Below are 54,550 nucleotides of genomic sequence, written 5' to 3' on the forward strand. Positions count from 1 at the left end.
AGCGTCGCGGCCAGCTCGCGCAGCAGCTCCGGTGCGCCGCCTTCGACGATGCGCGCTGTGCCGGTCACCGACAGGTACGGCAGCATCACCGCCGACGGGGCGTTCGACACGATCGTCACGGCCACCCGCCCGTCACGGCGCACATTGCGCACCTTCTTGTGTTCGGTCAGGTGTGCGACCACCAGCTCGTCATCGGTTTCACCGGGTTGCAGTGCCACCCAAACCAGACTGACCTGCGGGCTGCCGTCGGGATTGAGGGTGACCAGGGTTGCGTTGGCGCCCGGCCCGATCAGCTCACGCGCGGCCTCGTTGAGTTTCATGACGAGTGCTACGGGCGGCGGCTCGATTTCATTCCCGCGCTCACGCCGCCTCGAAATCCAGCAGGGTCAACTTGGCTGCCGCGCCGCCGGCGTACTGGCCGGGTGAACCGTCCGAGCGGACCACCCGGTGGCAGGGGATGACGACCGGCAGAGGGTTGCGTGCGCACGCGGAGCCGACGGCGCGGACGGCGCGCGGACTTCCGACGGCGCTGGCCACCTCGGCATACGACTCGCGGCGGCCGTAGGCGATCTCGCTCAGGTGTTCCACCACTGTGCGCCGGAAACCTTGCGCCAAGCGCAGATCGAACGGCAGCTCGAAGGCGGTGCGGTGGTGCCGGAAGTACTCGTCGAGTTGGCGGGCGGCGTCGTCCAACCGAATGGGTGAGCGCAGGATGCGCGGACTGATCCGCTGTGCCAAGGACGTCAGCACCGCGTCATGGTCTTCCACCGCGAAGGCCACCCGGACCAGACCGACGTCGGTCGCGGCCAGCAACAGCGCACCCACCGGGGTGTCGACGGTGCGGTAGGTGATGTCGAGCAGCTCCTGCTGGTGGGCGGTGGCCGCCAATCGTGTGTGCAGGCGCGACAGCGTGGCATCGTCGCCGGATGCAGCGAACATGTTGGTAGTCATGCGGATTCGTCCTCCCGGTAGTGTCTGCGCAGCGCGGCGATGCCGTCGGCGGCGGCGCGCCGGGCCGCCGCGGGGGAGTTGCCCAACAACTCGGCGATCTCGGCGAACGGCAGGCCGGCAATGTGGTGGTAGGCGACGGCCTGACGTTGTTTGTCGGGCAACTGTCGAATCGCGTTCCACAGCGAGCTGTGGTCGGTGGCGTGAGTGGGCCGTTCCGGAATGGTGTCCGTGGGGGTGGCCCGACGGCTGCGGGCCCGGCCGATGTCGATGGCCCGCCGATGCGCGATCGTCACCAACCACGCCTCGACATTGGCGTCGGGGGCCAGGCCTGGGTAGGCCCGAAGCGCCGACAGGAAAGTCTCGGACCAGGCGTCCTCGGCGTCGTCGGGCCCGACGACTGCGCGACATACACGCAGAACCGTCGGCCCGTGCTGGGCCACCACCTCTTCGAACGGACGCACACTCACATCATGAAGACGTTCGCGGCGGCGCGAATGTGAGCTCAGCTCTTGGACAGTGATTCCAACACGGTGACCAGATCGGCGTCGATGCGGTCCTTGTCGACACCGGCTCGCCGCAGGGGACCGTCGGCGTCTTCGGATTCCAGCAGCGCCAGCAGCATGTGCTCGGTGCCGATGTAGTTGTGTCCCAGTCGCAGCGCTTCCCGGAACGTCAGCTCCAGCGCCTTTTTCGCTTGCGCATTGAACGGCACCAATTCCAGCCTCTCGCCGCCGGTTGGGGGAAGCTCGATGTTCGCCCGCACCGCGTCGGGCGCAACACCTTGGGCCAGCAACAGCCGGGTGGCCAGCGCGTCGGCGTCACCCAACACGCCGAGGATCAGGTGTTCCGGGGCGATCTGCTGGTTACCGCCGTCACGGGCGGCGTCCTGGGCAGCCACCACGGCGGCTTTGGCGCGCGGAGTGAACCGGGTGAATCCCTCGTTGGGGTCGATGGTGTCGCCTTTGGGGACGAAGCGCTTCTGGGCGGCTTGTTTGGTGACGCCCATGGACTTGCCGATCTCGGTCCACGACGCGCCCGAGCGGCGCGCCTGGTCGACGAAGTGTCCGATGAGGTGGTCGGCCACCTCGCCCAGATATTCGGCGGCCAGTACCGCGTCGGTGAGTTGCTCCAGGGCGTCGCTGTGAACGCTCTTGATCGCTCGGATGAGGGTGTCGAGACTGACGGCGTCTTTCGCGGGGGATGTGCTCATGCGTCAACCGTAGGTTGACGACGCCGGACCGTCAACCAAAAGTTGACGCGGCGTGTCTCATCAGTAACAACTGTCACTTATGTCACAGTTTTACCAGCCCACCTGCGAACTCGCCCATCGGAGGCCAGCCATGCGTCCCATCCTTCTCGGCTTCGCGGCCGTCGCCCTGTTCTTCGGCAGCCTGGTGATGGCACCACTCACCTCCGAAGTCGCATCGTCGAGCTGCCAACCGGGGCAGGTGGTCAACGCCGAGCAAGCCGGCATCGGGTGCGAGACCGGGTGCCCGCCAGGGATGTTGGACGCTCGGACCGAGACGTGCGTCGCAGCGCCGTTCGGCCCGCCCGCGCTGTAAATCGATCGATCGGCCCGCACGGTGTGTTGCTGGGCGCCATCTCGCCCTCGCGTCCCCACCTCGCCGCGGCACCGGATTCGCTGCGTCACCACCCGCTCTGTCGCACCGCGCAGAGTGCGTCCGGCATCCTCTCGCGTGTGCTGAGTTTTCGACCCGAGTGCCGTGCACGCCGTTCAGTGCCTGCTCGGACGGCGTGTCGTCGGTCGGCGTGTTCGCCGAAGTTCGGAAGTTAGCGCGTCTTTGCTTTAAGCTGGCGTGCGGAATTGACGAGGTTGCGATCGAGGGGCCCCAATGAAACGTCCGAACCGGCACTCAGCCGCCATTTTGCTGGTGGGCGCGGCGATGACCGCAGCCCCGATGGCGCTGGCCACGGTCGTCACTCCGGCGATCGGCAACGCTGAGTGCGTCCCCAACGGTGGTGGCGCGTCTGCCTCCCCGATCGGTGCGTCCGTCGGCGGAGGCGAGGTCAAGTGCACCGCGGCCCCCGCGGAGGAGCCCGCGAACAACGAGCCGAAGAACGAGTGGGGTTTCAACCCGAACCTCACTCCGGCGGAAAACCTGGCGAACCTGCCTGCGCCTCAGCTCAGTGAGCCGCTGGTGCAGACCTCGCTGATCGATGATGTGCCGGTGGAGGTCGCGCCCACGCTCGGCCTGCCCGGAATCGGTGTCGGCGTCAACCTGTGGCCGGATCTGACGCCCATCGTCAACGGCGTCACCGGGGCGGCCGTGGGTGCGGCCCTGCCGTCGCTGCCTCCGCCGCAGTTGCCCAACCTGGCCCAGCTGCCGCCGCCGCAGTTGCCGGATCTCACCAAGATCCCGCCGCCTCAGGCGCCGCCGCGCCTGATCCCGTTGATGTGCGGTCCGCAGATCACGCCGTTCTTCACGCCCTGCATCTGATCATTCGTTGAGGCTGCGGTTACGTCGATCCTTCGGCGTCACCGCAGCCTCGATGCTTTTCAGCCCCGCGGATAGCCGCGGCGCACCGTGCGGTCCAGAATGCCCAGCGTGGCCCGCAACGCCAGCTCGGAGATCACCGGGAAAATCCCGGCATCCCGCCACTTCTGATCGATCGCCGACCAGTCGTAGAACGACGTGACGACGGTCTTGTCCCCAGCGGGTTGGAGCCGGTAGCCGTAGACGTGACCGATCTGCGGCTTGATCTGCCCCAGGATGGTCCAGGCGATCGCTGCGTCCGGCTCGAATTCGGTGATCTGCACTGTCACGTCGTAGCGGCCCATCTCGGGGAAGTCGTTGAGCGCTTCCCGATCCATGTGCACCACGAACTCGTCGCCCACCGCCGCTGCCGGCTCGCCGGTGGCGCCTTGCAACATGCCCGAGGAGTCGATGGCCACATGGCCCTGCGGATCCCGCAGCACGGCGAACACGTCTGCTGCCGGCGCGGTTATGGTCCGCTGTACCTCGATGCGGTCGGTCATCGAACCAAGGCGTAATCGGAGGCCGAATCCCGGCGCCCCCGGATCATCGCCACCACCAGGGCAATGGCCCCGAGTTGCAGAGCACCGACGACTACCAGCGGCCACAGCGCACCGGCGATCGCACTGAGCAACCTCGTGTGGGCGCCCGGCCCGGCGATGTCACGCCAATGTCTGGCCAACGCAAAAGTGACCACAGCAGTGATCCCTGCGCCCACGAGGTACAAAAGCACCGCTGCTTCAATCACTGCAAAGCCTCCCAACGTTTCATCGGGTTCCAGATTCCCGATTTGGCGAGCGCCAAAACCCGCCGCTGCGTCCAACGGATCCGCAGGGCCGCAGCATTCCGGGGGCAGTTGGCATCAGGCTGCGTACATCCCTCGCCCGCGGCCTCGATGAGTCGGACACTGGAACACGGGATGACCCCCTGCGGAATGTTCCCGACACCCACCGGGTTGCCCCTGAGAACGTCACCGAAAGGAATGCGCTGTGTCCGGTTCCTCGGATCATCTACATCTCGCCGTAGCGCTCGACGGTGCCGGATGGCACCCCGCCGCATGGCGCGAATCCGACGCCCGCCCCACCGAGTTGCTGACCGCCCGGTACTGGGCTGACCTGATCGCCGAGGCCGAACGGGGTCTGCTGGATTTCGTCACCATCGAGGATGGTCTGACGCTGCAGTCCGACGACAAGCTTCGGGTGGACAGTCGTACCGACCGGGTGCGGGGGCGCCTGGATGCCGTGCTGATCGCGTCCCGCGTGGCACCGCTGACCCGTCACATCGGTCTGCTGCCCACCGCCATCACCACCCACACCGAGCCGTTTCACCTGTCGAAGGCCATCGCCACCCTGGACTATGTGAGCGCGGGCCGGGCCGGGGTGCGCATCCAGGTGGCGCCCAATCCGGCCGCGGCGGCGCATTTCGGCCGGCGACAGATCCCCGCCCTGCCGGACGCCGGATTCCAGAGCCCGCAGGGGCAGGCGCTGGCCGCCGAGTTGTTGTCCGAGGCCGCCGACTACATCGAGGTGCTGCGCCGGCTGTGGGACAGCTGGGAGGACGACGCCGAAATCCGCGACGTCGCCACCGGACGGTTCATCGACCGGACGAAGTTGCACTACATCGACTTTGAGGGGGACTGGTTCTCGGTCAAGGGACCGTCTATCACCCCGCGCCCGCCGCAGGGCCAACCGATCGTGGCCAGCCTGGGCCACGGTGAGCCCGCCTACAAGCTGGCCGCCGGCGGCGCCGACGTCGCTTTTGTCACCCCGCGTGATGCGGGGGAGGCCCGCTCCATCGCCGAGCGGATCGCCGCACTACGACCCGCCGGTGCCGAGTCGGTGCGGGTGTTCGCCGACCTGGTGGTGTTCCTCGCCGACAGCGGTGAAGCGGCAGCGCAGCGCAAGGCCCGTCTCGATGACCTGGCCGGTGCTGAATTCAGCAGCGACGCGCAGGTTTTCGTGGGTACACCCGTCGAGCTGGCGGACGTGGTGCAACAGTGGCACGCCGCGGGTGCGGCGGGCGTGCGGCTGCGCCCCGCCACCTTGCCGCACGATCTGGCACAGATCACCACCGGACTGGTTCCGGAGCTGCAGCGGCGCAACCTGTTCCGTGACGGCTACCGGGCCGCCACCCTGCGGGAGACATTGGGGCTCGGCCGCCCCGCCAACCGTTACGCCACGGCGTCTTAGGAGTGCCAATGAGCAAGCCACTGAAGCAGATTCACCTCGCCGCTCATTTCCCCGGTGTCAACAACACCACGGTCTGGAGCGATCCGGCCTCGGGCAGTCACATCGAGTTCGACTCGTTCGTGAAGTTCGCCCAGACCGCCGAGCGCGGCAAGTTCGACTTCATGTTCCTGGCCGAAGGCCTGCGTCTGCGTGAACAGAACGGCCAGATCTACGACCTGGACGTGGTCGGTCGCCCCGACACCTTCACGGTGCTGGCCGCGTTGGCTGCGGTCACCGAGCGGCTCGGGCTGACCGGGACCATCAACTCGACGTTCAACGAACCCTATGAAGTGGCACGGCAATTCGCGTCTCTGGACCACCTGTCCGACGGGCGGGCCGCGTGGAACGTCGTCACCTCCTGGGATGCGTTCACCGGCGAGAACTTCCGCCGCGGCGGGTTCCTGCCCGAGAACCAGCGCTACGAGCGGGCCGAGAGCTTCCTGGAAGCGGCGCATGTGCTCTTCGACTCGTGGCACGGCAATGAAATCGTCGCCGACAAGGAACGCGGAGTGTTCCTGTCCGACGCCGACGCCGGGGCGTTCACCTACTCGAATCCGCATTTCGACATCAGTGGCCGGTTCAACGTGCCGCGCAGCCCGCAGGGCCGGCCGGTCATCTTCCAGGCCGGCGACTCCGACCACGGCCGTGAGTTCGCCGCCGCGGCAGCCGACGCGATCTTCTCCCGGCACGGCACCCAGAAGGAGGGCCAGGCGTTCTACACCGACGTCAAGCGTCGCCTGCCCGCCTATGGGCGGCGGCGCGACGAACTGCTGATCCTGCCCGCCGCGACCTTCGTTCTCGGCGACACCGACGCCGAGGCCGCCGAACTGGCGCAACAGGTTCGGCTGGCACAGGTGTCACCGGCCACCGCCATCAAGTTCCTGGAGCAGCTGTGGAACCGCGATCTGTCCGATCACGATCCGGACGGGCCGCTGCCCACCGTCGACCCGATCGTCGGTGAGAACACCATCGCCCGCGGCCGGGCCAGCGTGCGGATGTACCGCGATCCGATCGCGACGGCCAACGAATGGCGCGCCAAGGCCGAAGCCGAGAACCTGACCACCCGCGAGCTCATCGTCGAAGTCACCGGCCGGCAGAGTTTCATCGGCTCGCCCGCCACCATCGCCGAGTCCATCAACGAACTGGTCCAAGCCGACGCCAGCGATGGGTTCATCCTGGTGCCGCATGTCACGCCCAGCGGCTTGGATCCGTTCGTGGACAAGGTGGTGCCACTTCTGCAGGAGCGCGGGGTGTTCCGCACCGAATACACCGGGACCACCCTGCGTGACCATCTCGGACTCGGGTACCCGGGCGGGCATGACCAACTCGCCGGAGTCGCGCTCTAAACAGGACGAGGCCCCGCTGCTGGACGCAGTGGCCGATTACCACCGACGCAACCGCTACGGATTCACTCCGCCCGGGCACCGGCAGGGCCGGGGCATCGACAAGCGCGTCGCTGAGGTTCTGGGCGTCGAGGCGTTCCAATCCGATCTGCTGGCCAGCAGCGGGCTCGATGACCGGCAATCCAGCGGCGGTTTCCTGTCGCGCGCCGAAGCGTTGATGGCCCACGCGGTGGGGGCCGAGGCCGCCTTCTTCTCCACGTGCGGCAGCTCGCTGTCGGTCAAGGCCGCCATGATGGCCGTGGCCGGTGGAATAGACGGCGGCTTGCTGTTGAGCCGTGACAGCCACAAGTCCGTGGTGGCCGGGCTGATCTTCTCCGGAGTACAGCCGCGCTGGGTGCACCCTCAATGGGACGCCGAACACCACCTCTCGCACCCGCCGTCGCCGGCGCAGGTCGACGAAGCCTGGGAGCGTTACCCCGACGCCGCCGGAGCGTTGATCATCAGCCCCAGCCCGTACGGCACGTGCGCCGACATCGCCGGTATCGCCGAGGTGTGTCACCGTCGCGGCAAGCCGCTGATCATCGACGAAGCCTGGGGTGCGCACCTACCGTTCCACGAGGATCTGCCGACGTGGGCGATGGACGCCGGCGCCGACGTGTGCGTGGTGAGTGTGCACAAGATGGGTGCCGGGTTCGAACAGGGGTCGGTGTTCCACGTCCAGGGCGAGCTGATCGACCGGGACCGGCTCTCGGCGTGCGCCGATCTGCTGATGACGACGAGTCCCAACGTGCTGGTGTACTCCGCGCTCGACGGTTGGCGACGCCAGATGGTGCAGCACGGTCACGAATTGCTCGGAGCAGCGCTCGATCTGGCGCGTGAGGTCCGCGCTGCGGCGAACGAGATCGATGGGGTGCTCGTGCTCGAGGAGCAGCTGTTGGGTGCGGAGGCCTCTCATGATCTGGATCGCCTGCAGGTGTTGATGGACGTGTCCGAGACGGGGACGTCGGGCTATCAGGCAGCGGACTGGCTACGCGAACAGCGCTGTATCGACGTCGGCATGAGCGATCACCGCCGCATCCTGGCCACCCTGTCGTTCGCCGATGACAGCGACAGTGCCGATCGATTGCTGGCGGCGCTGCACGACTGGCGTGCGGTGGCCGAGTCGTTCCACAAGCCCCCGGCTGTCGAACTGGCCTCACCGGAGGAACTGGAACTCGAAACCGTTCTGTTGCCGCGCGATGCCTTCTTCGGACCGACCGAAATGGTGGACGCGGACAAGGCGGCCGGGCGCATCGCCGCCGAGCAGATCACGCCGTACCCGCCCGGAATTCCCGTGGTGGTGCCCGGCGAACGGTTGAACCAGCCGGTGATCGACTACCTGAGGTCCGGACTAGAGGCCGGGATGGCGCTGCCGGACCCGGCGGACGGGTCGCTGGCGAAGATCCGGGTGGTGGCCTGAGGGCTCAGAAAGCGTAGACGTTCTCGACCGAGACGAAGATGCCGTGGCCGGTCGAGGTATTGGTGAACCGGGTGCCGGTGATTTCGTGGTCGATGGTCCAGTTCTGCTGCTGATAGGTCTGACCGTAGGTCATGTTCGTGGTGGGGTCGTCGATCGCGATGTTGCCTTGCGCCCAGTAGAAGCCTCCGTCGCCGGTGCTCACGACGAGGTCGTCGTTCGCCGGGGCTTGGACGAACGCGCCCTGGCACACCACGTGGGGGCCGGGGCGGCCGTCATCGTGGTTTTCGGTGACAGCGCACAGGACCCGTCCCGATTGGGTGCGGTAGTTCTGGGCGGACGCGGTAGCGGGCCAGATGAGCGTCATCGCGGTCAGCACGAGCGCACCGGCGATCTTCATACGGATCCCCCAACAGGTGTGATTGGTCGTGAACCGTATCGGAACACGACCGTCCGCCCGTTACGTGCTCAGGCTTGCGCCACCCGCGCGGCGACGTAATCGCCGACCGAACCGGGCTGGACGTACTCCAGCGCCTCCAGGAGCAAGAGCTGGGGCCGGTGGGTGTAGGCCGGGTGTCGTTCCATCGCCGAGAGATGACGGACCTGCTCCGGGGTGAGACGGCCGGCCAGGGAACGCCAGCCGAGAGGCACGTCGACCGAGTCGACGGATGAGGTGAAAGGCATTACTCGAGTCCTTCCGTGGGTATGGAAGACACTCTGGCAGCGACCACCGACAAAAAACTTGGGGATGCCTGTGCGGAGGCTAGGTGTTGCGCGGCGTCCGGCAAGACCTGCACGAATTGTGGTGCGCGATACTGGGATTGAACCAGTGACCTCTTCCGTGTCAGGGAAGCGCTCTCCCGCTGAGCTAATCGCGCCGGGTGACTCTGGTGGAGGTGGAGACGGGAATCGAACCCGTGTGCACGGCTTTGCAGGCCGTTGCCTCACCACTCGGCCACTCCACCATGGGGTTGATGCCTCTACACCCTCGAGCGGATGACGGGATTCGAACCCGCGACCCTCACCTTGGCAAGGTGATGCGCTACCAACTGCGCTACATCCGCGTGCTACGAGCGAGATCGTCGCTCGTTGCGAGGCATGACACTAATGCAATTACCTGGGCGGACACAAATCCCTAGTTCGGCGGGGGTTTCCACCCGGCGAACAGCCTCAGAACAGCTCGTATGCCTGCCGCGAAATCGTGAAGCCGGCGCCGCTGGAGGTGTCCTGACATGTGATCCCCGCCTCAAGGCTGGTGCACGACATCACGCCGACGTCGACCGACTGCCCGAAGGCCAGCGGCTCGCCGGCCCACAACGCGGTGTCGCCGGCGCACACGAAAGCCGGTTGCTCGCCGGTGGCGAAGGCGATGCCCTGCCCGAAGTCGAACTCGCAGTCCTCCGGCCGCGGAGGGGCCGCCCAATCGCGGTCTGCGATATCGCAGCGCACGTAGTCGGTGTCGACATAGCAGCCGATGTTGCCGCTCGGGGAAGTGAAGCCCACCAGGTTCTGCGCGCCGGCAGGTGCCGCACACCACGCTGCGGCAACACCGACAGCAGCAGCGGTGCCCAACACCTGCCGGATCATGCTGTGACCCTAGCGGCGAGAAGCGTCCTGAGCAGGACGAATCAGTGCAAGCCCTGCTCGCTCCTCACCGCGCTCGTTCCTCGCGCGGCTCGGTCGACTCGCTAGACGGTCAGGACCATGCGGTAGCGGGCCCGGCCCTCGTCCATCGCCGCGTAGGCCTCGGCGGCCTGAGCGAGCGGCACTTCCTGGATGCGGGCGCGCACCCCGGACTGCACTGCGAACTTCATGGTGTCCTCGACGTCGCGCGCCGTACCCGACGGGTGCCCGATGACGCTGATTCCCGGCGTGATCAGTTGCAGCGGGCTGATCGGCAGGGGATCGGGCGTCACCCCGACCACCACGAGCTCACCGCGGGGCAGCAGCCCGCCCACGGTGTCGCCCATGGCCTTGGAGTTGGCGGCCGTGGCCAGCACCACCGACACGCCGCCCAGGGCCTGCAGCGCCGCGCCGACGTCGCCGGCGGTGGAGTCGACGTAGTGGTGCGCACCGAGTTCCAGTGCGTCCTGCGCCTTGTCCGCGCCGCGGGCGATCGCGATGGTCTCGAACCCCATGGCCCGCGCGAATTGCACACCCAGGTGCCCCAGCCCACCGATGCCCAGCACCGCTACCCGGTCACCCGGTTTGGCCTTGGTCTCGCGCAAGCCGTGGTACACCGTTACACCCGCGCACGCCATGGGGCCGGCTTCGGCGAACGACAGCTCGTCGGGGATGCGGGCCAGCGCGTTGGCAGGCGCCGTCACCGATTCGGCATACCCGCCGGGGTAGTGCCAGCTGGGGATCTGACCGTTGGCGCAGTGGATGAAATCGCCCCTGTGGCACGACACGCAGCGGCCACAGTGGCCGCCGAACCACCCGACGGCCACCCGGTCACCGACGGCGTAATCCTGCACGCCCTCGCCGACCTCGGCGATGGTTCCCGCGATCTCGTGCCCGGGCGTCAGTGGCCACGTCAGCCCCGGGAAACCGCCGTTGACGAACGCGTGGTCGGTGCCGCACACCCCACAGGCGGCCACCGCGATGCGCACGTGGTCACGGCCCGGCGAGGTGGTCTCCACCTCCGCGAGTTCCAGCGCTGCGCCGGCTGATGCGACATGAACCGCCTGGTGTCGTGCCATCTCGTTCCTCACTGTCGGGCCGTGCTCGGCCGTGTTTTCTCATGTTTACCCGCGCATCGGTCGTGCGCGGAGTGAGTAGCGTGAACAGTGAGGGGCTTATTCCGGTGAAAGGCCAACCATGAGCACGTGGAGTGCACCATGACCACGGCCATCGTCATAGCGGTGGTCGCGTTCTTCGGGATCGCGCTGGTGGCCAGCCAGCTGGTGCGGCTGCGGGAATGGCTGAAGAAGTCGCCGCCGTTGCCGCCGCCGATCGAGTTCCCCGACGACGAGAAGTGATGTGAAAAGCGCTGTCGTTCAGCGCAGTTCGCGACGCTTGCGATAACGCCGGCGCAGCCACGTCGCCAGCACGAAGATACCGGTGAGGATCCAGATCATCGTCGGACCACCGGGCGTGGTGCCGTAGTCGTCCTCGGGCTGCACTTCAGCGTCGGTAGCGGAGGTATCCACGTCGGGTGGGGCTGCCGTGGCAGGCGCGGGCACGTCGGTAGTCACGGAACTCTCGATGCTCATGGTCCTGTCGAAACGTATCGGGCCATCGCTGTGATGGCCGGGGCAGGCCGCCGGTGGGACACCTGCCGCTGCGGACGGCTTGTTACCGCCGAGTATAAGCAACGCCCAGGAGTGGTCGCAGCACGCGCAGGGCATCGAAGCGACCAGGCGATTCCAGGGCAGCGGCCTCCTCGTGCTAGTGTTCCTGCTCGTCTCACGGTCTCGTAGCTCAGTGGGAGAGCGTCCGCCTCACACGCGGAAGGTCGCTGGTTCGAACCCAGCCGGGACCACCACCCACTTCCGTCCGGAGTGGCCGCCTATGCCCAGACCCGGATCGCGATCGTGATGTCGCTGTGCCACAAGCGGTGTCGCCCAGCGCAAACTCCGTCGTCGACGGTGACGCGTTGATCACAAAGCAAAGCGACCTGCTCGAATGTGGTGCGATCCTCCTGCGACTGGGTACGCCTTCACCATGAATTCGTCAGCGCAGACGCCGGGTGCTCCGGCGCAACTCGTGCGCGCCGGCCCAGCCGACGCGCGCACCGCATCCGTGCTGCGCGACGATCTGATCACGTGGCTGGCCCAAGTGGCGGATCTGACGCCGGCGCGGCTCAGCGACATCATCATCAGTGCCTACGAGGCCCTGGCCAACTGTGCCGAGCACGCGTACGCCCACCGGCTCAGTTCGGGGGCCATGACCCTTCGTGCGATCTATGACCCTGGCGCACAAGATCTTTGCGTTTCGATTGCCGACCGCGGAACCTGGCACGACCCGCCGGAGCAACAGCCCACGCGGACCCGGGGTCGCGGTATCGCGCTGATGTGTGCGCTCGCCGACAGTTGCACCATCGACGGCCATCCGAACGGCACCACCGTGCAACTCCACTACGCCACATCGGTGACGAAAAACTGATCTGTCGCCTCAGGTTGAGGTATTGCTCGAGCCAAACGGTCGGCGACCTGACAAAATCATTGCCGAAATCCCCCGACATGCGGGGGAGCCACCTCGATCCGGGACCGACGATCAGTTACGACAATCTCACACCACTGGAGACCGCCGAGAGCGCCCGCGTCCGGGCGGTCGCGCGGTACCGCGTGCTCGATCTGCCACCCGAGCGGGTGTTCAACCGGATCGCCATCCTCGCCGCGAGGGTATGTGAAACCCAGATGGCCAAGGTATCGATCGTCGACCAGAGCCGGATCTGGTTCATGGCGGTGCACGGGCTGGACCCCGAGCTCAGACAGGTAGGGCCCGCGGAAGGCCTGTGCGCCCTGGTCATCACCGATCAGCTTCCGCAGGTGGTGTCGGACGCGTTGGCCGACCCGCGCACGGCGGACAACATCTTCGTGCGCAAGCATGGGATCCGCTTCTATGCCTGTGCCCCGATCACCACCTCAGACGGGTACCGGCTGGGCACCGTCACCGTCATGGACTCGCGCCCACGAGACAATCCAGAGGCGCATCTCGCGGTACTCGAGGACCTCGCCGCGATCGTCATGGAACAACTGGAATGGCGGCTCGCATCACTGGATGCGATACGGGTCGAACGCTCGAAGCGTGATGCCGCCGAGGGGGCACGCGACGACGCCAGGCTCGACCGTGACGACGCCCTGCGCAATCGTGATCTCGCCGAACGTGAGCGCGATGTGATCCAGGAGTACGCGACGGCCCTCCAACAGACCCTGCTGCCGCCGTCGTTGCCGGACATCGCGGGAATGGACGTGGTGTCCCACTACCATCCGGCCTCACCTCGCCAGGTCGGCGGCGACTTCTACGACGTCTTCGGCTTGGGTAACGACCGTTGGGCGTTCTTCATCGGTGACGTGGAAGGGCACGGTGTCGGCGCGGCCGTGGTGACGTCACTCATCCGTTACACCCTGCGTGCCGCCGCGCTGCACCACGCCGACCCCAGGGATGCCCTCGCCGAGCTCAATTCGATCCTGCTGCGTGAGATGGAGCCGCGGCGCTTCTGCACCGTACTCTTCGGCACGCTGCAACCCGCTGACGGCGGAACTGGGTTCACGGTCACCATTGCCACCGGGGGCCACCCGCCGGGACTGCTCCTGGACCCCGCCGCCGACACGGTCACCCACGTGCGATCCAGCGGCGGAATGCTGGTGGGCGCGGTGCGCGAGGCCGCCTTCGAGTTGTGCACCGTGCATCTGAACCCCGGCCAGACGCTGTTGTTCTTCACCGACGGGATCGTCGAAGCCCGCCGGGGTGCAACACCGTTCGACGAGGAGAGCCTGGCGGCCTATGCGCTCGAGCGCGCCGGGCCGGGGCCCCGCGGGCTGATCAAGGACCTCGCCGCGCTCATCCCGACCCTGGAGCCCGACGACGACGTCGCCCTCCTGGCATTCGGCGCGCACTGACCTCCGAGCCCGTGTTTCGAACGCGTGTGCGACGGGCACTCCCGAGTCATGAGTACCGACCAGAACCGCGCCCCCAGTGAGACCCCCGAGAAGGATCCCGAAGACTGGGTCACCGGCGACGAACCGATGACCGGTCCGCAACGCAGCTATTTGCAGACCTTGGCCCAGGAAGCGGGTCACGAGGTGCCGGCCGATCTGACCAAAGCGCAGGCCTCCGAGATGATCGACGCACTACAGACCAAGACGGGCCGCGGCACGGATCAGTGACGGTCACTTCGTCAGCAGTGCCATCACCTTGCGATTGATGCTGCGGCGGGGCCAACCTCGGGCCCCGTCGCTCGCCAGGGCGGCCCGCGCGGCGTTACGGCCGCACATCCCGTGCACACCCCCGCCGGGCGGTGCCGAGGCACTACCCAGAAACAACCCCTCGACCGGAGTGTCCGGACGTCCGAACCCCGGGTACGGCCGGAAAATCAACTGTTGGAACAACGCTGACGTCCCGCCGTTGACGGCACCGCGGTGCAGGTTGGCGTCGTCACCCTCCAGGTCGCCAGGAGCCTGCAGGTGACGGTCCACGATGTGCCCGCTGAATCCCGGAGCGTGCTCTTCGAGGGTGCGGTCCACCGCGGTGGCCACCTTCTCGGCGGATGCGCGGTCGGCGACGTTACGGGGCAGATGTGTGTACGCCCAAGCACTTTCGGTACCGTGCGGGGAACGGGTGGCGTCCGCAGTGGTCATCTGCCCGAACAACATGAACGGTTTGTGCGGCACCGTACCGGAGGCCAAGTCGGCCATCCACTGGATCAGGCCTCGGCTGTCGGCACCCACGTGCACGGTGCCCACGCTGTTGAGGTTGGGGGAGCGCCACGGGATCGGGGCATCGAGCGCGTAGTTGATCTTCACCACCGGGGTGTCCCACACGAAATGCGCCATGCTGCGCGCCAATCCGGGCGAGATGGCCTCGGGCGGTAGCAGCACCTCGAAAAGCTGAGGGGCCGACACGTCGGCGACGACGGCGCGTCGCGCCCGGTACCGCCGCCCGCCGGCAGTGCGGACAGCGACGGCTCGGGAGCCGCGCACCTCGATCAGTTCCACGGGCTGTCCACACTGCACCTGCGCGCCGGCGCTCTCCGCCCGCCGCACCAGCGCAGCCGTCAACTCGCCGGCCCCGCCGACCGGTACGGGGAAGCCGGCATCCTGGGCCAGCATCGTCATGATGTAGCCCATGACGCCGGATCCGGGTGCATCCAGCGGGATGTCCGCGTGCATGGCGTTGCCCATCAACAGGGTTCGCGCCGCGTCGCCCGCGAACAGCTCTTCACCCAGCACCGTGGCGGGCAGCAGCAGTTGGTGCGCAAGCCGCAGCGCCCCCGCGGTGCCGAGCGCGCGCACCAACCGCATCGGGCCCTTCACGGGCGGGAACGGCGCAAACAAGGCATCCAGCACGCCCTGTTTGACGGCGGCCCACTCGTCGGTCACCCGCAGCCAATTCGCCCCGTCACCTGGGCAGTGCTCATCGAGTTCTTCGGCGGTGCGCTGCCGATCGGGGTAGATCACCGGAGCCTGGGTGTCGCTCGCGGAACGGGGGTGACCCACCACCGCCGGTGCCCGGGTCCAGCGCAGCCCGTGTTCCTCCAGGTGCAGTTCGCGCAGCGCCGGTGACGACACCGACAGCGGGTAGAAGGCCGAGAAGAGGTCGGCGGTGTAACCGGGCGTCAGCTCGGCTGAGCGCACAGCGCCGCCGGGTGTGGGCTGGGCTTCCAGGACCACCACGTCCCAGCCTGCGTCGGCCAGCATGGCGGCGGCCACCAGCCCGTGGTGACCCGCGCCGATCACCACCGCATCGACGGTGGATTCCTCAGTCCTCGAGTTCACTGGGCACCTGGCGTTCGGCCAACGACGTCAACCGCCACAGCGCCTCGCGATTGCGCGGCCACATCAGCGCCAGCGCCACCGATTCCGGTAGCCAGCCCAACGGTCCACGTACCAGGACTTCGTCCATCTCGACGCAGGTGCCCTGGTCGGTATCGCTGAGCAGCAATGTGATTCGCGCGGCTCCGGCGGGCCCCATCTTGGCCAGCAACACCAGCTTGGACTGTGGCTCGCACTCTTCGACTACGGTCTCGTCGTTGATCACCAGCGGCCACAACCCGATGGAGTGTTTGATCGCGGAGCCGGGTGCGGGCCAGTCGGCATCCACAGCGCGGATCCTGCTGTTCCCGACCACCCACTGCGAATAGGTCCACCCGTCGGCCAGCACATTCCACACCTGCTCGCGGGTGGCGTGTGTGTCCCGGCGCGCGGCCAGCTGATCTGGGGGATGTTTCGACATGGGCAACCTCCCTTCCTGCAGAGATGGTGCCCCCAGACCGCCGGTCGAAACCCTCAAAGCGGCCTTCGTGCCGATGGGTTGTTCCGGATCGATGCGGGTAATCCGGGAAAGACCTGTTGGCAATTCGGCGAGCATGTGGAGGATCATCGTGACTGCACACCACGAACGTCCGACGGCGGATCCGTCGTTGAGCGAGTTGGTGAGTCAGCTCTCGGCGCAGACCACACGTCTGGTCCGAGACGAGCTGAAGCTGGCCACCAAGGAGTTCCAGCAGTCCGCTGCGAACGCGGGTAAGGGTGCCGGCTTGATCAGCGCTGCCGCGGTGCTGGGCCTGCTGGGCGCGGCGACGCTCATCGCTGCCATCGTGGCCGCACTGTCGCTGGTGCTGCCGGTCTGGGCAGCTGCACTCATCGTGGCCGCGGTGCTGTTCGGCGGAGCCGGGATCGCGGCGGTCATCAGCAAGAAGGAGATCAAGCAGGTGGCCCCTGCCGCGCCGCGGACCGTGGACAACGTCAAACACGACATCGAGGAAGTGAAGGAAGCGCGCCATGGCCGACACCACTGACGGCACCACCCCGGAACCGGGTCCGGATGCCAGCATCGACGACATCCAGGCCGACATCGCCAAGACGCGGCAGGAACTCGGCGAGACGGTCAGTGCACTGGCTGAGAAAGCGGACGTCAAGGCGCAGGTTCAGGCCAAAGTGGCGGACACCAAACAGATCGCCGCCGAGCGTGCACACCTCGTGCAGGAAAAGGTGCGGCGCAATCCGGGACTGGACGCCGGTGTGCTGCTCGGTGTGCTCGCCGTGATAGGCGTGATCGTCTGGGTCCGCCGCCGCAATCGTTGAGGAGGATCGGTATCTCATCCCGCGATGTCGAGAAGCGGTGGCACGACCCCAAGGCGTTCCGGTCGGCCGCAACCTACGTCGGCGTGGTGGTGCTACTGGCCGGTGCCGCGTTCGCTGTATACGCGGTCGGTGACCGCGAATCCGTACCCAAGGCCGTCGCCACACCGCTGGTGCTGTTCGCCGGTGCGGTCGTCGCGTTCGGCAAGACCTACTCGGACTGGCGAGCCGGTCGGACCTGGCCCATCTGGCAAGGCGCCGGCTGGTTTCTGCTCGCCCTGACCCTGATGTCCCTTGGCATTCCGGCCATGGGACTGCTCGGCTGATCACATCACTTCAACGAAGAGGAGAACACAATGGCCAATTACCGGGTGCTCAACCCCATGGGCGACATCGTCGCGACCAAGGAGATCACCAGCGCAGAAGACGCCCACGCATGGTTCGTGGACCAGAAAGCCGACAATTCGCAGCTGGGCTGGCGGATGGAAGTGGAGCATGACGGGCAGTGGTCCTTCTTCGATGACTCCGAGGGCAGTCCCGACTGAGGTCGGGCCGCCTTCGGCTCGGCGGCGTGCCACGATAGGACCCAGGAGGTGACCGTGGCCGTCCGGGGATCTGCCCGCCCGACGAAAGCGGATGTCGCGCGCCTGGCGAACGTCTCGACGGCTACGGTCAGCTACGTCCTCAACAACGTCGCGGGGCAGCGGATCTCCGAGCAGACCCGTGCCGCTGTGCGCGGTGCCGCGGCGCAACTCGGATACCGGCCCAACCTGGCCGCACGTAATCTCGCCAGCGGGGGAAGTGGCGTGGTTCTCTACGTTGTCCCTCGAATGGCGTTGGGCGAGTTGCCGATCGAGGTCGGGAGCCGGTTGACCACCGCGCTGGCCGAACACGGCATCGTGCTCAGTCTGCAGTTCGAGACCGATGATGACCGCAATGTGGTGGAGGCGATCGCCAACCTGCATCCCATGGCGGTCACGTCGGTGTTCCCTCTGAGTGGTGCGGCGCTGGCAGCGATCAGCGAGGCGGGTATCCCGCAGATCCATCTGGGTAGCGGCGAGTTACGTGCGCTGGGGTCCTTGCATGTGACGGTCGGCGCGATGCGGGTGCAACACCTCATCGACCGGGGGCATCGGCGGCTCGGCTTCGCGTTCACCGACTCACCCAAACTCCGGCCCCTCGGTGACTATTGGCTCGAAGGTGTCAGTGCGGCGGCGCGCGCCCGGGGCCTGCCCGACGTCGACGTGCGCACCGTGCGCACCGACGGCTCCGACGCCCAGACGGTGGTTGATCAGTGGATCGCTGCCGGGGTCACCGCGGTGTGCGCGCAGAGCGACGAAACGGCGTTCGTGGTGCTGCACGGTATTCGGCAGGCTGGTCTGGGGTGCCCCGGCGACCTCGCCGTCATGGGCGTGGATGCCGGCCCGCTGGGGGCGGTGAGCGCGCCCCCGCTGACGTCGGTGGGGTTCGACGCGGCGGGGATCGTCGATGTCTCGGTCTCGGCGATCATGGCCGAACTCGGCTATCCGGGCAGGCCGGAGGCGGCGGGGGAGCACGTCGCACGTCTGATCCACCGCGCATCGACCTGACATCGACACGAATTGGTGTAACGTCACGCCTGGACTTGCTTACGCGCGTAACCTACGCTCGGACACGCGTAGAGAGGCGATGCCTGTGACAGAGACCCGTACGGACCGGCCCGCGGCCGTCCCTGAATCCCAGCCGTACTTCGATCCGTACGACGTCGAGATCAACACGAATCCCTACCCGGTGTTCGCGCGGCTGCGCGAGGAGGCGCCGCTGTACTACAACGAGGTCCATGACTTCTATGCGGTCAGCCGGTTCGCCGACGTCAACAAAGGCCTGGTGGACCACGAGACGTTCAGTTCGGCTCGCGGTGCGATCTTGGAACTCATCAAGGCCAACATCGACATTCCCTCGGGCGCATTGATTTTCGAGGATCCGCCGATTCACGACATCCACCGCAAGCTGCTGGCCCGGATGTTCACCCCACGCAAGATCAACGCCCTCGAACCGCGGATCCGCGAGTTCTGCGCACAAAGCCTCGACCCGCTGGTCGGAGGCGGGCAATTCGACTTCATCACCGACTTCGGCGCGATCATGCCGATGCGGGTGATCAGCGCCCTGCTGGGCATTCCGGAGAACGACCAGGAGATGATCCGCGATCACGGAAACGCTCAACTGCGCACCGAAGCGGGAAAGCCGATGAGTGCCGCGCAGGACGGGCTGGTCACCGGGCAGATCTTCGAGGCCTATATCGACTGGCGTGCCGACAACCCCTCCGATGACATCATGACCGAGCTCCTCAATGTCGAGTTCACCGACGAGCACGGCATCACCCGCACGCTCACCCGCGACGAGTTGCTGATCTACCTCAATGTGGTGGCCGGCGCGGGTAACGAGACCACCACTCGGCTGATCGGTTGGGCGGCAAAGGTTTTGGCCGAACACCCGCAACAGCGGCGTGAACTGGTGCAGAATCCGGCGCTCATCCCGCAGGCGGTCGAGGAGCTGCTACGGTTCGAGCCGCCGGCACCGCATGTGGCGCGCTATGTGACGCGTGATGTCACCTATTACGGGCAGACGGTCCCCGAGGGCAGTGTCATGATGATGTTGATCGGCGCGGCGGTACGCGACCACCGCCAGTTCCCGCCCGACGGCGACGTTTTCGACATCCACCGCGAACCGCGCCAGCACCTCGCGTTCAGTGTCGGCACCCATTATTGCCTGGGTTCGGCGCTGGCGCGGCTGGAGGGCCGCATTGCTTTGGAGGAGATCCTCAAGCGGTTCCCGGAATGGGATGTGGACCTGGACTCCGCGCGCTTGTCTCCGACATCGACTGTGCGCGGGTGGGATTCGATGCCTGCGGTGCTGTCATGACCACCGCTGCGCTGGTACCCGGCGACTGGGATCAGGTGACTCCGGACTGGCTGACGGATGCGCTGACGGCGGCATTCCCGGGCGCGGTCGTGGACTCCGTCACCGTCCAGATGCGCGACGACGGCACCAACCGCCGTGCGCGACTGGCGCTGACCTACCGCGCCGGCGCCGGCCCGGCCACCGTCTTCGTCAAGGGTGTGGACCCGGCGCACAAAGACCTGATCCGGCTGACCAGCGGCCTCCTGCACGAACCGCGGTTGTTTCGGGCGGACGTCGATCTGGCGCTGGAACGTCCCGCGGTGTACGCAGCGGTGATCGACGAGGATGCCGAGGACTTCCTTCTGGTGATGGAGGATCTGACCGCGCGGGGCGCAGACCCCAGGGACGCGACCCGGCCGCTGACCGTCGAGCAGGCGGCCAGCGGGGTCCGCGGGCTGGGTCGCATGCACGGCCGGTTCTGGGGACGACGTGCGCAGCGACCCGAACTGGCGTGGCTGGAACCGTTTGTGCCCTGGGACGGGATGCAGGCCGCCCCGCTGCCCGCAGCGCTGGAACGACTGGGCGATGACGCACCGGCTGCGGTGCAGTCGCTGACCATCGACGGCCTGATCGACGGCATCTGGAAACCGTACATCCGTTCGCTGAGCGCGACACCCACACTGCTGCACGGGGATCCGCACATCGGCAACACCTACGTGCTACCCGGCGGCGAGGTGGGCTTCCTCGACTGGCAGGTGGCGCGGCGGGGCAACTGGTCGCTGGACCTCGGGTACTTCCTCCAAGGCGCCCTCACCGTCGACGACCGCCGCCGCAGCGAACAGGAACTGCTGGAGCTCTACCGCGAGGCGCTCGGGTTACCCCCCGACGAGCTGCCGTCGATGGATGAGGTGTGGCTGCGATACCGCGCCTCCGTCGCGCACGGTCTGACGCTGTGGTTGTGCACCGCCAGTGCCGGTGAGCTCTGGCAGCGTCCCGATATCGCGGTGGCTCTGGCGCAACGCTATTCGGTGGCCTACGCCGACCTGCACAGCGCCGAAGCCATCGCAGACCTGGCCGGTTAGCGGCCGGCCAGCGCGTCCTTGGCCCGGTCGAGCACCGATGCGAAGGGGCCGACCGCGAAATTGGCCAGCGCGGATTCGACGCCGGGGTGCGGGTGCGTGGGCGCGATGCGCTCGGCGGCCTGCACGGCGGCGGTCATCTTGGTCAGCTCGTCGCGGTCGAGTTCGTCCTCGAGCCGGGTGAACTCCTCGGCCTCTTCCTTTTCCGCGTGTTCGAGCACTGCCTGCTGAAGATGGATGACGGCTTTGCTGAACTCGGCGGTGCCGAAGTCCAGCTTTTCGATCTCCTGCAGCGCGACCTTCGAGTCGTGCTCCTCGTGCAGGCGCTCGGCAACGATCCGGTCTCCGCCGTCGACCTTCCGGCGCACCCTCGGATGCACCATCATCTCTTCGGCGGTCTCATGCACGGCCAGCAGTGCGCGGAGCTGGTTGAAGGCTTTCTCCTGAGCGGCCGCATCGGGGGCGTCCAGAGTCTCGATGAACAGCGCTTTGATGGTCTGGTGCTGGGCCTTGAGGTAGTCGACGACGTCCTGGTTGTTCGAAATCTCGGCAGACACGGCTTACCTCCACGAAAACTCGGGTGCATTCACGATGCGGCGCTAGGGGCTGTGCGCCGACGTGAGGTCTCTACCCGGGTATCGACCCGGTGAAACGCCGGTGGCACCGAGTCGGGGGACCGCTCAGCTGATCGGTTCGATCCCGTCGTCGTTTAGGAAGACCATGGTGCCGTCATCGAGGGCGACGGCCCAGCGGCGGGATTTTGCGGTTTGTTGGGCATCCACGACCACCTCGACACCGGCGAGGTCACCGAAGTCTTCGACGATGCGTCCGGTGATGTGTGCGTCATCGGTGGTCCGAACCGCGGTGCCGATTTCGAACTTGCCCCCACTCATGGCACCAATTAAATACCCAGATTGCCGGGAAGCGGTAATTACCGGCCGATTCGTTACAAACTGAGCCCGGCGGTGGTGCTCAGTCCGCCATCGAGCGGAAGCACCGCACCCGTCATGAAATTGGTGGCGCGCGACGCCAGGTACACCGCTGCGGCGGCGATGTCCTCGGTGCGGCCGATGCGTTTCACCGGTGTTGCCGCTGCCAGCCGGTCGCCGGCGGCCTCGAGGGTCGCGGCCATCATCTTGGACGGAAACGGCCCCGGCGCAATGGCGTTGCACAGGATCGTCGGCGCGAGTTCGTAGGCCAGATGGCGCGTGAGCTGGTGCAGGGCGGCTTTGGATGCCGAATACGAGAACGTACCCAGTCGCGGCACGGTCAGCCCGTCGATGGACCCGATGTTGATCACCCGGGCGGGATCATCGTCACGGGAACCGGCCTCCAGTAGCGGTTGGGCCAATTGGGTCAGCACAAACGGGGATTTGACGTTCAAGGTGAGCACTTTGTCGAAAGCCGCGCCTGGAAACGAGTCGAACGGCGCGCCCCAGGTGGCACCGGCATTGTTGACCAGAATGTGCAACGCCTGTTCCTGTGAACCGACAGCCGCTATCAATTCACGGCAGTGGTCTTCATTGCTGACATCAGCCGGAATGGCACGCACGTCGCCCAATGGTGAAAGCAGTTCCTGCGCGCGACGGCAGGCCTCGGGTTTGCGCGACGAAATGTAGACCCGCACTCCGGCACGCAGATAGCCTTCGGCGATCATCAGGCCGATCCCACTGGTGCCGCCGGTGATCAACGCGGTCTTGCCGGACACGGAGAACAACTCGGGAAACACCGGACCACTCCTCGTGACGGTATGACAGAGACACGATGAAAGCTAGACCAAACCGTCTAGAATTGCGGGACCATGGCACAATCCACCCAGATCACACACAAAGAGCGGCTGCTGCGGCAGGGGATGAAGCTGTTCTACGCCAACGGCTTTCACGGCACCACTGTCGATGCGGTACTCGAGGCGTCGGGGGTGCCGAAGGGGTCTTTCTACCACCATTTCCGGTCCAAGGATGCCTTCGGACTGGCGGTCCTCGACCGTTACATGTCCTTGCAGCTGGAGCTGCTCGACGCCGCGGCGCGCGACGGGGGTGGCAGCACGGCCGAGACGTTGGAACGGTATTACACCACCCTCAGTGACTTGTTCGTCGACTCCGAATTCCAGCGGGGCTGCCTGGCGGGGAAGTTCTCCACCGAACTGGCCGCCGGTTCGGCCGCCTTCCGCGATCAGCTGGCCCATGCGATGGCGGTGTGGCACGACACCTTGACCGACATGCTGCGCCAGGGTCAGCAGCGTGGGGACGTCCGGGCCGACCGAAGCGCGGCCGACCTGGCCCACACCGTCCTGGCACTTGTTCAGGGGGCGTTCGTGATCGCGCTGTCCTCACGCGATACCGCGGCGCTGGCCGCGGTGGGGGCGAGCATCCGCGCGCTGGTGGAAACCGATCGTTGACCGGACTCACTAGACTGTTTAGTCTAGACCGGACCGTCTAGCCGAGCTGGGGTCATTCCGAGCGGAGGTTCTCGATGTCCGATTCCTGGCAATCCACCGCGTGCATTCTGTGCGAATGCAATTGCGGCATCGTCGTGCACACCGAGGGCCGCACGCTGGCGCGGATTCGGGGTGACAAGGCCCATCCCGGTTCCCAGGGGTACACCTGCAACAAGGCGCTGAGGCTGGATCACTACCAGAACAATGCCGACCGCCTGACCTCTCCGATGCGTCGCCGGCCCGACGGCGGCTACGAAGCGGTCGACTGGGACACCGCCATCAACGAGATCGCCGACGGATGTCGCCGCATCCGCGACAGCTACGGCGGGGACAAGATCTTCTACTACGGCGGTGGCGGCCAGGGTAACCACCTGGGCGGTGCATACAGTGGTGCCTTCCTCAAGGCGCTGGGCGCCCGGTACCGTTCAAACGCCCTGGCGCAGGAGAAGACTGGCGAGTTCTGGGTCGATCAGCAACTGTACGGTGGCCACACCCGAGGCGAGTTCGAGCATGCCGAGGTGAGCGTCTTCGTCGGCAAGAACCCGTGGATGTCGCAGAGTTTCCCGCGGGCACGGGTGGTGCTCAACGACATCGCCAAGGATCCGGACCGGTCGATGGTCGTCATCGACCCGGTGATCACCGACACCGCGAAAATGGCCGACTTCCACCTGCGTGTGCGGCCTGGCACCGACGCCTGGTGTCTGGCCGCACTGGCGGCGGTGCTGGTACAGGAAAACCTCTGTGACGAAGCGTTTCTGCGCGACCACGTGCACGGTGCCGATGACGTGCGGGCGGTCCTGCGGGATGTTGCGGTGGCCGAATACGCCGAGCGCTGTGGTGTGGCCGAGGACCTGCTGAGATCCGCCGCGCGACGCATCGCTGCCGCCAAGAGTGTGTCGGTGTTCGAAGATCTCGGCATCCAACAGGCCCCCAACAGCACACTGTGCTCGTATCTCAACAAGCTGTTGTGGATCCTCACCGGTAATTTCGCCAAACGTGGTGGCCAGCATCTGCATTCGAGTTTCGCGCCGTTGTTCAGCCCGGGACGGGTGGGTCGCACGCCGGTGACCGGTGCGCCGATCATCGCCGGCCTGGTGCCCAGCAACGTCGTGCCCCAGGAGATCCTCACCGATCACCCGGACCGGATCCGCGCCATGATCGTCGAGAGCAGCAACCCGGCCCACTCGGTGGCGGATTCAGCGGCGGTGCGCGCGGCACTGGAGGCGCTCGAGCTGGTGGTCGTCATCGACGTCGCGATGACCGAGACCGCCCGGCTCGCCCACTACGTCCTGCCTGCGGCCACACAGTTCGAGAAGCCGGAAGCCACCTTCTTCAACCTCGAATTCCCGCGCAACACATTCCATTTGCGCCACCCGCTGTTTCCGCCGCTGGAGGGGACGCTGCCGGAACCCGAGATCTGGGCCCGGCTGGTACGCGCGCTGGGCGTGATCGACGACGCCGACCTCGAGCCGCTGCACCGCGCCGCGCAGCAGGGGCGCGAGGCCTATGCCCAGGCGTTCCTGACTGCAGTCTCCAGCGTGCCGATGCTGGCCAAGACGGTGCCCTACGTGCTCTACGAAACCTTGGGACCGACATTGCCGGAGGGGCTGGCCGGCGCCGCCGCGTTGTGGGGGCTGGCCCAGAAGGTGTCGTGGACGTATCCGGATGCACTGCGGCGCGCAGGGCACGAGGACGGCAACGCGCTGTTCGAGGCGATTCTCCGGGAGCGGTCGGGGGTGACGTTCACTGTGCACGAGTACACCGACGACTGGTCTTTGATCGGTCATGACGACCACAAGATCGCACTGTCCATCCCCGAGATGCTCGACGAGATCCGCGCACTCCCGGAGCAGCCCCCCGCCCTCACCACACCTGAGTTCCCGATGGTGTTGTCGGCCGGTGAGCGGCGCGCCTACACCGCCAACGACATCCTGCGCGACCCGAGCTGGCGCAAACGCGATACCGACGGCGCGTTACGGGTGAGCGTGGACGACGCGCAGGTGCTGGGCCTCAGTGATGGTGGGTGCGCCCGGATCACCACCGCGGCCGGCTCGGTGCAGGCGACCGTTGCGGTCAGCGCCACCATGCAGCCCGGCCATGTGTCGCTGCCGAACGGGTTCGGTCTGGACTTCACCGATGCCGACGGCCACACGCATGTTCCCGGCGTCGCTCCCAACATGTTGACCACCTCCGGCTGGCGCGACGCTTACGCCGGCACCCCCTGGCACAAACACGTGCCCGCGCGGGTCGAAGCGGTACCTCGGCTCGTCGATCGCGGGTAACGCGGCCGGTGGGGGGGTACACGCATCTCGAGGTCGACTGCGGGGTCTCGAGATGCTTCACGGGGTTCGCGAGTCGATCAGTCCGCTGAACCCAGCAGAAGAGGCCGGCCGTGCAGATCGACGTGACATTCGTGGGCAACGCCACCACCCTCATCTCCTGCGGCGGCCTCACCCTGCTCACCGACCCCAACTTCCTGCACCGGGGCCAGCGTGCGTATCTGGGCTACGGGCTGGTGTCGAAACGCCGACAGGATCCGGCGCTGAGCATTGACCAGTTGCCGCCTCTGGACGCGGTGGTGCTGTCCCACATGCACGGTGATCACTGGGACCGGGTGGCTCAAGGTGGGCTGGATCGCGCGCTCCCCATCATCACCACCCCGCACGCCGCCACCCGGTTGCGGCGGCGGGGTTTTCACCGCGCGCACGCGCTGCCCACGTGGGCCACCTTCAACCTGGAGAAGGGGACAACGCGGCTCACTCTCACCGCGCTGCCGGGCCGGCACGCCCCGACCCCGATCGACCGCTTCCTGCCGCCGGTGATGGGCACCATGGTGGAGGTCGGCTCGGTCACCGATTCGATGACGCGGCGGCTCTACATCTCGGGGGACACCCTGCTGATCGATGAACTCGACGAGATCCCGGCGCGGTTCCAGTCCATCGACGCGGGTGTACTGCATCTGGGTGGTACGCGGCTGCCCGCCGGGAACCGGCTGCCGTTCGGGCTCACCGTCACCATGGACGGCAACCAGGGCGCTGAGCTGGCGACTCTGCTTGATCTGCCGAGGGTGATTCCGGTCCACTTCGACGACTACGGTGTCTTCGCGTCGCCGCTGTCGGACTTTCTCGACGACATGCAGCGCCGCGGCCGCGGCGACCGGGTGATCCGCCTGGGCCGGGGTGCTTCCACCACGCTGTGAGCCCGTCGCCGGGCTCCTGCGGCAGCTGAGGCTACACCGGGGAAGGGTCCGCCGGAACCGCATCTGAGACGGCAAAACCGGCAGCACCGCCGCAGATCTCGAGGACGCGACGGACGCAGGCGCTCGGCGCCACCGTCATGTCCACATCAGCGGTCGCGCATCGCCGGGCGAGGATGCACAAGCTGGAATATGCCGCGCTACTGAAGAATTCAACCTTTCTCAAATCCATCGTCAGTGTCCGGCACAGCACGAGTTTGGTCAGCGCACCATCGAGGAAGGTGTCGGCGTTCGCCGCGTCGATGTCACCGCTGACGCTGACGACGGCGTGCGTCGGCTCCACCCAGTGCGTGGTGAAGGTGAGTGCCTGCGAGGGCAGAGGTTGCGGGTCGGACACCACGTGTCTCATGGTCAATGTCCAGCCGGAGTCACGTCGGGAGGGGGTGTTCATGAGCCTCCATTCCGGCAAACTCGAAGTCCCGCGGGTCGTATTGCCCGTGCTGGAATGGCTGCTACTCAACCACACGCGAGTGTAGTGGAAGCCTCGTGCGAAAACAGCGGGATGAAGCAGCCCGTCTGATCCACAAGGCGAAGTGCTCGAGCCAGGAAGCGAAGTGGTTCTCGCTTCGCGTTTCCGCCTTCGTCGCCCGGCTAGTTCCGAACAGTGGTTCCCGAGCGCTCAGGGCGGACGATTCTGCTGTGGCATGTACACGGGTCCTGGACGGAATCGTTCGTCCGGGGGCCGCACCGTTACCTGCTGCCCCTGAACGACACACGCGACGCCGACGGACGGGGTCTGTGCGGCCGCAACTGGCCGAACGCGCGGGAGATACATCACGATGACCTGGCCGCCCAGGATGTGGATCTTGTTGTGCTGCAACGTCCCCATGAGATCGAGCTGGTCACCGAGCTGCTCGGCCGCCGCCCAGGTACCGACCTGCCCGCGGCGTACGTCGAACACAACGCGCCACGTCCGCACCCCGTCGACAGCAGGCACCCGGTGGGCGAGCGCGGCGACATCCTGCTGGTGCACGTCACCGATTTCAACCGGCTGATGTGGGACAACGGCGCGGCGGCCACCACCGTGATCACGCACGGCATCGCCGATCCCGGCGCGCTGTACACCGGGAACATCCCCACCGCGGCCACGATGATCAACGAACCGGTCCGCCGCCGCCGCACCGTCGGCACCGATCTGCTCGCGGAACTTTCCCGCGCGACCCCCATCGACGTCTGGGGTATCGGCAGCGAGGAACTCAACACCGCCGAGCACCGGATCGTCGGTGTCACCGGCCGCGGCGACCTCCCGCGCACCGAACTGTTGCCCGCTGTGGCCGGCCGGGCGGTTTACCTGCACACCCCACGGTGGACGTCACTGGGGCTGTCGCTGATCGAGGCCATGTATTGCGGAATGCCCGTGGTGTGCGTCGCTACCACCATGGCGCCCCTGGTGGTTCCACACGACGCCGGGGTGGTCAGTGCCGATATCACCACCCTGGCGGGCGCTCTGACCGACTTCGTCACCGACGCATCGGCGGCAACCCGGGCCGGTAAAGCGGCCAGAGAGTACGCGATGACGCACTTCTGCCTGGATCGGTTTCTCCGGGAGTGGGATGACGTCATCGACGCACTGTGCACCGGAAAGGAGTAAGCGCGTGAAGATAGCGATGATCTCAGAACATGCCAGCCCTCTGGCAGTGCTGGGCGGCGTCGACGCGGGAGGACAGAATGTCCACGTCGCCGCGCTGTCAGCGGCATTGGCCAGACGCGGACACGACGTGACCGTCTACACCCGTCGCGACGACCCGGATCTGCCGGAGAACGTGCCCACCGAGGACGGCTACCGCGTCACCCATGTGCCCGCGGGGCCGCCGAAGATCCTGCCGAAAGACGAATTGCTCCGGTACATGGGCGAATTCGCCCAGTTCCTCGACACCCGGTGGCACCGGCGTCGTCCCGATGTGGCGCACGCGCATTTCTGGATGTCGGGTATCGCGACACAGCTGGCCGCCAAGAACACCCAGGTCCCGACCGTACAGACGTTCCACGCTCTCGGTGTGGTGAAACGGCGCTACCAGGGCGCCATGGACACCAGCCCACAGGCGCGGCTGCAGCTCGAGATGCTGGTGGCCAAAGGGGCGGACTGGGTGGCGGCGACCTGTACCGACGAGGTGTTCGAACTGATCAGGATGGGCCGGTCCCGGGCCCAGATCTCGGTGGTCCCGTGCGGTGTCGACGCCGACCGGTTCTCCCCGGTGGGTGAACGTGCCCGGCGGACGGGCCGCAAGAGAATCGTCTCGGTGGGAAGACTGGTGCCCCGCAAGGGTTTCGACGTGATGATCCGGGCGCTACCCAAGATTCATGACGCAGAGCTGGTGATCGTCGGCGGACCCGCCGAATCGGAGTTGCACGCCGACCCGGAAGCCTGCCGGTTGCGCGCACTGGCGGAAGAACTCGGAGTCGACGACCGCGTCCTTTTCACCGGTGCCGTGGCCCACGACGACATGCCCGCATGGTTCCGGTCAGCCGATGTGGTGGCATGCACACCCTGGTACGAACCTTTCGGCATCGTGCCACTGGAGGCGATGGCTTGCGGTGTGCCGGTGATCGCGTCTGCGGTCGGCGGAATGCTCGACACGGTGGTCGACGAGGTGACGGGGCGGTTGGTACCACCACAGGACCCGGAAGCCTGCGCCGACGCCGCCAACCAGATCCTCTACAAGCCGTTTCTCGCGCGGGGGCTCGGCGGAGCCGGACGGGACCGGGCGAAGTCGCGCTACTCGTGGGACCGTATCGCCGCCGACACGGCCCGGATCTACGACCGGCTCACCGCGGCGCGACTGCAGGCTGCCGGGCTCTCGCAGGCCCAGACACGATGAGGTCACATCCGACCGGGGGCCGGCTCCTCCAGCAACCTGAGATCAGCCTCCAGCTCGGCGGGCAACCTCCGGCGCCGGCGCAGCGCGGTGGGCATCAACCGCAGCGCCTCGGCCGCCGCGGTGCCATAGGCCCTGTCGGTCGCCATGGCGCGCACCAGGGCCGCCGTCGCGCGAAGGCACACCGGAACGGGCCGGCGCAACCAGGCGGTCAGCGCCTCATTGCGCAGCACCCGGGCATGCTGCGCCGGTCCCGGCAGGCGGGCCCTGGACGGCTTGTGCACCGCAACCAGATCGTGGCAGTAGCACAGCTGCCAGCCGGCCGCGGCCAGGTCCAACGCCAACAGCTGTTCCTCCCCTCGGAAGTGCAGCACCGGGGAGAAACCCCCGACGCTGTCGAACGCCGCCTTGCGCACCACCGCGGCGCACGCCATGAAGCCCAGGATGGACGGTCCCGGCAGCCCGGGCCGGTGCCCCAGTGGGCTGTTGGCCAGAAGGGCGACCATCGGGTCGTCGCGGAAGTCGGGCCACACCACGGTGCGCGCCGCCAACAGACCCACACCGGGATTGTCAGCGAAGATCTGCTCCGCGCGCGCGAATGCACCAGGATCCCACCACGAATCGTCGTCACAGAAGGCGACATACGGTGTGCTGCTGCGAGCAACACCGATGTTGCGGGCCACCGCGCCCAGGTTGTCGTCGAGTTCGATCACCGTCACCCGCTCACCGCGCCGCCGCGCCGCGGCTGCGGTGTCGTCATCGGAGTTGTTGTCCATGACGATGATCGGACACCGAGTCCCGTCCAGCAGTCGCGTCAGGACGCTCTCCAACTCGGCGCGGCGATTGCGGGTCGCGATGACGATGGTGGTTCGCGAGTCTCCGGCGGTCATGAGGGCCATGGCTACCCGCGCCAACCCCGTTCAAACGCAGCACAACACAGACGGGTGGGGGTGCCGGGTGATACGTGATCCACGACGGGTGCTGGTGGCCGGGGGCGCCGGATTCCTGGGTAGCTACCTGTGTGCGAGGCTGCTCGACGAGGGCGCCGAGGTGCTGTGTGTCGATGACCTGTCCACGTCGTGCGGCGGCGCCGAATCCACTTTGCAGAGCCGCCGCGGGTACCGGTTCCTGCGCCACGACATCACCCGGGACCTGACCGAGGTGTTGGACAGCCGCCCTTTCGACACCATCTTCCACCTTGCATCACCGGCGTCGCCGATCGACTACTACCGGCTGCCGCTGGAAACCCTGCGGGCCGGTGCATTAGGTACCGCAGCACTTCTCGAGGTGGCCGAACGCCACGATGCCCGCCTGGTCCTGGCGTCGACGAGCGAGGTCTACGGTGACCCCCTGGAGCATCCGCAAACCGAGAGTTATTGGGGCAACGTCAATCCCATCGGGCCACGCAGCGTCTACGACGAAGCGAAACGATTCGCCGAGGCGCTGACCTTCGCGCATCACCGCGCCCGCTCCGTCGATGTCGGCGTGGCGCGGATCTTCAACACCTACGGACCCGGCATGCGGGTCGACGACGGCCGGATGGTTCCCACCTTCTGCCGGCAGGCCATCCTCGGCGATCCCATCACGGTGGCCGGTGACGGCACCCAGACCCGGTCCCTGTGTTACGTCGAGGACACCGTGGAGGGCCTGGTTGCGCTGGCCCGGTCGGATATCGCCGGTCCGGTCAACATCGGCAATCCGCACGAGCTGACCGTGCTGCAGGTGGCCGAGCTGATCCGGGAGCTGGCCGACAGCACGGCACCGCTGGTGCACACCGATGCCGCCACCGACGACCCGAAGCGGCGCTGCCCGGACATCGGCAAGGCCCGCATCGATCTGAACTGGCAACCGAGGGTGACCCACCAAGACGGCCTGGCCAGGACGGTGGCGTGGTTCCGCGCCGTGCTGGCCGAGCCGCGCAGCGTGGCGACGACGGAGGTGTGAGATGCGAATACTGGGTGTCAACGCGGTGTTTCACGACCCGGCCGCAGCGGTGGTGATCGACGGCCAGATTGTCGCCGCCGCGGAGGAGGAGCGCTTCTCCCGGCGCAAGCACGGCAAACAGGCGGTCCCGTTCTCCACCTGGGAACTGCCCGTCGAGTCCGCGAAATGGTGCCTGGCCCAGGCCGGAATCACCCCCGACCAGCTCGATGCCGTCGGCTATTCCTACGACCCCACGGTGATGGACGGCCAGTCGGATCACCTCGACGGCCTCGACAGCGATTGGGAGTATCTGCGCACCCTGTATGCCGCGCGGGCACCGCGTTTCCTGGCCACCGCGCTGCCGGGTCTCGACCCCGGCGTGGTGCACCACGTCCGCCATCATGTGGCGCACGCCGCGTCGACGGCGCTGGCCTCGCCGCAGCCGGACTCGGCGGTTCTCGTCGTCGACGGCCGCGGTGAGCGCACCTCGATGCTCGCGGGGCGCTACCGCGACGGAAAACTCGATGTGCTGGCCACCCAGGAACTGCCGCACTCGTTGGGGTTGTTCTACGAAAACCTCACCGAGCACCTCGGATTCACGCGGTCCAGCGACGAATACAAGGTCATGGCGATGGGTTCCTACGGCCGGCCACGCTTCGCCGACGCGCTGCGGGAGCGGGTGTACTACTGTCCCGACGGCGGTTTCCGCACCGAGTCGGTGGCGTGGGCGCAGCTCGCCGAGCCGCGTGCGCGCGGCGCCGGTGACGGTTCGGCCCTGGCCCGGCCCGAACCCGACCACGCGGATCTGGCCTGCAGTGCCCAACTGGTGGTCGAGGAGGTGCTGCTGGATCTGGTGCGCTGGCTGCGCGGGCGCGTCGACACCGACAGCCTGTGTCTGGCCGGTGGGGTTGCGCTGAACTGTGTTGCCAATTCCAAACTCTGGGCCCACGGCGGCTTCCGCGACGTCTGGGTACAGCCGGCTGCCGGCGACGCCGGCACGGCATTGGGGGCCGCTCTGTCACTGGCGGCCGAGGCCGGCGAGCAGATCACTCCCATGCCGTCTGCGCGACTGGGCCGCGGCTGGTCCGAGCCCGAGATCGCCGCGATCCTGGATGAGGCCGCGGTGCGCTACGAGCGACCGGTGCGGTTCGCCGAGGCCGTCGGGGACGCCCTGGCCGACAATCACCTGGTCGCGTGGTTCCAGGGGCGCGCCGAATACGGGCCCCGCGCGCTCGGTGGCAGGTCGCTGCTGGCCGACCCGCGTCATGTGGACAATCTGGAGCGGCTGAACACGGTCAAGGGTCGCGAACAGTTCCGGCCGGTGGCCCCCATGGTGTTGGCCGACCGGGCCGCCGAGATCTTCACCGACGGACCGCTTCCCAGCCCCTACATGCTGTTCGTGCACAACGTCGATCCACAGTGGCGCACCCGCATTCCGGCGGTCACACACGTCGACGGCACCGCACGGATCCAGACCGTCGACGCCTCCGATCCCGTGTTGTATGACACCATCAGCCGGTTCGAGGAGCGCACCGGTGTGCCGGTGGTGGTCAACACCAGCTTCAACACCGCGGGACGGCCCATGGTGGACAGCCCACGCGACGCTCTCGAATGCTTCGGCAGTGCCCCCATCGACCTGTTGGCAATCGGTCCGTTCCTCGTCTGGCGGCGGCCATGACCGACAGCGGTTTCTCGATCGTGATCCCCACCGTCGGCCGGGATTCCCTGTCGAAGCTCATGGCGGCCCTCGACGCCGAGGCGGGACCGACCCCGGAAGCGGTGGTGATCGTGGACGACCGCAAGGCGCCGCAACGGTTGCCCTGTGTGTGGACTCGTCTGCCGATTTCTGTTCTGCACAGTGGTGGCCGTGGGCCGGCCGCAGCCAGAAACCTCGGCTGGCGGCACACCCACAGCCGATGGGTGTGCTTCCTCGACGACGACGTCCTGCCGCAACCCGGTTGGCTGGCGGCCCTGACCGACGATCTGCGGGCGGCCGACCAGGCGGAGGCGGCGGCCTCGCAGGCGATCATCGAGGTACCGGTGCGGGCAGACAGGCGGGCCACCGACGACGAGCGCCGCACCCAGCGCCTGGCCGATGCCCGCTGGATCACCGCCGACATGGCCTATCTGCGGACCGAGTTGGTGAATGCCGGTGGGTTCGACGAACGCTTCCCCCGCGCCTACCGGGAGGATTCCGATCTGGCATTGCGGGTGGTGCGCGCAGGCGGCCGCATCGTGCGGGGCGCACGCCGCAGCGTTCATCCGGTCGCCGCCGCCACGCCGCTCAGTTCTGTTCGGGCCCAGCGAGGTAACCGTGACAACGCGCTGATGCGACGCAAGCACGGCCACCGGTGGCGGACCGAGATCGGCGAGGGTCGGGGACGGATGCCCGCACACCTGGTCACCGTCGGTGCGGCCACCGCCGCCGCGGCGGCCGCGGTGCTGCGCCGGCGACGCTGGGCCGCGTTCGGTGCAGCGGCGTGGCTGGGGCTGACCGCGGAGTTCACCATGCGGCGCGTCCTGCCGGGCCCGCGCACTCCGCGCGACATCGCGGCGCTGGCCGCCAGTAGCGTGCTGATTCCCCCGGCGGCCGTCGGTCACCGGCTCGCGGGGGAGTGGCGGTTCCGTCGGGCACAGCCGCAGCCGCCCCTGGCCGTGCTGTTCGACCGCGACGACACCCTCATCGAAGATGGTCCTTACCTGCGCGATCCCCGCGGTGTGCGGCCCAAACCCGGTGCCCGCGAGGGTCTTTCCGAACTGCGGCGGCGCGGTCTGCTGCTCGGGGTGGTGACCAACCAGTCCGGGGTGGCCAAGGGTTTGATCACCGATGAGGAATTGGGCGCGGTCAATGCCCGGGTCGAGTCGGTGCTCGGCCCGTTTGGGTGCTGGCAGGTGTGCCTCCACGATGCCGATGACGGCTGCCGCTGCCGGAAGCCGGAACCGGGCATGGTTCTCGATGCCGCGGCGGCGCTGGGCGTCGACCCGGCGCGGTGCGTGATGATCGGCGACACCGGCGGTGACGTGGAGGCCGCGCTGGCGGCCGAGGCCAAAGCGGTGCTGGTGCCGACGGCTCGCACGCTGCCCCACGAGGTCGACCAGGCCCGCACGCGGGCCAAGGTGGCGCCCGACCTGGAGACCGCCATCGCCATGGTGCTACGGGAGTGCCGGTGAGTACCGCGGTGGTGGCACGGCTGGACAGCGCAGGCGATGTCCTCATCACCGGACCGGCGGTGCGGGCCATCGCCGCTGCGCACGACCGCGTGGTGTTCTTGGCGGGCCCGCGCGGCCGGGCAGCTGCCGACCTGCTGCCCGGGGTCGACGAGATCATCGAGTGGCAGGCCCCGTGGGTGGACTTCGACGCTCCGGCACTCACCCGGGGGCATGTCGAGGATCTGGTCAAACAGCTGCACGATGTGGCGCCGGACAGGGTGTTCATCTTCACGTCGTTCCATCAGTCCCCGTTGCCCATGGCACTGGTGTGCCGGATGGCCGCGGTGCCCTGGATCGCCGCGATCTGCGAGGACTACCCGGGCACGTTGCTCGACATCCGGCACCACGTCGACGAGGGGATGCCCGAACCGCTGCGTGCGCTGTCGCTGGCCGCCGCGGGCGGGGCTCGGCTTCCCCCCGATGACGACGGCGCGCTGCGGGTGCGCACCCCGGCCGGTGTACCGGAACCGGTGGCGGACCTGATCGGTGAGGGTCCCTTCATCGTGTTCCATCCCGGCGCGGCGGTGCCCGCACGTATGCCGACCGCACGGCGCAGCGCTGCCATGGTGACCGCCCTCGTGGCCGCGGGACACCGGGTTGTGGTCACCGGTGGCCGCGGCGAATGCGGCTTGGCCGCAGAGGTTTCGGGCGCGCACGGGATCGACATCTCCGGGTTGACCACACTCGACGAGCTGGCGGCGGTCTACGCACAGGCCCAGGTGGTGATCGCCCCCAACACCGGACCCGCGCATCTGGCCGCCGCCGTGGGTGCACCGGTGGTGTCGCTGTTCGCGCCGGTGGTACCGGCGTCGCAGTGGAAGCCCTACGGCCGGCCGGTGGTACTGCTCGGCGATCAGGACGCGCCGTGCCGGCACAGCCGGGCCCGCACCTGCCCCGTCGCAGGACACCCCTGCCTGGACGGGATCACCGACACCGAACTCTTGGAAGCCGTCACCCACCTTGGAGGTCGACCATGATCGCCGAACACATCGCCGCCCTCGGCCAGGCCGTCAACCGGGCCGGCGCCGCGGCGCCGACACTCACCGCGTGGGGTACCCACCTCGCCGAGGTGCTCGTCGGCGGCGGGCGGCTCCTGGCCTGCGGCAACGGGGGCAGCGCCGCCGAAGCGCAACACCTGACCGCCGAGCTCGTCGGAAGGTTCCGAGATGAGCGGGTTCCATTGTCGGCCATCGCTTTACACGCTGATACCTCGGCACTGACCGCGCTGGTCAACGACTACGGCGAAGACGAGATGTTCGCCCGGGGCGTCCGCGCGCACGGCAGGCCCGGCGACGTGCTGGTGGCCCTGTCCACCAGCGGTTCGAGCCGAAATGTGCTCACCGCCGTCAAAGCCGCCCATGAGGTGGGCATGCGCAGCTGGGCCCTGACGGGTCCGGCGCCCAACCCATTGGCCGCCATGTGCGATGACGCCATCTGTGTGGAGGCCGGCTCCACCGCCACCGTCCAGGAGATCCACCTGCTGCTGGTGCACGCGCTGTGCATCGCGGTGGACGCCGCGATGGGGGTGCCGCGGAGATGACGCAACGGCTGGTGGTGATCGGCGACTCCATGCTCGACATCGACATCGACGGCACCGCAACACGTCTGAGCCCAGAAGCGCCGGTCCCGGTGGTCGACGGGGACCGGGTTGGGCAACGACCAGGAGGCGCCGGATTGGCCGCCGCGCTGGCCGCCCGGCACGGCGCCGAGGTGGTGCTGGTCACCGCTGTGGGCACCGACGAGCACGGTCGGCTGCTGCGGGCACTGCTGGACGAGGCCGGTGTCCGGGTGAGCGCGCTGCCCATCGACGGGACCACCGCATCCAAGACCCGGATCCGCGCGAACGGGCAGTCGGTGATGCGCCTGGACCAGGGCACCGGCCGGGCAGGCCCCTTCGCCCTCGACGACTCGATACGAGACGCCGTGCGGAGCGCCGATGCCGTGTGCATCGCCGACTACGGCCGCGGCGTCACCGCCGACGACGGACTGCGGCAGTTTCTGGCCGGCATCGCCGGCGACGTGCCGGTGGTGTGGGATCCGCATCCGCGTGGATCCGCACCGGTGGCCCGTACCACCGTGGTGACACCCAATGAAACCGAAGCACAGCACTTCTCGCGCGCCGGCTGTGGGCCGGTGACGGCGCATGAACTGCGCACCCGGTGGCAGGCCGGCGCGGTGTGTGTGACGCTGGGCGGACGCGGGGCGCTGCTCGCCACCGGAGACGGCGCCACCACCCATGTGCGGCCGACGGCCCCCGTCACCGCCCGCGGTGACACCTGCGGCGCCGGAGACAGATTCGCGATCGCGGTCACCTCGGCACTGGCCTCCGGTGTGGACACCACGGCCGCCGTGGTCGCGGCCGTGGACGCCGCGGCCAACTTCGTCGCCGCCGGCGCAGCGTCGGCGATGTCGACGGTGGCCGCACTGGCACCGATCGGTGTGCCGGCGGGTGATGGCTCCGACCGTGCGGCGGTGAGCGACGACATCGAAGCCGTCGCTGCCCGACTCCGGCGCAGCGGCAGCATTCTGGTGGCTACCGGCGGATGCTTCGATCTGCTGCACACCGGGCATGTGCGACTGTTACAGCGAGCGCGCCAACTGGGCTCGGCGCTGGTGGTTCTGCTCAACTCCGACGACTCGGTGCGCGCGCTCAAGGGTCCCACTCGGCCCGTGATGCCCGCCCAGGACCGGGCGCGGGTCCTGTCCGCGCTGGCATGCGTGGACGCCGTATGCATCTTCGACGAGCTGTCACCGGAGCGGGCGCTGAGGAGACTGCGTCCTGACATCTGGGTCAAGGGTGGCGACTACACCCTGCACGACCTTCCCGAAGCCGATGTGGTGCGCGCCGGTGGAGGTGATGTGGTGCTGCTGCCCACCGTGCCCGGCTACTCCTCGTCCAACCTGATCGCCGCCGCGCGGTCCTGAAGCCGAACAACGAAAGGCTGATCCGTGCAACCACACAACCAGAATCCCAAATTGGGCAACGTCCTCGTCACAGGTGGGGCATCCGGACTCGGCGCGGCGGCTGTCCGGGCGCTGCTTCGGCGCGGTGCCACCCCGATGGTGCTGGACAAGAACCAGCCGCGCTTCGACGTGCCGTTTGTCGCGGTGGACCTTGCCGACACCGACGCCGTGCACGCCGCGGTCGCGACCCTGGCAGACCGGTGCGGCGGCCGGATCGACGGGGTCTTCACCGCGGCCGGAATCGATGCGTGCGGAACGCTGTCCGACGTGCCCGCCAAGGAGTGGGAGCGCGTCGTGCACGTCAACCTGATCGGCACCGCGGCGGTGATCCGCGCCAGTCTGCCGTACGTGAAGCGCTCCCACGGCCGGATCGTCACCTGTGCCTCCACGCTGGGCATCAAAGCGGTCAGCGATGCCACGGCCTACTGCGCGTCGAAGTTCGGCGTGGTGGGCTTCACCCGGGCCCTGGCCGCCGAGCTGGCCGGCGAGGTGGGGGTCACCCTACTGATTCCCGGGGGCATGCAGACCCCCTTTTTCGACGGCCGCACCGAGCAGTACAAGCCGCCGGCCGACGCGGTGCTCAACGATCCGGACCATGTGGCCGAGACCGTGGTGTTCGCGCTGAGTCAGCCCCCCGGATGTGAGGTGCGTGAGCTGGTGGTGGCCGCTTCGACCGAATCGTCCTGGCCATGACCGCAGACATCCTGGTTCTGCGGGCGCTGGGCCTGGGTGATCTGTTGACCGCGGTACCCGCGCTGCGCGGGTTGCGGCGCGCACATCCCGACGCGCACATCACCCTGGCGACGCCGAAACCGTTGGAGGAGTTGGCACTTCTCACCGGCGCTGTCGACACCGTGCTGCCGACACCCGGGCTGGGGCATCTCGGGGCCCTCCCGGCGCGGCCGACGCTGGCGGTCAACCTGCACGGGCGCGGCCCGCAGAGCATCGCCGACCTGCGCCGCACCCGACCGCACCGCTTGCTCACCCATGCGCATCCGGACCATCCGGACCACCCGGGCCCGTTGTGGCCGTCGGACTGCCACGAGGTGGACCGGTGGTGCGCCATGCTGCAGTGGTTCGGAATCGACTGTGATCCCGAGGATCTGCGGATGAGTTCACCGAAGCGCAGCTGGCTGCACACCGGCTCGGTGGTCCTGCATCCCGGCGCGTCCGCCTTGTCACGCCGGTGGCCGGCGCACCGTTATGTGGCGGTGGCGGCGGAACTGAGCAAGCGGGGAGTCGAGGTCCTCATCACCGGCGACCCCAGCGAAGTGCTGCTCGCCGAGTTTGTCGCCGCCAGGGCGGGCCTACCGTCGTCGGCGGTGCTGGCCGGAACCCTCACGGTGACCGACCTGATGGCACTCATCCAAGACGCCCAACTGCTGATCTGCGGCGACACCGGCGTGGCGCACATCGCCACCGCGACGGGAACGCCGTCGGTACTGCTGTTCGGTCCCACCCCACCGGATCACTGGGGTCCGCGGACCGGCGACGTCCACACCGTGCTGTGGCGGGGCCGCACCGGCGATCCGCACGGCGACAGCCCGGACGGGGGACTGCTGGAGATCACCACCTCCGATGTCCTGGCGGCCGCCGAACCCGCACTGCGGAGCCGGGTATGACGACCGGTGTTGTGGGGATCGGGTACGTGGGGCTGACCACCGCGGTGTGCCTGGCGCAGCGGGGGCTGGACACCGTGTGCGTCGATATCGACGCACAGAAGATCTCCGCTCTGCGCGGCGGCGCGTGCACGGTCGACGAACCCGGCATCGGCGACCTGCTCCGCGCCGCCCAAACCGGCGAGCGGTTACGGTTCGACACCTCGGTGACGGCGCTGGCGGGCGCGGACGTGGTGTTCGTCTGCGTCCCGACACCCAGCGGTGATGACGGCGCCGCCGACGTCAGCGCCGTCTACTCGGTGGTGGACAGTCTGGGCCGGGTGCTCTCTGCGGGGTCGGTCATTGCAGTGAAATCGACTGTGCCGGTTGGTACTACGCGCGACCTGGCGCGCCGGCTGGCCGGCACCGGGGTGGCGGTGGCATCGGTTCCGGAATTCCTGCGCGAGGGCCACGCCGTCGCCGACTTCCAGGGCCCGGACCGCGTGGTGATCGGGGCGCGGAGCCCGGCCACTGCCGATGCCGTCGCCTCCGTGCTCGGCGCGGATCCCGCCGTCACGCAGACAATGACGCCGGAAAGCGCGGAGCTGGCCAAGTATGCGTCGAACTCGTATCTGGCGGTGAAGCTCTCTTTCGTCAACTCGTTGGCCCACCTGTGTTCCCGGACGGGCGCCGACATCGGCGCGGTCACCCGCGCGATGGGCGCGGACCCACGGATCGGCTCGCAGTTCCTGCGGCCCGGACCGGGCTGGGGCGGGTCCTGTTTGCCAAAAGACACCGCTGCACTGGTGCACACCGGAATGCATCACGGCGTTCCACTGCCGGAAGTGAGCGCCGCACGCAGCACCAACGACGACCAACCCGGCTGGATCCGGGCGGCGATCGAACGCCGGCTGGGGCGGCGGATGGAGTCGATGCGCATTGCGGCGCTGGGCCTGACCTTCAAGGCGGGTACATCGGATGTCCGTGACTCACCGGCACTTCTGGTCTGTCGCCATCTGGCCGGAGCAGGCGCCCATGTCCAGGCTTACGACCCGAAGCTGGCCTCGATAGACGAGCGGACTCTGGAGCGCAACGCGATCATCGGGGTCGACGATCCCTACCGGGCGGCCAAAGGGGCCGACGTCATCCTGGTGCTGACCGAGTGGCCGGAGTTTCGTGAGTTGAACTGGACGGTGATCGCCCGGCACGCGGCCGGCGCCGCGGTGGTCGACACCCGTAATCTGCTCGACCGGCCGGTGGTCGAGGCATGCGGTCTGCACTACCTCGGCAACGGTATTCCGCACGGCATCTGAGCAGAGCGGCGGCCGGGCCGGCTACCCGACCCGACCGCCTTATCGGTTTACTGGTGTGATTGCCGGCGCGCCCCTGAGGCTTTCGCCTCGACACGCGCCTTTCCGGCCTCGGCTTCCGTGCGGGCCGCGTCACGCCGGGCCTCGGCTTTGTCCTGCTGAGCCTTGCCTTTCTCAGTCAGGTCATCGCGCCCGGTGACGGTTCACCCCTTCCGTCGGCTCAGCCCTTGGCGTCCTTGACGACGCCCTTGATTCCTTCTCGAGGTCCGCTGTCGTCTGCCATACGGCGTACTCCTTCCGGTCGGGTATCGCGAGGGCTTCCCCCGCACAGGGCAGTTGAAACCGGCTCAACCGACCGGGGCCACCCGCGAGGCCATCACCAACTCCGCGCGGTCCCAGACCCGGTGCAGGCCAAGGGCTGCCACCAGCGCACCGGCGAATTTGGCGTTCGCCGAATCGGCCGTCTGCACACCGACGCCGCCCGGGTCGATCCCCGCGGCAGACAGCAGCGCGGCCCCGTCACCCCAGGTGGCGATCGGCTTGCAATGCCGGTACGCCTCTTGCAGGAGCAGGGCGACCTTGATGTCCGGATCGGCGCTCGTCCCCGCGGCGATCACCACGGCGTCGAACTCGACAGACCGTGCCGTCAGATACGTGCGCTCCACCACGACGCTGCGCCGCCCGGCTTTCAGGAACCCGCCCGACGGGGCCACCACCAGTGCTTCGACGCCCTGGCGATCGAGCGCCTTGGCCAAGGCGGTGATCCCGGCAAGGTCCGAGCCGTTGTCGGCGATGATGCCCACCTTGCGTCCGGCGACCGGGCCGGGAACCGTCACCACCTGTGACAGGGCAGGGGAGACCGGGACTTCGCCGGGCGGGTTGCCCTTGGGGGCGGGCAGGCCGAGACCGGCGGCGACGGTTTCGCACAGCTGGGCGTCCACATTGGCGAGCACCTGGAGTTGGCGTTCCTTGATCGCCTGCTCGTAACACTTGCCGAGCTCGAAGGTGAACGCCTCGGCGATGTGCGCCTGCTCGATAGCCGACAGGCTGCGATAGAACATCGCCGGTTGGGTGAAGTGATCGTCGAACGACGCCGGTTGCGCGCGGACCGCCTGGCCGTCGATGCGCCGCGGCGTCTGCACGTAGCCGCCCTCGGATTCGTCGGCGGTCAGCGGCTCACCACCGTCGATGCTGTTGGGCTTGTAGGGAGCCAGGCCGGTGTGCACCGCGGTCTGGTGCATACCGTCGCGGAGCATGTCGTTGACCGGGCAGTGCGGTCGATTGATCGGCAGCTGTGTGAAATTCGGGCCGCCCAGCCGGGTCAACTGCGTGTCGAGGTACGAGAACAGCCGAGCCTGCATCAGCGGGTCATTCGTCGGCTCGATCCCGGGTACGAAGTTGCCAGTGTGGAAGGCCACCTGCTCGGTTTCGGCGAAATAGTTGGTGGGATTGCGGTTCAGGGTGAGCTTGCCGATGAGCTGCACCGGCGCCAGTTCTTCCGGAACGATCTTGGTGGGATCCAGCAGATCGATGCCCTCGAATGTCTCGGATCCGTCGTCCGGCATCACCTGGATGCCCAGCTCGTACTCGAAGAACGCGCCGGCTTCGATACCGTCGGCCATGTCGCGGCGGTGGAAATCCGGGTCGCAGCCGGCGGTGATCTGCGCTTCCTCCCACACCTGAGAATGCACTCCCGCCACCGGCTTCCAGTGGAATTTCACCAAGCTGGTCTTGCCTTTGGCGTTGACCAGCCGGAAGGTGTGGACCCCGAAGCCTTCCATGGTCCGGTAGGAGCGGGGTATCCCACGGTCGCTCATGTTCCAGAACACGTGGTGGGTGGCTTCGGTGTGCAGTGACACGAAGTCCCAGAACGTGTCGTGGGCGGACTGCGCCTGCGGGATCTCGCGGTCCGGATGCGGTTTGCCGGCATGGATGACGTCGGGGAATTTGATGCCGTCCTGGATGAAGAACACCGGGATGTTGTTGCCGACGAGGTCGAAATTGCCCTCGTCGGTGTAGAACTTGACGGCGAAACCCCTGGTGTCCCTGACGGTATCGGCGGATCCGCGCGAACCCAGCACCGTGGAGAACCGGACGAAAACCTCGGTTTGCTTGCCTTTGGCGGCCAGGAATCCCGCTTTGGTCACCGTTTTCGCGTTGCCGTACGACTCGAACACGCCGTGGGCGGCTGCGCCGCGGGCATGCACGACGCGCTCGGGAATCCGTTCGTGATCGAAGTGGGTGATCTTCTCACGCAGGTGAAAGTCTTCGAGCAGGCTCGGCCCGCGACTGCCTGCCTTGAGGGAGTGGTCGGTATCGGGAATCCGGACGCCCTGCGCAGTGGTCAGATGGGTGCCGGTTTGGGCGTATGGATCGCTGTCGGTGGCATCGACGGGAGACCCGGCCGATCGGGTGCGCTTGGGAGCAGCTTGATCTGGTTTGCGGGCTGGGGGCATGGATGCGCCTCCTTGGTCAGGGCTGGTGACTTCGGCTCGGCGAAGCTGTACCCAGATGTATCCGTTCTACGCACGAAAAGACGTGGAAGGGCGCTGGTTTCCCGAACTCAGCGTCTCGTGCGGACTCTCGCCGTAGGCCTGCCGGTACAACACCGCGAACCGGCCGGTGTGGGCGAAACCCCAGTGGGCAGCCGTGCCCGCGACGGTCGTTGTGGATTTGTCCGCCGCCGTCAGGTCACTGTGCGCCCGCTCCAACCGGACCCGGCGCAGGAACTCCGTGGGTGTGGTGTCGAGGTACCGGCGAAAGATGTACTGCACGCTTCGTGGCGTCAGATACACGCTCGCGGCGATGTCGGTGATGCCAATGTCCTTGTCGGCATTCTCTTCCACGAATCCGACGGCCCTCCGCAATGCAGCCGGGGTGTTCTCGACGGCGCCGGTCACGGCGTCGGTGTCACGCACGGCGGTGTTCGCGAACGCTGCCAGCGCCGTACTGGCCAGCAGCCGGCCGGCCGCACCGATCACCAGGGGCGTCGCTTTGGTGCCGTCGCTGAGAACGCTGTCCTGCACAAAGGCCGCGGTCTGGCGGAAGACCCGGGCGGCAACGGCGTCGACCGGGTGCTGGGCGGTGAAGCGGATCGCGGCGGCGGAGGACAGCGCTGCATCCAACAGCAGGTATTGATCGAGCACAACAGACCGGAGCTGGACATCAGAGGTCCGGGTCTCCACCCGTCCGTCCGTACACTGGGCCAACACCATCTGCCCGGGCCCGGCCACGGCGATCTCGCCGGAAGCGTGGCATTCGACGTGACCACTGTCGGGAAGGTAGATCACGGCCGGCTCCAGTCGATCGGCCGAGGTGCGCACACTCCCGCGCTGACTGATGACCTCCGTGGCGAATACCCCCACCGCGGTCCGGGTGTGCTTGTAGTTCAGACCTTCACCGGCTCCGTGGGGGTGGTCGACGCGCACCGTTGTGCCATAGGACTCGGACAGGAAGTCCTGAACCACCTCCGGATCGCCGGTATGAATCTCCGAACGCTCCGGGCTGTGCAAATGGTGTCGTTCGTTCATCGGGACCCCACGGCAGATGCCATCGAGCTGGATCTTGACTCGCTGAGTGTTCACGATACGCCCGTAGGCGGCAGGGGCATGAGGGTTGCATTCATGTCCTTGGTGGCGATCGCTGGCCGAGGTGAATTCTGTTCTGCAACAGCAAATGTGGCAATAGATGGCCTCCTGGTCAAGGGTGCGTCGCTCAGCGTCACCCACGGCAGCTGACGGCCATGGTCATCGGTCATCTGGACAGGTTCCTGGTCGCCGGGCCTTCCAACACGGTGCCGTCAGGGGCGAACCGCGATCCGTGCAACGGGCAGTCCCACGACTTGGCCTCGTCGTTCCACTCGACGATCCCGCCCAGGTGAGTACACACCGGTGACACACACCGTTCGACGCCGTCGACCATGCTGCGTGCGGTCATCTGCCAGGGCGGACCCGAGACCACTCCGGCACCATCACGCACCGGCCCGCGCGACCGTACGGTGGGCGTCACCCAGCCCGCTGCCAGGTGCACCGCCACCTCGGCATTGGCCTTGAGCGCCTCGCTCCAGCCTGAGCGCTCGGAGGCGGTCCAGCTGGCGAATGCCCGCGCCCACGAAGCCTGTTGCCCGCCCAGGATGTGCTTGGCCAGTAGAAGCGCCGCCGCCACGCCGTTGGTCATGCCCCACTTGGCGAAGCCTGTTGCCACGAACAAGGATTCATTCTTGGGGAGCAGGGGACCGACAAAGGGAAGCTCATGGACGGGCTGGTAATCCTGGGCCGACCACGAATGCGTGTGTTGCGCGCCGGGGAAATACTGCCGCGTCCAGGTCACCAGATCGGCGATGGCGTCCCCTTCGGAGCCGCGACCGACCACGTGTCCGTTACCGCCGACGATCAGGCGGTCACCGCCGGCGGTGGGGGCGTAGCGCACCGACCGCGAGGGCGAGTCGGTGGACAGGTACATGCCTCGGGTGGGGGCGGTCGGGAGGGCGAACGCGGTGCAGTACGACCGCTGCGGCTTGAGCCGCGCGAAATAGCCGCCGCGGTCCAGAATGGGTGTACCTGTTGCCAATACACACTGCCGCGCCGCCACCACGGGCTCGTCGGCCTCGGTCCGCTGTTCGAAGTGTAGGTGCAGTTCGGTGTCCACCGTCTGCACTGTGCGGACCCGTCGGCCGGTCAGGATCTGGCCACCTCGGTCTTCTAGTTCGGCGGCCAGGGCGTCCAGAAACGGCATGGGATCGAACTGCACCTGATCGGCCAGCCGCACCCCGCCGCGGGCGGGAAACGGCACATCCAGCGACTGCTCCCAGGTGACATCCAGGCCGGCGCGCTGCGCGGCCTCGAACTCGCTGCGGGCGCTGCGTTCACCCTTGGCCGTCTGGGCGTAGGTGTAAGCGTCCTCCTGTTGGGTCGCCACACCGTGGTCGGCGCAGTACGCCGTCAGCCAGGCCTGGGCTTCCCGGTTGCCGTCGACGTAGTTGGCGGTCAATTCACGGCCTTGGCGGGACTCGATGCTCGAGAGCCGCGTGCCCTGCAAAAGGCTGACCTTGCCGGTGGTGTTGCCGGTGGTCACCGCGCCGGGGGTGCGGGCTTCGACCACGAGCACCCGTTTGCCCGCCCGAGCCAGCAGCACCGCCGTCACCAGTCCGGTGATGCCCGCGCCCACCACCGCCACGTCCACCACGGTGTCGCGGCCGGCCAGCTCCGGTCGTTCGATAGCGGAATGTCCGTCCAGCCACAGCGATGTCATGCCGTCCGCGATACCCGGGGAGTCGAGGTTGAAACGGCTCGCGGACTCGCCAGCCGCCGGAAACCCTGACGTCGGCGCTGATTCATTTCGGTGACGGCGGGTACACCGGCCGCGACGTCACCGACGACGTCTGGTGCTCGTGTGCACCATCGCCACCAGTGAGCGAGATGATGACGAACCCTACCGCCGGCCAGCAGGACCTCGAACCCCACTTCGATGATGTGCAGGCCCACTATGACCTGTCCGACGAGTTCTTCGAACTGTTCCTGGACCCCACCCGCACCTACAGCTGCGCCTACTTCGCCCGCGAAGACATGTCGCTGCAGGAGGCGCAGCTCGCCAAGATCGACCTGTCACTGTCCAAGCTGAACCTGCGGCCGGGGATGACGTTGCTGGACGTGGGATGCGGATGGGGTGCGACAATGCTGCGGGCGCTGGAGAAGTACGACGTCAACGTCGTCGGCCTGACGCTGAGCCGCAACCAGGCCGCCACCGTCGAACGGCGGTTCGCCGAGGTCGACAGCCCCCGATCCAAGCGGGTGCTGTTGCAAGGCTGGGAGCAGTTCACCGAGCCGGTGGACCGGATCGTCTCGATCGGCGCGTTCGAGCACTTCGGCCGCGACCGCTACGACGACTTCTTCAGATTCGCCTACGACGCGCTTCCCGATGACGGCATCATGATGCTGCACACCATCTGCGTCTGCTCGGAAGAGGAGATGAAGAACATCAAGGTCACCATGACCTTGCTGAAGTTCATCAAGTTCATCATGGACGAGATCTTCCCCGGCGGCCGGCTGCCGTCGGTGGTCGATGTCGAAAACTACTCGCAGAAGGCCGGATTCCGGTGCGACCGGGTGCATTCCCTGCGCCCGCACTACGCGAAGACCCTCGACCTGTGGGCCGCGGCGCTAGAGGCTCACCGCGACCAGGCGATCGCCATCCAGTCGCAGGAGGTCTACGACCGGTACATGCGGTACCTGACCGGCTGTGCGGATCTGTTCCGCAACGGCAACACCGACGTCTGCCAGTTCACCCTCGTCAAAGGCTGATCACCGCGCCGTGCTCTGATCTAATTCCGGGGCATGACCGCAGTTTCACCGCGCTCCCGGCGCGGTCCGATCACCCGTGACGCCACCGGGGCCGGCGCCGCCGAGGCGTTCGTCCTGATCGCCGTGGCGACCATCCTGCTCACCCGGGCCTATCTCGAACTCACCGGCTACCCGCAGATCGGCGGCGGTGAGCTGCACATCGCGCACGCCCTCTGGGGTGGGGCATTGATGATGCTCGCGCTGCTGATCGGCTGGATGTCACTGGGCTTCGGGCCCCGGGTGCTGGCGGTGCTGCTGGGCGGCATCGGCTTCGGGTTGTTCCTCGACGAGGTCGGCAAGTTCGTCACCAAGACCAACGACTACTTCTACGGGCCGTCCGCCGAGATCATGTACATCCTGGTGGTGGCAATCCTGCTCGGCGCCCGCGTGATCCGCGACATCCGACCGTTGACCGCGCGCGAATGCCTGGCCTCGGCGGCGGCCATCGCCGCGGAAGGACTGGCCCGCGGTCTGCCCGAGCACCGCCGGGCCATCGGCCTGCGCCTGGCCGGTGCAGCCGCCGACAGCGGGGCGCCTACCGGGGAGGTGGAACAGGTACGGGCGCTGCTGTTGTCCGCCGAGCACGCCTCCGATCGGCTGTATCGGCTGCAGCGCTGGCTGCCCACCTTGATCCCGGGCTTCTTCCGGAGTCCCCGCTGGATCCCGGTGGTGGGGTGGCTCATGGTCCTCGGCGCGGTGGGCAGCGTGCTGTTCGGTGTGCTGGGAATGGCGATCGGCGGCTACCAGCTCTACGACGGCGACGAGGTGGTCCTCACCTTGGACGGAACCAGCCCGGCGTCGGTCATTCTGCTGGTGAGTGCTTGTCTGACAGCGGGATTCGCGTTACCGGCGATGATCGCCCGCCGTCGTGACCGCACCGCGGTGTGGCCGCTGCGCTGGTTGCGCAACGCCGCGCTGGTGGTCACCTTCCTCAACGCCTTTGTCGACTTCGCCACCGACGGATTCGGTGCGCTGGCCAACATGGCGACGGGGTTGTTCACCCTGGCGGTGCTCACCTATCAGCTCGACGTCGCCGCGCGTGCCGAGGCGCAGCGCGCGTTGCCCGCCGAGGGAGCCCGTCAGACGGCCGCGACGTAGCGCCGCATGACCAGCGTCTGCGCCGCCGACAGCACCGGCGCCGCCAGTCTGGCCCACCACGTGTTCGGGGCGGAGAAGGCCGACACCTCCGAATGAACCGCCTCGGTGGCGGGGTCGTAGCGCACCGCGAAGCGCTCCTCCCCGGAGACGGGATGCCCGGGCAGCGTGCCGTAGGCGAAGCCGCGTAGATCCGGTTCGTCGATCACGTAGACCACGCGGCACGGCGCGGCGAAGGGGCCCAGCCGGCCCAGGACCAGGGTCCCCGTTTCGGCGACGTCGGTGCTGGCCGTCACCGCCACCCCGGCGCCGCGCAGCATCCCGTACCGCATCACCGCCTCGGCGGCCTGCTCGAATCTGGCTCGCCCGGTGCCGATCCGCTTGGTCAGCTGCGCGTGCCGGTACCCGGCCGGCATGCCGTGTGCGGTGGCGCCCACGTCGTCATAGGTCAGTGGGAGATCCACCAGATCGCTGAGCTTCACACGATCACTGTGTCAGTTCTCGGCGTACGTTGTGACCCATGACTTCGGACTCCCCGGCCTCGGGCACCTTCACCCTCGGCGGCGATCTGACCGTCAACCGCCTCGGCTTCGGCGCGATGCGTCTGACAGGCCGGGGAGTGTGGGGCCCGCCCGCCGACCGCGACGAGTGCCTGCGGGTGCTACGCCGCGCCGTGGAACTCGGGGTCAACTTCATCGACACCGCCGACTCCTACGGCCCCTACATATCCGAGGACCTGATCCGCGAGGCCCTGTATCCGTATCCCGAGGACCTGGTGATCGCCACCAAGGCCGGGTTGCTGCGCACCGGTCCCGACGTCTGGGTACCGCTGGCCAAACCGGCGTACTTGCGTCAGGAAGTCGAGATGAGCCTGCGCCGGCTCGGTGTCGAGACCATCGACCTGTTCCAGCTGCACCGCATCGACGCCGACTACTCGATCGCCGATCAGGTGGGGGAGTTGGCGACACTGCAGCGCGAAGGCAAGATCCGCCACATCGGGCTGTCCGAGATCGACGTGGACCAACTGCGCGCCGCGCAGCAGGAGGCCACCATCGTCTCGGTGCAGAACATGTACAACCTCAGCGTGCGGCAGTCCGAGCCGCTGCTCGAGGTGGTGGCCGCCGAGAACATCGGGTTCATTCCGTGGTTCCCGTTGGCGGCCGGGCCCCTTGCCGCTCAGGACGGCCCGCTGCAGACCATCGCGGCCGACCACGGCGCCAGCCCGTCCCAACTCGCGCTGGCCTGGCTGCTCAAGCGCTCACCGGTGATGCTGCCGATCCCCGGCACCTCCAAGGTCGCCCATCTCGAGGAGAACGTCGCCGCCGCGACCATCGTGCTCACCGACCAGGAGTTCGCCACCTTGTCGTCTGCCGGTGCCGCCGGGGCCTAAAGACCGGGCCCGGCCCGACTTCCCCGGGCTCGTCCCTCGCCCGCCTCGTCGACCGGGCTGCCGATACGGTGTGCAGGTGGCCAGTACGCACGCCGGAGGCGGGTTCAATCCGCCGAAACCGACCACCAAGGGTGGACCCGACTATGGCCGGTTCGTCGCGGCCGTGCGCCGGATGCAGGACCATGCCCGCGCCGCCGACGCTCCCGACGAGGTGATCAGCGAGGCGGCCGACCTGCTGGAAAAGGCTTCGGCGCTGCTGACGCCGTACGACGCCGACGAATGGTCGTCGCCGTCGGGCCGGCGGCTGGACCTACCGAATCGCGGCAACATCCTGTCGGTGCCGATGGAGCTGGCCAGAGGCGAGGACGGAAGCGTGCACGGCTGGATCCGGTTCGCCCGGTTCCATCTCGGCCGCAACGGCGCCGTCCACGGCGGGGCGCTGGGATTGGCGTTCGACTCGGTACTGGGCTACACCGCGGCGGTACTGACCGGCGGGCCATACCAGCGCACCGCGTTCCTGCACATCGACTACCGCAAGATCGTGCCCGTCGAGACCACCTTGCAGGTCGACGCCGCACTGACCAAGGACGAGGGCCGCAAGATCTTCGTCGAGGTCACCCTGCGTGACGGTGACGCGGTACTGACCGAAGGTCACGCGCTGTTCGTCCGACTGAAACCGGGTCAGCCGTAGATGGCGCTCAAGGAGAAGCTCAAAGAGGTGCCCCACGCGTGGGCCCGGTGGCGCGACGGGTTTCGTCATCGCCCGACGGTGGACCTGACCTACCGCATCGTCGTCGGTGTGGTCGGCGCGGCGGTGTTGGCCGTGGGGATCGTCGCCATTCCGTACCCGGGGCCGGGATGGGCCATCGTGTTCCTCGGCCTGGGCATCCTGGCGACGGAGTTCGAGTTCGCCCAACGCGCGCTGAAGTGGGTTCGGCACCGCTATGACCTGGTGATGGGCTGGTTCGGCCGCCAGGGTCTCTGGGTCAAGGTGCTGGGTGCGGTGTTCACCTGCGCCGTGGTGCTGGTGACGCTCTGGCTGTTCGGCGCGGTGAGCCTGGTGGCGGGCTGGGTGGGGATCGACTGGCCGTGGCTCGAGAGTCCCCTCGGCCTGGGGTCCTGAAGGCGCACCCCCGGATCGCGCCCCGATAGCATGGTCGCGACCTGATCGTCTCAGCGACTTTGGAGAACAACCGATGACCGCCCCCGCACAGCCTGCCCCTGCCGCCCTGCTCCGGGTTCCGGCCGGGACCACCGCCGGCGCCGCCGTGCGTGAGGCTGGGCTACCGAGCCGGGGCGAACCCGATGCCATCGTCGTGGTGGCCGATGCCGACGGCAAGCTGCGCGACCTGTCCTGGACGCCCGAGGCCGACGCCGAGGTGACCCCGGTGGCCGCCAACTCCGACGCCGGTCGCAGTGTCATCCGGCACTCCTGCGCGCACGTGCTGGCTCAGGCGGTGCAGGATCTGTTCCCCGACGCGAAACTGGGCATCGGACCGCCCATCACCGACGGCTTCTACTACGACTTCGACGTCGCCGAACCGTTCACCCCGGAGGACCTCGAAGCGCTCGAGAAGCGGATGCAGAAGATCATCAAGGATGGTCAGCTGTTCTCCCGGCGGGTGTTCGCGTCCAAGGACGAGGCCCGCCAGGAGCTGGCAGCAGAACCGTTCAAACTCGAACTGGTGGACGACAAGTCCGGTGACCCCAGTGTCATGGAGGTGGGCGGCGATGAGCTGACCGCCTACGACAACCTCAATCCCCGCACCCGCGAACGGATTTGGGGGGATCTGTGTCGTGGCCCGCACATTCCCACCACCAAGTACATTCCCGCGTTCAAGCTGACCCGCAGCTCGGCGGCGTACTGGCGCGGCGACCAGAACAACGCCAGCCTGCAGCGCATCTACGGCACCGCATGGGAATCCCAGGAGGCGCTGGACCGTCACCTCGAACTCATCGAGGAAGCCCTCAAGCGTGACCACCGCAAGCTCGGATCCGAGCTGGACCTGTTCAGCTTCCCCGACGAAATCGGTTCGGGCCTGGTGGTTTTCCACCCCAAGGGTGGCATCGTGCGTCGCGAGCTGGAGGAGTACTCGCGACGCCAGCACATCGAAGCCGACTACGAGTTCGTCAACACCCCGCACCTGACCAAGGCGCAGCTGTTCCACACCTCCGGGCACCTCGACTGGTACGCCGACGGCATGTTCCCCCCGATGCAGATCGACGCGGAACTCAACCCCGACGGCACAGTGCGCAAGCCCGGCCAGGATTACTACCTCAAGCCGATGAACTGCCCCATGCACTGCCTGATCTACCGGGCGCGGGGCCGGTCCTACCGTGAACTGCCGTTGCGGCTGTTCGAGTTCGGCACCGTGTACCGCTACGAGAAGTCCGGTGTGGTGCACGGCCTGACCCGCGCCCGGGGCTTCACCCAGGACGATGCGCACATCTACGTCACCCGCGAGCAGATGCGCGACGAGTTGGCCTCGCTGCTGCAGTTCGTGCTGGACCTGCTCAAGGACTACGGCCTCGACGACTTCTTCCTGGAGCTGTCCACCAAGGACCCGGAGAAGTTCGTCGGCTCCGACGAGATGTGGGAGGAGAGCACCAAGGTGCTCGCCGAAGTCGCCGCGGCCTCCGGCCTGGAGCTGGTGCCCGACCCGGGCGGCGCCGCGTTCTACGGACCCAAGATCTCGGTGCAGGCCCGCGACGCGCTGGGCCGCAGCTGGCAGATGTCGACCATCCAGCTGGACTTCAACTTCCCGGAGCGGTTCGAACTGGAATACACCGCCGCCGACGGCAGCAGGCAGCGACCGGTGATGATCCACCGCGCCCTGTTCGGGTCCATCGAACGGTTCTTCGCCGTCCTGCTCGAGCACTATGCCGGAGCCTTCCCGGCCTGGCTGGCGCCCGTCCAGGCGGTCGGCATCCCCGTCGCCGACGCCCACGTGCCTTATCTGAAAGAGGTTGCCGCCGAGCTGAAGTCGCTGGGGGTGCGGGTCGAGGTGGACGCCAGCGACGACCGGATGGCCAAGAAGATCGTCAACCAGACCAATCAGAAGGTGCCGTTCATGCTGCTGGCCGGCGACAAGGACATCGAAGCGGGGGCGGTCAGCTTCCGGTTCCTCGACCGCACCCAGATCAACGGTGTGCCCAAGGCCGACGCCATTGCGGCGATCCTGCGCTGGATCGGCGACCGGCGTAACGACGCTCCCACCGCCGAGTCCGTCGGCGCGCTGACACCGTGACCGAGGAGCAGGCGCCGGACGCCCTGGTCGATGTCGGCACCGGTGAACGGGACCATCTGCAGCGACTGTGGACTCCGCACCGGATGAGCTACATCGCCGAGGCCCCCATGAAGAAGGGACCCGGCTCGGCCAAGTCGGAGCAGCCGTTCACCGACATCCCCCAGATGAGCGACGAGGACGGTCTGATCGTCGCCCGCGGCGAACTGGTGTACGCGGTGCTCAACCTGTATCCGTACAACCCCGGCCACCTGATGGTGGTGCCGTACCGGCGGGTGTCCGAACTGGAGGAACTGACCCCCGACGAGAGCACCGAGTTGATGGCGTTCGCGCAGAAGGCCATTCGGGTGATGAAGGCCGTCTCGCAGCCGCACGGTTTCAATGTGGGACTGAATCTCGGGTCGTCGGCGGGTGGATCGCTGGCCGAACACCTGCACATGCACGTGGTGCCGCGCTGGGGCGGGGACGCCAACTTCATCACGATCATCGGTGACACCAAGGTGATCCCGCAGTTGCTCCGCGATACCAGGCAGCTGCTCGCCGACGCGTGGAAAGATCAGCACGGGCCCTCATGAGCGACTTCTACCTGACGTCCCGGGCCGCGTACGCCAAACTCTCACGGCCCGTGGCCAAGGTGGCGCTGCGCGCCGGCTTCACCCCGGACAGCATCACCATCATCGGCACCGCGGGCAGTGTGATCGCCGCGTTGACGCTGTTTCCCATCGGCCAGCTGTGGTGGGGCGCCTTCGCGGTGTTCATCTTCGTCCTGGCCGACATGCTCGACGGTGCCATGGCGCGCGAGCGTGGGTACGGGTCCCGGTTCGGATCGGTGCTCGATGCCGCGTGCGACCGGATCGCCGACGGCGCGGTGTTCTGCGGGCTGCTGTGGTGGGCGGCCTTCGGGATGCACAGCGCGTCGCTGGCGGTGGCCACCCTGATCTGTCTGGTGACCTCGCAGGTCATCTCCTACATCAAAGCCAGGGCCGAAGCCAGTGGTCTCGACGGTGGTGGGGGCCTGATCGAGCGGCCGGAGCGGTTGATCATCGTGCTGGCGGGTGCCGGGCTCTCCGGACTCTTCGGGCTGCCCGTACTACTGCACGTCGCGATGTGGCTGCTGGCGGTGGCCAGCCTGGTCACGGTGGCCCAGCGGATCCACCGGGTGCGGTGTTCACCCGGGGCCATGGACCCGCTGTCGCATGACGGGTCACCGGCCCCCGACAATCCCGAAGCGAGCGGATCCTGATGCGGGGCAGTGAACAGCTCAGCGACTGGGGCTACGCGACGGGTTGGCGGCTGGTGCGCGCGCTGCCCGAAACTCTCGCGCGCAACGCGTTCGAGGCCGGCGCGTGGTACGCCGCCCGGGGCGGGGGACCCGAACAGTTGCGCAAGAATCTGGCCCGGGTGCTGGGCGTCGAACCCGAAGCGGTACCGGCCCCGTTGGTCCGCGCCTCGCTGGCGTCCTACGCCCGGTACTGGCGCGAAGCCTTCCGGTTGCCGTCGATGGATCTGCCCGCCGTGGCGGCGCGCCTCGATCAGCGGTTCATCGGTGCCGACAAGCTGGCCGCGGCCCACGCCGGCGGCCGCGGTGGGGTGCTGGCCCTGCCGCACAGCGGCAACTGGGACATGGCCGGAGTGTGGCTGGCCCAGAAATACGGCACCTTCGCCACGGTGGCGGAACGACTCAAACCGGAATCGCTGTTCAATCGGTTCGTCGCCTACCGCGAAAGCCTCGGGTTCGAGGTCTTCCCGCTGTCCGGTGGCGAGCGCCCGCCGTTCGAACTGCTCTCCG

At 67.6% G+C, this 54,550-nt stretch carries 61 protein-coding genes, 4 tRNA genes and 1 pseudogene (2 of these 66 cut by a window edge); 40 read left to right on the forward strand and 26 right to left on the reverse strand.

Going from position 1 to position 54,550, the window contains the following annotated elements:
- The 4 genes in view from AC3A6P_RS15860 to AC3A6P_RS15875 are tightly spaced (at most 41 nt apart) and all read right to left on the reverse strand, a layout consistent with a single transcriptional unit that may run on beyond the window.
- Nucleotides 1–320: the 5' portion of a PPOX class F420-dependent oxidoreductase gene (locus tag AC3A6P_RS15860; protein ID WP_487692596.1), read on the reverse strand. The gene continues 103 nt to the left of window position 1, outside the view; the window shows 320 of its 423 coding nt (coding positions 1–320); it begins with the start codon at nucleotides 318–320; the stop codon falls past the left edge of the window.
- 40 nt (nucleotides 321–360) lie between these two features.
- A complete protein-coding gene (locus AC3A6P_RS15865; RefSeq protein ID WP_487692597.1) occupies nucleotides 361–951 on the reverse strand; it encodes a methylated-DNA--[protein]-cysteine S-methyltransferase in 591 nt (196 codons plus the stop codon).
- Nucleotides 948–1,412, reverse strand: coding sequence for an RNA polymerase sigma factor (locus AC3A6P_RS15870; protein WP_487692598.1), 465 nt, complete (start codon nucleotides 1,410–1,412; stop codon nucleotides 948–950). The genes AC3A6P_RS15865 and AC3A6P_RS15870 overlap by 4 nt, the downstream gene beginning before the upstream one ends.
- Nucleotides 1,413–1,453: 41 nt before the next feature.
- Nucleotides 1,454–2,161, reverse strand: a complete 708-nt coding sequence (locus tag AC3A6P_RS15875; RefSeq protein WP_487692600.1) for a Clp protease N-terminal domain-containing protein — start codon at nucleotides 2,159–2,161, stop codon at nucleotides 1,454–1,456.
- 130 nt (nucleotides 2,162–2,291) lie between these two features.
- Between AC3A6P_RS15875 and AC3A6P_RS15880 the strand changes: the two genes are divergently transcribed.
- Nucleotides 2,292–2,513, forward strand: coding sequence for a hypothetical protein (locus AC3A6P_RS15880; RefSeq protein ID WP_487692601.1), 222 nt, complete (start codon nucleotides 2,292–2,294; stop codon nucleotides 2,511–2,513).
- Nucleotides 2,514–2,804: 291 nt separating this feature from the next.
- Entirely contained in the window at nucleotides 2,805–3,410 is a 606-nt protein-coding gene (locus AC3A6P_RS15885) for a hypothetical protein (protein ID WP_487692602.1), read from the forward strand.
- Nucleotides 3,411–3,469: 59 nt separating this feature from the next.
- On the opposite strand, the gene AC3A6P_RS15890 is transcribed toward AC3A6P_RS15885, so the two are convergent.
- Together AC3A6P_RS15890 and AC3A6P_RS15895 are read right to left on the reverse strand one after the other, a co-directional pair.
- A complete protein-coding gene (locus AC3A6P_RS15890) occupies nucleotides 3,470–3,949 on the reverse strand; it encodes an SRPBCC family protein (RefSeq protein WP_487692603.1) in 480 nt (159 codons plus the stop codon).
- Nucleotides 3,946–4,143, reverse strand: a complete 198-nt coding sequence (locus AC3A6P_RS15895; protein WP_487692604.1) for a hypothetical protein — start codon at nucleotides 4,141–4,143, stop codon at nucleotides 3,946–3,948. Before AC3A6P_RS15895 ends, AC3A6P_RS15890 begins: the two co-directional genes overlap by 4 nt.
- Nucleotides 4,144–4,435: 292 nt before the next feature.
- On the opposite strand from AC3A6P_RS15895, the gene AC3A6P_RS15900 reads away from it, so the two are divergent.
- The 3 genes from AC3A6P_RS15900 to AC3A6P_RS15910 are packed head-to-tail and all read left to right on the forward strand — an operon-like array spanning nucleotide 4,436 to nucleotide 8,476.
- On the forward strand, nucleotides 4,436–5,635 hold the full coding sequence (locus AC3A6P_RS15900) for an LLM class flavin-dependent oxidoreductase (protein WP_487692605.1): 1,200 nt from the start codon (nucleotides 4,436–4,438) through the stop codon (nucleotides 5,633–5,635).
- An 8-nt stretch (nucleotides 5,636–5,643) separates the two neighbouring features.
- On the forward strand, nucleotides 5,644–7,020 hold the full coding sequence (locus tag AC3A6P_RS15905) for an NtaA/DmoA family FMN-dependent monooxygenase (RefSeq protein WP_487692606.1): 1,377 nt from the start codon (nucleotides 5,644–5,646) through the stop codon (nucleotides 7,018–7,020).
- Complete coding sequence (locus AC3A6P_RS15910; RefSeq protein ID WP_487692737.1) at nucleotides 6,992–8,476, forward strand: aminotransferase class I/II-fold pyridoxal phosphate-dependent enzyme; 1,485 nt, start codon at nucleotides 6,992–6,994, stop codon at nucleotides 8,474–8,476. The genes AC3A6P_RS15905 and AC3A6P_RS15910 overlap by 29 nt, the downstream gene beginning before the upstream one ends.
- Before the next feature lie 4 nt (nucleotides 8,477–8,480).
- Here the strand turns inward: AC3A6P_RS15910 and AC3A6P_RS15915 are convergent, their stop codons facing one another.
- From AC3A6P_RS15915 to AC3A6P_RS15945, 7 genes are all read right to left on the reverse strand, one after another.
- A complete protein-coding gene (locus tag AC3A6P_RS15915) occupies nucleotides 8,481–8,873 on the reverse strand; it encodes a hypothetical protein (RefSeq protein WP_487692608.1) in 393 nt (130 codons plus the stop codon).
- Nucleotides 8,874–8,941: 68 nt separating this feature from the next.
- Nucleotides 8,942–9,157 (reverse strand): hypothetical protein, encoded by a 216-nt coding sequence (locus AC3A6P_RS15920; protein ID WP_487692609.1) that lies wholly within the window; start codon nucleotides 9,155–9,157, stop codon nucleotides 8,942–8,944.
- Between the two features lie 119 nt (nucleotides 9,158–9,276).
- Nucleotides 9,277–9,351: transfer RNA gene (locus tag AC3A6P_RS15925), tRNA-Val, on the reverse strand.
- 13 nt (nucleotides 9,352–9,364) lie between these two features.
- Nucleotides 9,365–9,438 (reverse strand) — tRNA-Cys (locus AC3A6P_RS15930).
- 26 nt (nucleotides 9,439–9,464) lie between these two features.
- Nucleotides 9,465–9,537 (reverse strand) — tRNA-Gly (locus AC3A6P_RS15935).
- Nucleotides 9,538–9,643: 106 nt separating this feature from the next.
- The gene (locus AC3A6P_RS15940) at nucleotides 9,644–10,060 is read right to left on the reverse strand and encodes a DUF6636 domain-containing protein (RefSeq protein WP_487692610.1); all 417 of its coding nucleotides are present in this window, start codon (nucleotides 10,058–10,060) and stop codon (nucleotides 9,644–9,646) included.
- Between the two features lie 101 nt (nucleotides 10,061–10,161).
- The gene (locus tag AC3A6P_RS15945) at nucleotides 10,162–11,175 is read right to left on the reverse strand and encodes an alcohol dehydrogenase catalytic domain-containing protein (RefSeq protein WP_487692611.1); all 1,014 of its coding nucleotides are present in this window, start codon (nucleotides 11,173–11,175) and stop codon (nucleotides 10,162–10,164) included.
- A gap of 138 nt (nucleotides 11,176–11,313) precedes the next feature.
- On the opposite strand from AC3A6P_RS15945, the gene AC3A6P_RS15950 reads away from it, so the two are divergent.
- A complete protein-coding gene (locus tag AC3A6P_RS15950) occupies nucleotides 11,314–11,454 on the forward strand; it encodes a hypothetical protein (RefSeq protein WP_487692612.1) in 141 nt (46 codons plus the stop codon).
- 18 nt (nucleotides 11,455–11,472) lie between these two features.
- Here the strand turns inward: AC3A6P_RS15950 and AC3A6P_RS15955 are convergent, their stop codons facing one another.
- On the reverse strand, nucleotides 11,473–11,670 hold the full coding sequence (locus AC3A6P_RS15955) for a hypothetical protein (RefSeq protein WP_487692613.1): 198 nt from the start codon (nucleotides 11,668–11,670) through the stop codon (nucleotides 11,473–11,475).
- A 215-nt stretch (nucleotides 11,671–11,885) separates the two neighbouring features.
- Here AC3A6P_RS15955 and AC3A6P_RS15960 point away from each other — a divergent pair.
- The 4 genes from AC3A6P_RS15960 (at nucleotide 11,886) to AC3A6P_RS15975 (ending at nucleotide 14,307) form a co-directional block, all read left to right on the forward strand.
- A tRNA-Val gene (locus tag AC3A6P_RS15960) sits at nucleotides 11,886–11,960 on the forward strand.
- Nucleotides 11,961–12,139: 179 nt separating this feature from the next.
- Nucleotides 12,140–12,580 carry an ATP-binding protein gene (locus AC3A6P_RS15965; RefSeq protein ID WP_487692615.1) on the forward strand — a complete coding sequence of 147 codons (441 nt, stop codon included), beginning with the start codon at nucleotides 12,140–12,142 and terminating at the stop codon, nucleotides 12,578–12,580.
- A gap of 77 nt (nucleotides 12,581–12,657) precedes the next feature.
- Nucleotides 12,658–14,040: a PP2C family protein-serine/threonine phosphatase gene (locus AC3A6P_RS15970; protein ID WP_487692616.1), complete on the forward strand. Its 1,383-nt coding sequence runs from the start codon at nucleotides 12,658–12,660 to the stop codon at nucleotides 14,038–14,040.
- A gap of 48 nt (nucleotides 14,041–14,088) precedes the next feature.
- Nucleotides 14,089–14,307 carry a DUF3072 domain-containing protein gene (locus AC3A6P_RS15975; protein ID WP_487692617.1) on the forward strand — a complete coding sequence of 73 codons (219 nt, stop codon included), beginning with the start codon at nucleotides 14,089–14,091 and terminating at the stop codon, nucleotides 14,305–14,307.
- 3 nt (nucleotides 14,308–14,310) lie between these two features.
- Here the strand turns inward: AC3A6P_RS15975 and AC3A6P_RS15980 are convergent, their stop codons facing one another.
- Both AC3A6P_RS15980 and AC3A6P_RS15985 read right to left on the reverse strand, forming a co-directional pair.
- Nucleotides 14,311–15,915 (reverse strand): phytoene desaturase family protein, encoded by a 1,605-nt coding sequence (locus AC3A6P_RS15980; RefSeq protein WP_487692619.1) that lies wholly within the window; start codon nucleotides 15,913–15,915, stop codon nucleotides 14,311–14,313.
- Nucleotides 15,899–16,372, reverse strand: a complete 474-nt coding sequence (locus AC3A6P_RS15985; protein ID WP_487692620.1) for an SRPBCC family protein — start codon at nucleotides 16,370–16,372, stop codon at nucleotides 15,899–15,901. The genes AC3A6P_RS15980 and AC3A6P_RS15985 overlap by 17 nt, the downstream gene beginning before the upstream one ends.
- 148 nt (nucleotides 16,373–16,520) lie before the next feature.
- On the opposite strand from AC3A6P_RS15985, the gene AC3A6P_RS15990 reads away from it, so the two are divergent.
- The 7 genes from AC3A6P_RS15990 to AC3A6P_RS16020 all read left to right on the forward strand — a co-directional run bounded on the left by AC3A6P_RS15990 (nucleotide 16,521) and on the right by AC3A6P_RS16020 (nucleotide 21,182).
- Nucleotides 16,521–16,937 carry a phage holin family protein gene (locus AC3A6P_RS15990; RefSeq protein WP_487692621.1) on the forward strand — a complete coding sequence of 139 codons (417 nt, stop codon included), beginning with the start codon at nucleotides 16,521–16,523 and terminating at the stop codon, nucleotides 16,935–16,937.
- Complete coding sequence (locus AC3A6P_RS15995) at nucleotides 16,921–17,223, forward strand: DUF3618 domain-containing protein (RefSeq protein WP_487692622.1); 303 nt, start codon at nucleotides 16,921–16,923, stop codon at nucleotides 17,221–17,223. The genes AC3A6P_RS15990 and AC3A6P_RS15995 overlap by 17 nt, the downstream gene beginning before the upstream one ends.
- Nucleotides 17,220–17,546 carry a hypothetical protein gene (locus tag AC3A6P_RS16000; RefSeq protein ID WP_487692623.1) on the forward strand — a complete coding sequence of 109 codons (327 nt, stop codon included), beginning with the start codon at nucleotides 17,220–17,222 and terminating at the stop codon, nucleotides 17,544–17,546. The genes AC3A6P_RS15995 and AC3A6P_RS16000 overlap by 4 nt, the downstream gene beginning before the upstream one ends.
- A gap of 30 nt (nucleotides 17,547–17,576) precedes the next feature.
- On the forward strand, nucleotides 17,577–17,765 hold the full coding sequence (locus AC3A6P_RS16005; protein WP_487692624.1) for a hypothetical protein: 189 nt from the start codon (nucleotides 17,577–17,579) through the stop codon (nucleotides 17,763–17,765).
- Between the two features lie 54 nt (nucleotides 17,766–17,819).
- A complete protein-coding gene (locus AC3A6P_RS16010) occupies nucleotides 17,820–18,809 on the forward strand; it encodes a LacI family DNA-binding transcriptional regulator (RefSeq protein WP_487692738.1) in 990 nt (329 codons plus the stop codon).
- Between the two features lie 85 nt (nucleotides 18,810–18,894).
- Entirely contained in the window at nucleotides 18,895–20,121 is a 1,227-nt protein-coding gene (locus AC3A6P_RS16015) for a cytochrome P450 (RefSeq protein ID WP_487692625.1), read from the forward strand.
- Nucleotides 20,118–21,182 (forward strand): phosphotransferase, encoded by a 1,065-nt coding sequence (locus AC3A6P_RS16020; RefSeq protein WP_487692627.1) that lies wholly within the window; start codon nucleotides 20,118–20,120, stop codon nucleotides 21,180–21,182. The genes AC3A6P_RS16015 and AC3A6P_RS16020 overlap by 4 nt, the downstream gene beginning before the upstream one ends.
- Here AC3A6P_RS16020 and AC3A6P_RS16025 read toward each other — a convergent pair.
- From AC3A6P_RS16025 to AC3A6P_RS16035, 3 genes are all read right to left on the reverse strand, one after another.
- Complete coding sequence (locus tag AC3A6P_RS16025; RefSeq protein ID WP_487692628.1) at nucleotides 21,179–21,736, reverse strand: hemerythrin domain-containing protein; 558 nt, start codon at nucleotides 21,734–21,736, stop codon at nucleotides 21,179–21,181. The genes AC3A6P_RS16020 and AC3A6P_RS16025 overlap by 4 nt on opposite strands.
- 123 nt (nucleotides 21,737–21,859) lie before the next feature.
- Nucleotides 21,860–22,072 (reverse strand): hypothetical protein, encoded by a 213-nt coding sequence (locus AC3A6P_RS16030; protein ID WP_487692630.1) that lies wholly within the window; start codon nucleotides 22,070–22,072, stop codon nucleotides 21,860–21,862.
- Between the two features lie 53 nt (nucleotides 22,073–22,125).
- The gene (locus tag AC3A6P_RS16035) at nucleotides 22,126–22,908 is read right to left on the reverse strand and encodes an SDR family oxidoreductase (RefSeq protein WP_487692631.1); all 783 of its coding nucleotides are present in this window, start codon (nucleotides 22,906–22,908) and stop codon (nucleotides 22,126–22,128) included.
- Nucleotides 22,909–22,980: 72 nt separating this feature from the next.
- On the opposite strand from AC3A6P_RS16035, the gene AC3A6P_RS16040 reads away from it, so the two are divergent.
- The 3 genes from AC3A6P_RS16040 to AC3A6P_RS16050 all read left to right on the forward strand — a co-directional run bounded on the left by AC3A6P_RS16040 (nucleotide 22,981) and on the right by AC3A6P_RS16050 (nucleotide 26,815).
- Entirely contained in the window at nucleotides 22,981–23,577 is a 597-nt protein-coding gene (locus tag AC3A6P_RS16040) for a TetR/AcrR family transcriptional regulator (protein ID WP_487692632.1), read from the forward strand.
- A gap of 74 nt (nucleotides 23,578–23,651) precedes the next feature.
- Nucleotides 23,652–25,898, forward strand: a complete 2,247-nt coding sequence (locus tag AC3A6P_RS16045; RefSeq protein ID WP_487692633.1) for a molybdopterin-dependent oxidoreductase — start codon at nucleotides 23,652–23,654, stop codon at nucleotides 25,896–25,898.
- Between the two features lie 110 nt (nucleotides 25,899–26,008).
- Entirely contained in the window at nucleotides 26,009–26,815 is an 807-nt protein-coding gene (locus tag AC3A6P_RS16050) for an MBL fold metallo-hydrolase (RefSeq protein ID WP_487692634.1), read from the forward strand.
- 31 nt (nucleotides 26,816–26,846) lie between these two features.
- On the opposite strand, the gene AC3A6P_RS16055 is transcribed toward AC3A6P_RS16050, so the two are convergent.
- Nucleotides 26,847–27,212, reverse strand: a complete 366-nt coding sequence (locus AC3A6P_RS16055) for an STAS domain-containing protein (protein WP_487692635.1) — start codon at nucleotides 27,210–27,212, stop codon at nucleotides 26,847–26,849.
- A 297-nt stretch (nucleotides 27,213–27,509) separates the two neighbouring features.
- Between AC3A6P_RS16055 and AC3A6P_RS16060 the strand changes: the two genes are divergently transcribed.
- Both AC3A6P_RS16060 and AC3A6P_RS16065 read left to right on the forward strand, forming a co-directional pair.
- A complete protein-coding gene (locus AC3A6P_RS16060; protein WP_487692739.1) occupies nucleotides 27,510–28,463 on the forward strand; it encodes a glycosyltransferase in 954 nt (317 codons plus the stop codon).
- Between the two features lie 4 nt (nucleotides 28,464–28,467).
- Nucleotides 28,468–29,691, forward strand: coding sequence for a glycosyltransferase (locus AC3A6P_RS16065; protein WP_487692636.1), 1,224 nt, complete (start codon nucleotides 28,468–28,470; stop codon nucleotides 29,689–29,691).
- A gap of 2 nt (nucleotides 29,692–29,693) precedes the next feature.
- Here AC3A6P_RS16065 and AC3A6P_RS16070 read toward each other — a convergent pair whose 3' ends face one another.
- Nucleotides 29,694–30,578 carry a glycosyltransferase family 2 protein gene (locus AC3A6P_RS16070; protein WP_487692638.1) on the reverse strand — a complete coding sequence of 295 codons (885 nt, stop codon included), beginning with the start codon at nucleotides 30,576–30,578 and terminating at the stop codon, nucleotides 29,694–29,696.
- 70 nt (nucleotides 30,579–30,648) lie between these two features.
- Between AC3A6P_RS16070 and AC3A6P_RS16075 the strand changes: the two genes are divergently transcribed.
- The 9 genes from AC3A6P_RS16075 to AC3A6P_RS16115 are packed head-to-tail and all read left to right on the forward strand — an operon-like array spanning nucleotide 30,649 to nucleotide 40,696.
- On the forward strand, nucleotides 30,649–31,632 hold the full coding sequence (locus tag AC3A6P_RS16075) for an NAD-dependent epimerase/dehydratase family protein (RefSeq protein WP_487692740.1): 984 nt from the start codon (nucleotides 30,649–30,651) through the stop codon (nucleotides 31,630–31,632).
- A 1-nt stretch (nucleotide 31,633) separates the two neighbouring features.
- Entirely contained in the window at nucleotides 31,634–33,289 is a 1,656-nt protein-coding gene (locus AC3A6P_RS16080; RefSeq protein WP_487692639.1) for a carbamoyltransferase family protein, read from the forward strand.
- A complete protein-coding gene (locus AC3A6P_RS16085) occupies nucleotides 33,286–34,782 on the forward strand; it encodes an HAD-IIIA family hydrolase (protein ID WP_487692641.1) in 1,497 nt (498 codons plus the stop codon). Before AC3A6P_RS16080 ends, AC3A6P_RS16085 begins: the two co-directional genes overlap by 4 nt.
- Nucleotides 34,779–35,798 carry a glycosyltransferase family 9 protein gene (locus AC3A6P_RS16090; RefSeq protein ID WP_487692642.1) on the forward strand — a complete coding sequence of 340 codons (1,020 nt, stop codon included), beginning with the start codon at nucleotides 34,779–34,781 and terminating at the stop codon, nucleotides 35,796–35,798. The genes AC3A6P_RS16085 and AC3A6P_RS16090 overlap by 4 nt, the downstream gene beginning before the upstream one ends.
- Complete coding sequence (locus AC3A6P_RS16095) at nucleotides 35,795–36,361, forward strand: D-sedoheptulose-7-phosphate isomerase (protein ID WP_487692643.1); 567 nt, start codon at nucleotides 35,795–35,797, stop codon at nucleotides 36,359–36,361. The genes AC3A6P_RS16090 and AC3A6P_RS16095 overlap by 4 nt, the downstream gene beginning before the upstream one ends.
- Entirely contained in the window at nucleotides 36,358–37,746 is a 1,389-nt protein-coding gene (locus tag AC3A6P_RS16100; protein ID WP_487692644.1) for a PfkB family carbohydrate kinase, read from the forward strand. The genes AC3A6P_RS16095 and AC3A6P_RS16100 overlap by 4 nt, the downstream gene beginning before the upstream one ends.
- 24 nt (nucleotides 37,747–37,770) lie before the next feature.
- Nucleotides 37,771–38,478 (forward strand): SDR family oxidoreductase, encoded by a 708-nt coding sequence (locus AC3A6P_RS16105; RefSeq protein WP_487692645.1) that lies wholly within the window; start codon nucleotides 37,771–37,773, stop codon nucleotides 38,476–38,478.
- Nucleotides 38,475–39,407 carry a glycosyltransferase family 9 protein gene (locus tag AC3A6P_RS16110; protein ID WP_487692646.1) on the forward strand — a complete coding sequence of 311 codons (933 nt, stop codon included), beginning with the start codon at nucleotides 38,475–38,477 and terminating at the stop codon, nucleotides 39,405–39,407. The genes AC3A6P_RS16105 and AC3A6P_RS16110 overlap by 4 nt, the downstream gene beginning before the upstream one ends.
- Nucleotides 39,404–40,696, forward strand: a complete 1,293-nt coding sequence (locus tag AC3A6P_RS16115) for a UDP-glucose dehydrogenase family protein (protein WP_487692648.1) — start codon at nucleotides 39,404–39,406, stop codon at nucleotides 40,694–40,696. Before AC3A6P_RS16110 ends, AC3A6P_RS16115 begins: the two co-directional genes overlap by 4 nt.
- A 47-nt stretch (nucleotides 40,697–40,743) precedes the next feature.
- Here AC3A6P_RS16115 and mbp1 read toward each other — a convergent pair.
- From mbp1 to AC3A6P_RS16135, 4 genes and pseudogenes are all read right to left on the reverse strand, one after another.
- Nucleotides 40,744–40,976 (reverse strand): annotated as a pseudogene (mbp1, locus tag AC3A6P_RS16120) (microaggregate-binding protein 1).
- A gap of 64 nt (nucleotides 40,977–41,040) precedes the next feature.
- Nucleotides 41,041–43,149, reverse strand: a complete 2,109-nt coding sequence (locus AC3A6P_RS16125) for a catalase (protein ID WP_487692649.1) — start codon at nucleotides 43,147–43,149, stop codon at nucleotides 41,041–41,043.
- A gap of 66 nt (nucleotides 43,150–43,215) precedes the next feature.
- Nucleotides 43,216–44,277, reverse strand: a complete 1,062-nt coding sequence (locus AC3A6P_RS16130; protein ID WP_487692650.1) for a helix-turn-helix transcriptional regulator — start codon at nucleotides 44,275–44,277, stop codon at nucleotides 43,216–43,218.
- 169 nt (nucleotides 44,278–44,446) lie between these two features.
- Entirely contained in the window at nucleotides 44,447–45,943 is a 1,497-nt protein-coding gene (locus tag AC3A6P_RS16135) for an FAD-dependent oxidoreductase (RefSeq protein WP_487692651.1), read from the reverse strand.
- 170 nt (nucleotides 45,944–46,113) lie between these two features.
- Between AC3A6P_RS16135 and AC3A6P_RS16140 the strand changes: the two genes are divergently transcribed.
- Nucleotides 46,114–46,992, forward strand: a complete 879-nt coding sequence (locus AC3A6P_RS16140) for a cyclopropane mycolic acid synthase family methyltransferase (RefSeq protein ID WP_487692652.1) — start codon at nucleotides 46,114–46,116, stop codon at nucleotides 46,990–46,992.
- Between the two features lie 33 nt (nucleotides 46,993–47,025).
- Complete coding sequence (locus tag AC3A6P_RS16145; protein WP_487692654.1) at nucleotides 47,026–48,129, forward strand: hypothetical protein; 1,104 nt, start codon at nucleotides 47,026–47,028, stop codon at nucleotides 48,127–48,129.
- Here AC3A6P_RS16145 and AC3A6P_RS16150 read toward each other — a convergent pair.
- Nucleotides 48,111–48,608, reverse strand: a complete 498-nt coding sequence (locus tag AC3A6P_RS16150; RefSeq protein WP_487692655.1) for a DUF1990 domain-containing protein — start codon at nucleotides 48,606–48,608, stop codon at nucleotides 48,111–48,113. The two genes, AC3A6P_RS16145 and AC3A6P_RS16150, sit on opposite strands and share 19 nt — an antisense overlap.
- 38 nt (nucleotides 48,609–48,646) lie before the next feature.
- Between AC3A6P_RS16150 and AC3A6P_RS16155 the strand changes: the two genes are divergently transcribed.
- The 7 genes from AC3A6P_RS16155 to AC3A6P_RS16185 form a co-directional block, all read left to right on the forward strand.
- On the forward strand, nucleotides 48,647–49,516 hold the full coding sequence (locus tag AC3A6P_RS16155; protein WP_487692657.1) for an aldo/keto reductase: 870 nt from the start codon (nucleotides 48,647–48,649) through the stop codon (nucleotides 49,514–49,516).
- 76 nt (nucleotides 49,517–49,592) lie between these two features.
- The gene (locus AC3A6P_RS16160; RefSeq protein WP_487692659.1) at nucleotides 49,593–50,207 is read left to right on the forward strand and encodes a PaaI family thioesterase; all 615 of its coding nucleotides are present in this window, start codon (nucleotides 49,593–49,595) and stop codon (nucleotides 50,205–50,207) included.
- Complete coding sequence (locus AC3A6P_RS16165) at nucleotides 50,208–50,639, forward strand: TIGR02611 family protein (protein ID WP_487692660.1); 432 nt, start codon at nucleotides 50,208–50,210, stop codon at nucleotides 50,637–50,639.
- 73 nt (nucleotides 50,640–50,712) lie between these two features.
- The gene (gene thrS, locus AC3A6P_RS16170) at nucleotides 50,713–52,764 is read left to right on the forward strand and encodes a threonine--tRNA ligase (RefSeq protein WP_487692661.1); all 2,052 of its coding nucleotides are present in this window, start codon (nucleotides 50,713–50,715) and stop codon (nucleotides 52,762–52,764) included.
- Nucleotides 52,761–53,336: an ATP adenylyltransferase gene (locus tag AC3A6P_RS16175; protein WP_487692663.1), complete on the forward strand. Its 576-nt coding sequence runs from the start codon at nucleotides 52,761–52,763 to the stop codon at nucleotides 53,334–53,336. Before thrS ends, AC3A6P_RS16175 begins: the two co-directional genes overlap by 4 nt.
- Nucleotides 53,333–54,004, forward strand: a complete 672-nt coding sequence (gene pgsA, locus AC3A6P_RS16180) for a phosphatidylinositol phosphate synthase (protein WP_487692664.1) — start codon at nucleotides 53,333–53,335, stop codon at nucleotides 54,002–54,004. The genes AC3A6P_RS16175 and pgsA overlap by 4 nt, the downstream gene beginning before the upstream one ends.
- A protein-coding gene (locus tag AC3A6P_RS16185; RefSeq protein WP_487692665.1) for a phosphatidylinositol mannoside acyltransferase crosses the window boundary here: on the forward strand, nucleotides 54,004–54,550 show its 5' portion. Its footprint extends 356 nt past the window's final position; only the first 547 of its 903 coding nucleotides appear in the window; it begins with the start codon at nucleotides 54,004–54,006; its stop codon lies off the right edge, out of view. The genes pgsA and AC3A6P_RS16185 overlap by 1 nt, the downstream gene beginning before the upstream one ends.

It is taken from the genome of Mycobacterium sp. Soil_C_30, assembly GCF_057656995.1.

Bases quoted from the DNA above. Each gene is read 5' to 3' on its own strand.
- AC3A6P_RS16005 (WP_487692624.1), top strand. From the start codon at position 17,577: ATGGCCAATTACCGGGTGCTCAACCCCATGGGCGACATCGTCGCGACC.
- pgsA (WP_487692664.1), top strand. From the start codon at position 53,333: ATGAGCGACTTCTACCTGACGTCCCGGGCCGCGTACGCCAAACTCTCA.
- AC3A6P_RS16155 (WP_487692657.1), top strand. From the start codon at position 48,647: ATGACTTCGGACTCCCCGGCCTCGGGCACCTTCACCCTCGGCGGCGAT.
- AC3A6P_RS15985 (WP_487692620.1), bottom strand. From the start codon at position 16,372: ATGTCGAAACATCCCCCAGATCAGCTGGCCGCGCGCCGGGACACACAC.
- AC3A6P_RS16085 (WP_487692641.1), top strand. From the start codon at position 33,286: ATGACCGACAGCGGTTTCTCGATCGTGATCCCCACCGTCGGCCGGGAT.
- AC3A6P_RS15920 (WP_487692609.1), bottom strand. From the start codon at position 9,157: ATGCCTTTCACCTCATCCGTCGACTCGGTCGACGTGCCTCTCGGCTGG.
- AC3A6P_RS16040 (WP_487692632.1), top strand. From the start codon at position 22,981: ATGGCACAATCCACCCAGATCACACACAAAGAGCGGCTGCTGCGGCAG.
- AC3A6P_RS16080 (WP_487692639.1), top strand. From the start codon at position 31,634: ATGCGAATACTGGGTGTCAACGCGGTGTTTCACGACCCGGCCGCAGCG.
- thrS (WP_487692661.1), top strand. From the start codon at position 50,713: ATGACCGCCCCCGCACAGCCTGCCCCTGCCGCCCTGCTCCGGGTTCCG.
- AC3A6P_RS16070 (WP_487692638.1), bottom strand. From the start codon at position 30,578: ATGACCGCCGGAGACTCGCGAACCACCATCGTCATCGCGACCCGCAAT.
- AC3A6P_RS16135 (WP_487692651.1), bottom strand. From the start codon at position 45,943: ATGACATCGCTGTGGCTGGACGGACATTCCGCTATCGAACGACCGGAG.
- AC3A6P_RS15975 (WP_487692617.1), top strand. From the start codon at position 14,089: ATGAGTACCGACCAGAACCGCGCCCCCAGTGAGACCCCCGAGAAGGAT.
- AC3A6P_RS16095 (WP_487692643.1), top strand. From the start codon at position 35,795: ATGATCGCCGAACACATCGCCGCCCTCGGCCAGGCCGTCAACCGGGCC.
- AC3A6P_RS15890 (WP_487692603.1), bottom strand. From the start codon at position 3,949: ATGACCGACCGCATCGAGGTACAGCGGACCATAACCGCGCCGGCAGCA.
- AC3A6P_RS15885 (WP_487692602.1), top strand. From the start codon at position 2,805: ATGAAACGTCCGAACCGGCACTCAGCCGCCATTTTGCTGGTGGGCGCG.
- AC3A6P_RS15875 (WP_487692600.1), bottom strand. From the start codon at position 2,161: ATGAGCACATCCCCCGCGAAAGACGCCGTCAGTCTCGACACCCTCATC.
- AC3A6P_RS15940 (WP_487692610.1), bottom strand. From the start codon at position 10,060: ATGATCCGGCAGGTGTTGGGCACCGCTGCTGCTGTCGGTGTTGCCGCA.
- AC3A6P_RS15910 (WP_487692737.1), top strand. From the start codon at position 6,992: ATGACCAACTCGCCGGAGTCGCGCTCTAAACAGGACGAGGCCCCGCTG.
- AC3A6P_RS15865 (WP_487692597.1), bottom strand. From the start codon at position 951: ATGACTACCAACATGTTCGCTGCATCCGGCGACGATGCCACGCTGTCG.
- AC3A6P_RS15915 (WP_487692608.1), bottom strand. From the start codon at position 8,873: ATGAAGATCGCCGGTGCGCTCGTGCTGACCGCGATGACGCTCATCTGG.
- AC3A6P_RS15950 (WP_487692612.1), top strand. From the start codon at position 11,314: ATGACCACGGCCATCGTCATAGCGGTGGTCGCGTTCTTCGGGATCGCG.
- AC3A6P_RS16140 (WP_487692652.1), top strand. From the start codon at position 46,114: ATGACGAACCCTACCGCCGGCCAGCAGGACCTCGAACCCCACTTCGAT.
- AC3A6P_RS15970 (WP_487692616.1), top strand. From the start codon at position 12,658: ATGCGGGGGAGCCACCTCGATCCGGGACCGACGATCAGTTACGACAAT.
- AC3A6P_RS16165 (WP_487692660.1), top strand. From the start codon at position 50,208: ATGGCGCTCAAGGAGAAGCTCAAAGAGGTGCCCCACGCGTGGGCCCGG.
- AC3A6P_RS15880 (WP_487692601.1), top strand. From the start codon at position 2,292: ATGCGTCCCATCCTTCTCGGCTTCGCGGCCGTCGCCCTGTTCTTCGGC.
- AC3A6P_RS16125 (WP_487692649.1), bottom strand. From the start codon at position 43,149: ATGCCCCCAGCCCGCAAACCAGATCAAGCTGCTCCCAAGCGCACCCGA.
- AC3A6P_RS16030 (WP_487692630.1), bottom strand. From the start codon at position 22,072: ATGAGTGGGGGCAAGTTCGAAATCGGCACCGCGGTTCGGACCACCGAT.
- AC3A6P_RS16100 (WP_487692644.1), top strand. From the start codon at position 36,358: ATGACGCAACGGCTGGTGGTGATCGGCGACTCCATGCTCGACATCGAC.
- AC3A6P_RS16020 (WP_487692627.1), top strand. From the start codon at position 20,118: ATGACCACCGCTGCGCTGGTACCCGGCGACTGGGATCAGGTGACTCCG.
- AC3A6P_RS15905 (WP_487692606.1), top strand. From the start codon at position 5,644: ATGAGCAAGCCACTGAAGCAGATTCACCTCGCCGCTCATTTCCCCGGT.
- AC3A6P_RS16115 (WP_487692648.1), top strand. From the start codon at position 39,404: ATGACGACCGGTGTTGTGGGGATCGGGTACGTGGGGCTGACCACCGCG.
- AC3A6P_RS15995 (WP_487692622.1), top strand. From the start codon at position 16,921: ATGGCCGACACCACTGACGGCACCACCCCGGAACCGGGTCCGGATGCC.
- AC3A6P_RS16045 (WP_487692633.1), top strand. From the start codon at position 23,652: ATGTCCGATTCCTGGCAATCCACCGCGTGCATTCTGTGCGAATGCAAT.
- AC3A6P_RS16145 (WP_487692654.1), top strand. From the start codon at position 47,026: ATGACCGCAGTTTCACCGCGCTCCCGGCGCGGTCCGATCACCCGTGAC.
- AC3A6P_RS15945 (WP_487692611.1), bottom strand. From the start codon at position 11,175: ATGGCACGACACCAGGCGGTTCATGTCGCATCAGCCGGCGCAGCGCTG.
- AC3A6P_RS15965 (WP_487692615.1), top strand. From the start codon at position 12,140: ATGAATTCGTCAGCGCAGACGCCGGGTGCTCCGGCGCAACTCGTGCGC.
- AC3A6P_RS16110 (WP_487692646.1), top strand. From the start codon at position 38,475: ATGACCGCAGACATCCTGGTTCTGCGGGCGCTGGGCCTGGGTGATCTG.